General features: G+C 65.9%; 62 protein-coding genes and 1 tRNA gene (2 of these 63 only partly in view). 22 read left to right on the top strand and 41 right to left on the bottom strand.

Going from position 1 to position 54,128, the window contains the following annotated elements; genetic code table 11:
- Both GGQ89_RS01875 and GGQ89_RS01870 read left to right on the top strand, forming a co-directional pair.
- A protein-coding gene (locus GGQ89_RS01875; RefSeq protein ID WP_184103628.1) for a M1 family metallopeptidase crosses the window boundary here: on the top strand, window positions 1-1,146 show its 3' portion. Its footprint begins 711 nt before the window's first position; 1,146 of the gene's 1,857 nt are visible here — the last part of the coding sequence; its start codon lies off the left edge, out of view; it ends in the stop codon at window positions 1,144-1,146.
- Window positions 1,147-1,370: 224 nt separating this feature from the next.
- Window positions 1,371-1,865, top strand: a complete 495-nt coding sequence (locus GGQ89_RS01870) for a CHAP domain-containing protein (RefSeq protein WP_240456566.1) — start codon at window positions 1,371-1,373, stop codon at window positions 1,863-1,865.
- 132 nt (window positions 1,866-1,997) lie between these two features.
- On the opposite strand, the gene msrB is transcribed toward GGQ89_RS01870, so the two are convergent.
- The 3 genes from msrB to GGQ89_RS01855 form a co-directional block, all read right to left on the bottom strand.
- Window positions 1,998-2,492 carry a peptide-methionine (R)-S-oxide reductase MsrB gene (gene msrB, locus GGQ89_RS01865; protein WP_056430710.1) on the bottom strand — a complete coding sequence of 165 codons (495 nt, stop codon included), beginning with the start codon at window positions 2,490-2,492 and terminating at the stop codon, window positions 1,998-2,000.
- 165 nt (window positions 2,493-2,657) lie between these two features.
- Entirely contained in the window at window positions 2,658-3,884 is a 1,227-nt protein-coding gene (locus tag GGQ89_RS01860) for an ABC transporter permease (protein WP_184103625.1), read from the bottom strand.
- Window positions 3,881-4,792 carry an ABC transporter ATP-binding protein gene (locus GGQ89_RS01855; protein WP_380772605.1) on the bottom strand — a complete coding sequence of 304 codons (912 nt, stop codon included), beginning with the start codon at window positions 4,790-4,792 and terminating at the stop codon, window positions 3,881-3,883. The genes GGQ89_RS01860 and GGQ89_RS01855 overlap by 4 nt, the downstream gene beginning before the upstream one ends.
- A gap of 41 nt (window positions 4,793-4,833) precedes the next feature.
- On the opposite strand from GGQ89_RS01855, the gene queG reads away from it, so the two are divergent.
- Window positions 4,834-5,883, top strand: coding sequence for a tRNA epoxyqueuosine(34) reductase QueG (queG, locus tag GGQ89_RS01850; RefSeq protein WP_184103622.1), 1,050 nt, complete (start codon window positions 4,834-4,836; stop codon window positions 5,881-5,883).
- A gap of 242 nt (window positions 5,884-6,125) precedes the next feature.
- Here queG and era read toward each other — a convergent pair whose 3' ends face one another.
- Window positions 6,126-7,022 carry a GTPase Era gene (gene era / locus GGQ89_RS01845; protein ID WP_056430718.1) on the bottom strand — a complete coding sequence of 299 codons (897 nt, stop codon included), beginning with the start codon at window positions 7,020-7,022 and terminating at the stop codon, window positions 6,126-6,128.
- 138 nt (window positions 7,023-7,160) lie between these two features.
- Here era and GGQ89_RS01840 point away from each other — a divergent pair, with 138 nt between their 5' ends.
- Window positions 7,161-7,382: a hypothetical protein gene (locus GGQ89_RS01840; RefSeq protein WP_056430721.1), complete on the top strand. Its 222-nt coding sequence runs from the start codon at window positions 7,161-7,163 to the stop codon at window positions 7,380-7,382.
- 118 nt (window positions 7,383-7,500) lie between these two features.
- Here the strand turns inward: GGQ89_RS01840 and rnc are convergent, their stop codons facing one another.
- Window positions 7,501-8,166 carry a ribonuclease III gene (gene rnc / locus GGQ89_RS01835; RefSeq protein ID WP_056430724.1) on the bottom strand — a complete coding sequence of 222 codons (666 nt, stop codon included), beginning with the start codon at window positions 8,164-8,166 and terminating at the stop codon, window positions 7,501-7,503.
- Window positions 8,163-8,981, bottom strand: a complete 819-nt coding sequence (lepB, locus tag GGQ89_RS01830) for a signal peptidase I (RefSeq protein WP_076717900.1) — start codon at window positions 8,979-8,981, stop codon at window positions 8,163-8,165. The genes rnc and lepB overlap by 4 nt, the downstream gene beginning before the upstream one ends.
- A 127-nt stretch (window positions 8,982-9,108) precedes the next feature.
- Here lepB and GGQ89_RS01825 point away from each other — a divergent pair, with 127 nt between their 5' ends.
- Window positions 9,109-9,714 carry a DedA family protein gene (locus tag GGQ89_RS01825; protein ID WP_184103619.1) on the top strand — a complete coding sequence of 202 codons (606 nt, stop codon included), beginning with the start codon at window positions 9,109-9,111 and terminating at the stop codon, window positions 9,712-9,714.
- Here GGQ89_RS01825 and GGQ89_RS01820 read toward each other — a convergent pair.
- The 28 genes from GGQ89_RS01820 to rpsL all read right to left on the bottom strand — a co-directional run bounded on the left by GGQ89_RS01820 (window position 9,711) and on the right by rpsL (window position 28,335).
- Window positions 9,711-10,589, bottom strand: coding sequence for a tyrosine recombinase XerC (locus GGQ89_RS01820; RefSeq protein ID WP_184103616.1), 879 nt, complete (start codon window positions 10,587-10,589; stop codon window positions 9,711-9,713). The two genes, GGQ89_RS01825 and GGQ89_RS01820, sit on opposite strands and share 4 nt — an antisense overlap.
- A gap of 319 nt (window positions 10,590-10,908) precedes the next feature.
- Window positions 10,909-11,556: an adenylate kinase gene (locus GGQ89_RS01815; RefSeq protein WP_058746484.1), complete on the bottom strand. Its 648-nt coding sequence runs from the start codon at window positions 11,554-11,556 to the stop codon at window positions 10,909-10,911.
- Between the two features lie 44 nt (window positions 11,557-11,600).
- Window positions 11,601-12,965 (bottom strand): preprotein translocase subunit SecY, encoded by a 1,365-nt coding sequence (secY, locus tag GGQ89_RS01810; protein ID WP_056430733.1) that lies wholly within the window; start codon window positions 12,963-12,965, stop codon window positions 11,601-11,603.
- A gap of 158 nt (window positions 12,966-13,123) precedes the next feature.
- Window positions 13,124-13,654 (bottom strand): 50S ribosomal protein L15, encoded by a 531-nt coding sequence (gene rplO, locus GGQ89_RS01805; RefSeq protein ID WP_058746469.1) that lies wholly within the window; start codon window positions 13,652-13,654, stop codon window positions 13,124-13,126.
- A 148-nt stretch (window positions 13,655-13,802) separates the two neighbouring features.
- Window positions 13,803-13,979 carry a 50S ribosomal protein L30 gene (rpmD, locus tag GGQ89_RS01800; RefSeq protein ID WP_042491154.1) on the bottom strand — a complete coding sequence of 59 codons (177 nt, stop codon included), beginning with the start codon at window positions 13,977-13,979 and terminating at the stop codon, window positions 13,803-13,805.
- 6 nt (window positions 13,980-13,985) lie between these two features.
- A complete protein-coding gene (gene rpsE, locus GGQ89_RS01795; RefSeq protein ID WP_076714917.1) occupies window positions 13,986-14,705 on the bottom strand; it encodes a 30S ribosomal protein S5 in 720 nt (239 codons plus the stop codon).
- Window position 14,706: 1 nt separating this feature from the next.
- A complete protein-coding gene (rplR, locus tag GGQ89_RS01790) occupies window positions 14,707-15,063 on the bottom strand; it encodes a 50S ribosomal protein L18 (RefSeq protein WP_007406066.1) in 357 nt (118 codons plus the stop codon).
- Window positions 15,063-15,596, bottom strand: coding sequence for a 50S ribosomal protein L6 (gene rplF, locus GGQ89_RS01785; RefSeq protein WP_042491159.1), 534 nt, complete (start codon window positions 15,594-15,596; stop codon window positions 15,063-15,065). The genes rplR and rplF overlap by 1 nt, the downstream gene beginning before the upstream one ends.
- A complete protein-coding gene (rpsH, locus tag GGQ89_RS01780; RefSeq protein WP_042491163.1) occupies window positions 15,596-15,991 on the bottom strand; it encodes a 30S ribosomal protein S8 in 396 nt (131 codons plus the stop codon). Before rpsH ends, rplF begins: the two co-directional genes overlap by 1 nt.
- Before the next feature lie 12 nt (window positions 15,992-16,003).
- The gene (gene rpsN / locus GGQ89_RS01775; protein WP_042491166.1) at window positions 16,004-16,309 is read right to left on the bottom strand and encodes a 30S ribosomal protein S14; all 306 of its coding nucleotides are present in this window, start codon (window positions 16,307-16,309) and stop codon (window positions 16,004-16,006) included.
- 57 nt (window positions 16,310-16,366) lie between these two features.
- On the bottom strand, window positions 16,367-16,948 hold the full coding sequence (gene rplE, locus GGQ89_RS01770; protein ID WP_042491169.1) for a 50S ribosomal protein L5: 582 nt from the start codon (window positions 16,946-16,948) through the stop codon (window positions 16,367-16,369).
- The gene (rplX, locus tag GGQ89_RS01765; protein WP_007406132.1) at window positions 16,941-17,258 is read right to left on the bottom strand and encodes a 50S ribosomal protein L24; all 318 of its coding nucleotides are present in this window, start codon (window positions 17,256-17,258) and stop codon (window positions 16,941-16,943) included. The genes rplE and rplX overlap by 8 nt, the downstream gene beginning before the upstream one ends.
- On the bottom strand, window positions 17,258-17,626 hold the full coding sequence (gene rplN, locus GGQ89_RS01760) for a 50S ribosomal protein L14 (RefSeq protein WP_007406105.1): 369 nt from the start codon (window positions 17,624-17,626) through the stop codon (window positions 17,258-17,260). Before rplN ends, rplX begins: the two co-directional genes overlap by 1 nt.
- A gap of 234 nt (window positions 17,627-17,860) precedes the next feature.
- Window positions 17,861-18,133, bottom strand: a complete 273-nt coding sequence (gene rpsQ / locus GGQ89_RS01755) for a 30S ribosomal protein S17 (protein ID WP_056430742.1) — start codon at window positions 18,131-18,133, stop codon at window positions 17,861-17,863.
- 12 nt (window positions 18,134-18,145) lie between these two features.
- A complete protein-coding gene (gene rpmC, locus GGQ89_RS01750) occupies window positions 18,146-18,346 on the bottom strand; it encodes a 50S ribosomal protein L29 (RefSeq protein WP_007406063.1) in 201 nt (66 codons plus the stop codon).
- Window positions 18,346-18,780, bottom strand: coding sequence for a 50S ribosomal protein L16 (gene rplP / locus GGQ89_RS01745; protein WP_007406071.1), 435 nt, complete (start codon window positions 18,778-18,780; stop codon window positions 18,346-18,348). The genes rpmC and rplP overlap by 1 nt, the downstream gene beginning before the upstream one ends.
- A 12-nt stretch (window positions 18,781-18,792) precedes the next feature.
- Window positions 18,793-19,503 carry a 30S ribosomal protein S3 gene (rpsC, locus tag GGQ89_RS01740; protein ID WP_056430744.1) on the bottom strand — a complete coding sequence of 237 codons (711 nt, stop codon included), beginning with the start codon at window positions 19,501-19,503 and terminating at the stop codon, window positions 18,793-18,795.
- The gene (gene rplV / locus GGQ89_RS01735) at window positions 19,503-19,880 is read right to left on the bottom strand and encodes a 50S ribosomal protein L22 (RefSeq protein WP_042491177.1); all 378 of its coding nucleotides are present in this window, start codon (window positions 19,878-19,880) and stop codon (window positions 19,503-19,505) included. The genes rpsC and rplV overlap by 1 nt, the downstream gene beginning before the upstream one ends.
- On the bottom strand, window positions 19,880-20,158 hold the full coding sequence (rpsS, locus tag GGQ89_RS01730) for a 30S ribosomal protein S19 (protein ID WP_037569384.1): 279 nt from the start codon (window positions 20,156-20,158) through the stop codon (window positions 19,880-19,882). The genes rplV and rpsS overlap by 1 nt, the downstream gene beginning before the upstream one ends.
- Window positions 20,159-20,164: 6 nt before the next feature.
- A complete protein-coding gene (gene rplB / locus GGQ89_RS01725; RefSeq protein ID WP_042491179.1) occupies window positions 20,165-21,016 on the bottom strand; it encodes a 50S ribosomal protein L2 in 852 nt (283 codons plus the stop codon).
- A gap of 4 nt (window positions 21,017-21,020) precedes the next feature.
- On the bottom strand, window positions 21,021-21,332 hold the full coding sequence (locus GGQ89_RS01720) for a 50S ribosomal protein L23 (RefSeq protein WP_042491181.1): 312 nt from the start codon (window positions 21,330-21,332) through the stop codon (window positions 21,021-21,023).
- Window positions 21,325-21,951 carry a 50S ribosomal protein L4 gene (gene rplD, locus GGQ89_RS01715; RefSeq protein ID WP_056430747.1) on the bottom strand — a complete coding sequence of 209 codons (627 nt, stop codon included), beginning with the start codon at window positions 21,949-21,951 and terminating at the stop codon, window positions 21,325-21,327. The genes GGQ89_RS01720 and rplD overlap by 8 nt, the downstream gene beginning before the upstream one ends.
- A 3-nt stretch (window positions 21,952-21,954) precedes the next feature.
- Window positions 21,955-22,689, bottom strand: coding sequence for a 50S ribosomal protein L3 (gene rplC / locus GGQ89_RS01710; protein WP_056430750.1), 735 nt, complete (start codon window positions 22,687-22,689; stop codon window positions 21,955-21,957).
- Between the two features lie 284 nt (window positions 22,690-22,973).
- Window positions 22,974-23,282, bottom strand: coding sequence for a 30S ribosomal protein S10 (rpsJ, locus tag GGQ89_RS01705; protein WP_007406109.1), 309 nt, complete (start codon window positions 23,280-23,282; stop codon window positions 22,974-22,976).
- A 595-nt stretch (window positions 23,283-23,877) separates the two neighbouring features.
- Window positions 23,878-25,071, bottom strand: a complete 1,194-nt coding sequence (tuf, locus tag GGQ89_RS01700; RefSeq protein ID WP_056430753.1) for an elongation factor Tu — start codon at window positions 25,069-25,071, stop codon at window positions 23,878-23,880.
- Between the two features lie 132 nt (window positions 25,072-25,203).
- The gene (gene fusA / locus GGQ89_RS01695) at window positions 25,204-27,279 is read right to left on the bottom strand and encodes an elongation factor G (RefSeq protein ID WP_056430756.1); all 2,076 of its coding nucleotides are present in this window, start codon (window positions 27,277-27,279) and stop codon (window positions 25,204-25,206) included.
- 147 nt (window positions 27,280-27,426) lie between these two features.
- Window positions 27,427-27,897: a 30S ribosomal protein S7 gene (gene rpsG / locus GGQ89_RS01690; RefSeq protein WP_042491196.1), complete on the bottom strand. Its 471-nt coding sequence runs from the start codon at window positions 27,895-27,897 to the stop codon at window positions 27,427-27,429.
- A gap of 66 nt (window positions 27,898-27,963) precedes the next feature.
- Window positions 27,964-28,335: a 30S ribosomal protein S12 gene (gene rpsL, locus GGQ89_RS01685; RefSeq protein WP_007406072.1), complete on the bottom strand. Its 372-nt coding sequence runs from the start codon at window positions 28,333-28,335 to the stop codon at window positions 27,964-27,966.
- A 305-nt stretch (window positions 28,336-28,640) separates the two neighbouring features.
- On the opposite strand from rpsL, the gene GGQ89_RS01680 reads away from it, so the two are divergent.
- A tRNA-Trp gene (locus GGQ89_RS01680) sits at window positions 28,641-28,716 on the top strand.
- 190 nt (window positions 28,717-28,906) lie between these two features.
- Here GGQ89_RS01680 and GGQ89_RS01675 read toward each other — a convergent pair.
- The 4 genes from GGQ89_RS01675 to GGQ89_RS01660 all read right to left on the bottom strand — a co-directional run bounded on the left by GGQ89_RS01675 (window position 28,907) and on the right by GGQ89_RS01660 (window position 31,971).
- Window positions 28,907-29,215, bottom strand: a complete 309-nt coding sequence (locus GGQ89_RS01675; protein WP_184103613.1) for a hypothetical protein — start codon at window positions 29,213-29,215, stop codon at window positions 28,907-28,909.
- A 115-nt stretch (window positions 29,216-29,330) separates the two neighbouring features.
- Window positions 29,331-30,008, bottom strand: a complete 678-nt coding sequence (locus GGQ89_RS01670) for a DUF1013 domain-containing protein (protein WP_056431378.1) — start codon at window positions 30,006-30,008, stop codon at window positions 29,331-29,333.
- A gap of 157 nt (window positions 30,009-30,165) precedes the next feature.
- Window positions 30,166-30,870: a hypothetical protein gene (locus tag GGQ89_RS01665; RefSeq protein ID WP_240456565.1), complete on the bottom strand. Its 705-nt coding sequence runs from the start codon at window positions 30,868-30,870 to the stop codon at window positions 30,166-30,168.
- A 93-nt stretch (window positions 30,871-30,963) separates the two neighbouring features.
- Window positions 30,964-31,971 carry an NAD(P)H-quinone oxidoreductase gene (locus tag GGQ89_RS01660; protein WP_184103610.1) on the bottom strand — a complete coding sequence of 336 codons (1,008 nt, stop codon included), beginning with the start codon at window positions 31,969-31,971 and terminating at the stop codon, window positions 30,964-30,966.
- Window positions 31,972-32,098: 127 nt separating this feature from the next.
- Here GGQ89_RS01660 and GGQ89_RS01655 point away from each other — a divergent pair, with 127 nt between their 5' ends.
- From GGQ89_RS01655 to GGQ89_RS01590, 14 genes are all read left to right on the top strand, one after another.
- A complete protein-coding gene (locus GGQ89_RS01655) occupies window positions 32,099-32,293 on the top strand; it encodes a DUF1192 domain-containing protein (protein ID WP_056430762.1) in 195 nt (64 codons plus the stop codon).
- 188 nt (window positions 32,294-32,481) lie between these two features.
- Window positions 32,482-34,800, top strand: a complete 2,319-nt coding sequence (gene clpA, locus GGQ89_RS01650; RefSeq protein ID WP_056430765.1) for an ATP-dependent Clp protease ATP-binding subunit ClpA — start codon at window positions 32,482-32,484, stop codon at window positions 34,798-34,800.
- Between the two features lie 156 nt (window positions 34,801-34,956).
- On the top strand, window positions 34,957-36,738 hold the full coding sequence (locus tag GGQ89_RS01645) for a sensor domain-containing diguanylate cyclase (RefSeq protein ID WP_240456564.1): 1,782 nt from the start codon (window positions 34,957-34,959) through the stop codon (window positions 36,736-36,738).
- Window positions 36,735-36,914 carry a hypothetical protein gene (locus GGQ89_RS01640; protein WP_082442044.1) on the top strand — a complete coding sequence of 60 codons (180 nt, stop codon included), beginning with the start codon at window positions 36,735-36,737 and terminating at the stop codon, window positions 36,912-36,914. The genes GGQ89_RS01645 and GGQ89_RS01640 overlap by 4 nt, the downstream gene beginning before the upstream one ends.
- A 47-nt stretch (window positions 36,915-36,961) precedes the next feature.
- Window positions 36,962-37,201: an exodeoxyribonuclease VII small subunit gene (locus GGQ89_RS01635; RefSeq protein WP_007406073.1), complete on the top strand. Its 240-nt coding sequence runs from the start codon at window positions 36,962-36,964 to the stop codon at window positions 37,199-37,201.
- A gap of 2 nt (window positions 37,202-37,203) precedes the next feature.
- A complete protein-coding gene (locus GGQ89_RS01630) occupies window positions 37,204-38,103 on the top strand; it encodes a farnesyl diphosphate synthase (RefSeq protein ID WP_184103607.1) in 900 nt (299 codons plus the stop codon).
- Complete coding sequence (gene coaD / locus GGQ89_RS01625; protein WP_056430774.1) at window positions 38,100-38,603, top strand: pantetheine-phosphate adenylyltransferase; 504 nt, start codon at window positions 38,100-38,102, stop codon at window positions 38,601-38,603. The genes GGQ89_RS01630 and coaD overlap by 4 nt, the downstream gene beginning before the upstream one ends.
- A 273-nt stretch (window positions 38,604-38,876) precedes the next feature.
- Window positions 38,877-39,659: a peptidylprolyl isomerase gene (locus tag GGQ89_RS01620; RefSeq protein ID WP_056431388.1), complete on the top strand. Its 783-nt coding sequence runs from the start codon at window positions 38,877-38,879 to the stop codon at window positions 39,657-39,659.
- Complete coding sequence (gene queA / locus GGQ89_RS01615) at window positions 39,656-40,693, top strand: tRNA preQ1(34) S-adenosylmethionine ribosyltransferase-isomerase QueA (protein WP_184103603.1); 1,038 nt, start codon at window positions 39,656-39,658, stop codon at window positions 40,691-40,693. Before GGQ89_RS01620 ends, queA begins: the two co-directional genes overlap by 4 nt.
- A complete protein-coding gene (locus tag GGQ89_RS01610; RefSeq protein ID WP_184103600.1) occupies window positions 40,690-41,196 on the top strand; it encodes an EF-hand domain-containing protein in 507 nt (168 codons plus the stop codon). Before queA ends, GGQ89_RS01610 begins: the two co-directional genes overlap by 4 nt.
- Window positions 41,193-42,323 carry a tRNA guanosine(34) transglycosylase Tgt gene (gene tgt, locus GGQ89_RS01605; protein ID WP_184103597.1) on the top strand — a complete coding sequence of 377 codons (1,131 nt, stop codon included), beginning with the start codon at window positions 41,193-41,195 and terminating at the stop codon, window positions 42,321-42,323. Before GGQ89_RS01610 ends, tgt begins: the two co-directional genes overlap by 4 nt.
- Window positions 42,324-42,346: 23 nt before the next feature.
- A complete protein-coding gene (locus tag GGQ89_RS01600) occupies window positions 42,347-42,559 on the top strand; it encodes a hypothetical protein (RefSeq protein ID WP_184103594.1) in 213 nt (70 codons plus the stop codon).
- A 27-nt stretch (window positions 42,560-42,586) separates the two neighbouring features.
- Window positions 42,587-45,430, top strand: coding sequence for a M16 family metallopeptidase (locus GGQ89_RS01595; RefSeq protein ID WP_184103591.1), 2,844 nt, complete (start codon window positions 42,587-42,589; stop codon window positions 45,428-45,430).
- A 173-nt stretch (window positions 45,431-45,603) separates the two neighbouring features.
- A complete protein-coding gene (locus GGQ89_RS01590; protein ID WP_184103588.1) occupies window positions 45,604-46,638 on the top strand; it encodes a cell wall hydrolase in 1,035 nt (344 codons plus the stop codon).
- On the opposite strand, the gene GGQ89_RS01585 is transcribed toward GGQ89_RS01590, so the two are convergent.
- The 3 genes from GGQ89_RS01585 to uvrA all read right to left on the bottom strand — a co-directional run bounded on the left by GGQ89_RS01585 (window position 46,626) and on the right by uvrA (window position 51,004).
- On the bottom strand, window positions 46,626-46,949 hold the full coding sequence (locus tag GGQ89_RS01585; RefSeq protein WP_056430793.1) for a hypothetical protein: 324 nt from the start codon (window positions 46,947-46,949) through the stop codon (window positions 46,626-46,628). The genes GGQ89_RS01590 and GGQ89_RS01585 overlap by 13 nt on opposite strands.
- A gap of 226 nt (window positions 46,950-47,175) precedes the next feature.
- Entirely contained in the window at window positions 47,176-47,586 is a 411-nt protein-coding gene (locus GGQ89_RS01580) for a glycine zipper 2TM domain-containing protein (protein ID WP_153008083.1), read from the bottom strand.
- Window positions 47,587-48,103: 517 nt separating this feature from the next.
- The gene (gene uvrA, locus GGQ89_RS01575) at window positions 48,104-51,004 is read right to left on the bottom strand and encodes an excinuclease ABC subunit UvrA (RefSeq protein ID WP_184103587.1); all 2,901 of its coding nucleotides are present in this window, start codon (window positions 51,002-51,004) and stop codon (window positions 48,104-48,106) included.
- A gap of 165 nt (window positions 51,005-51,169) precedes the next feature.
- Here uvrA and GGQ89_RS01570 point away from each other — a divergent pair, with 165 nt between their 5' ends.
- Together GGQ89_RS01570 and GGQ89_RS01565 are read left to right on the top strand one after the other, a co-directional pair.
- The gene (locus tag GGQ89_RS01570) at window positions 51,170-52,678 is read left to right on the top strand and encodes a S10 family serine carboxypeptidase-like protein (RefSeq protein WP_184103582.1); all 1,509 of its coding nucleotides are present in this window, start codon (window positions 51,170-51,172) and stop codon (window positions 52,676-52,678) included.
- A gap of 268 nt (window positions 52,679-52,946) precedes the next feature.
- Window positions 52,947-54,128 carry the 5' portion of a M24 family metallopeptidase gene (locus GGQ89_RS01565; protein ID WP_184103579.1) on the top strand. The gene runs 21 nt beyond the window's last position, so 1,182 of the gene's 1,203 nt are visible here — the first part of the coding sequence; the start codon lies at window positions 52,947-52,949; the stop codon falls past the right edge of the window.

Below are 54,128 nucleotides of genomic sequence, written 5' to 3'. Positions count from 1 at the left end.
ACCGAACCCGCGATGCTCGACAAATCGGCCTGGGAGTTTGCCGGGCTCGACAAGTTCGTCACCGCCGCCGAGGGGCTGTACGGTCCCTATCGCTGGGGCCGGTACGACGTGCTGGTCCTGCCGCCCAGCTTCCCGTTCGGCGGCATGGAGAACCCCATGCTGACCTTCGCGACGCCGACCGTGCTGGCGGGGGACCGCAGCCTCGTCAGCCTGATCGCGCATGAACTGGCGCATAGCTGGTCGGGCAATCTCGTCACCAACGCGACCTGGGACGATTTCTGGCTGAACGAAGGTTTCACCAGCTATTTCGAGAACCGGATCATGGAGTCGATGTACGGCAAGCGCCGCGCCGCGATGGAGGCCGACCTGGCCTGGACCGACATGATGAATGCGGTGAAGGAGGCTGGCGGCCCGCAGTCGCCCGACACCAAGCTGCACCTCGATCTGGATGCCAAGCGCGATCCCGATGACGGCATGACCCAGATCGCCTATGACAAGGGCGCGACCTTCCTGCGCACGATCGAGTCGGTGGTCGGCCGCGCCCGCTGGGATGCCTATCTGCGTGGCTATTTCGATCGCCATGCCTTCCAGCCGCAGACCAGTGCGGGCTTCCTGGCCGATCTGCGCAAGAATTTGCTCAAGCCCGGCGAGGACGCAAAGATCGGCGTCGACCAGTGGGTCTATCAGCCGGGTATCCCGGCCAACGCCGTCCATGTCCGCTCCGACGCCTTCCCCGCGATCGATGCGGCGGCCAAGGCGTTCGCGGCTGGCGGCCCCATCTCGGCGGTGCCCGACAAGGTCACGACACAAGAATATGTCCGCTTCCTCGACCAGTTGCCCCGCCAGCTATCCGCCGAACGCCTCGCCGCGCTCGACGAGCGGTTCCACTGGAACGAGACGGGCAATAGCGAGATCCGCTTTGCCTGGCTCCGCCTCGCGCTCGCCAATCGCTATCCGCCTGCCGAGGCTTCGGCCGAGCAGTTCCTGACCTCGCAGGGCCGCCGCAAGTTCGTCGCGCCGCTGTTCCAGCAGCTTCAGGGACAGGGCGAATGGGGCCAGACGCTGGCCAAGCGAATCTATGACAAGGCGCGTCCCGGCTATCATTCGGTGACGCAGGTCACAGTGGATCGCCTGCTCGGACGATAAACCGAGCCATCGGAGCGGCGAAACGAGGAACGAAAAACTCGTTTCGCCGCCGATTTTTCAGGTCATCGCCACCGGAACACCGTTCACCGGATATGGTTCCGGCGGCGCTTTCCAATATGTTTAGCCCCGGTTAATCGACGCTCACACCGACATTCCGACCGGGGGGTCCAGTGAAGTTCAAGGCATTCGCAGTGCGATTCGCGCTGATGGCAACGTGCGGCCTGATGATGGCCACCCCCGCTGCCGCGCAGTTCTGGCAGTGCGCCCCCTATGCCCGCGAGATTTCGGGCATCGATCTTCACGGCAATGCCAACACCTGGTGGGGCCAGGCCGAGGGCCGCTATCAGCGCGGCCACACCCCGGAACAGGGCTCGGTCCTCGCCTTCGAATCCACCAGCCGGATGCGCGTCGGCCATGTCGCCATGGTCAGCAAGGTCGTCAGCGACCGCGAAGTCCTCCTGACCCATGCCAACTGGTCGCGTCGCGGCGGCATCGAGCGCAACGTCCGCGCCGTCGACGTCTCGCCGAACAACGACTGGTCGATGGTCAAGGTCTGGTACGGCCCCAATGGCGGCCTGGGTACGTCGGCCTATCCGACCAAGGGTTTCATCTATTCGGGCCACAAGAGCGGCGTCGCCGACCTGCCCGCCACCCAGATCGCTTCGCGCGATACCGGCCGCGTCAACGGCATCCTGACCTTCGCGGCGCCGATCCAGTAATTTCCTGCCGGGCGGCGCGAAGGCCCGGCCCATAGCGCGGAACGTGCGCTTCGACTTGGTTCAGCGTGAACGGCTGTGGTGGAGCGCAGTCGAAGGCCACGGGAAACCGTCACCGGAGCGACGGACCAGCCGTCACCCCGCCCGGAACGTCATCGCCACGCCGTTCATGCAGTAACGCTTGCCCGTCGGCTTGGGCCCGTCGTCGAAGACATGGCCCAGATGCCCGCCACAACGGCTGCAATGCACCTCGACCCGCTCCATCATCAGCGACCGATCCGATTCCGTCGCCACCGCCCGCGGCAAGGGTGCCCAGAAGCTCGGCCAGCCGGTGCCGCTCTCGAACTTGGTCTTTGACGAAAACAGCGGCTGCGCGCACCCCTTGCAGGAAAAGACGCCGCTGCGATGCTCGTTGTTGAGCGGGCTGCTATAGGGCCGTTCGGTCCCCTCACGCCGCAGGACGTCATAGGCCGCCGGGCCGAGCTTCTGCTTCCACGCGGCATCGCTCATCGCAACCGGAAAGCGTTCCGCCGCCTCGGCCTGACGGCCGCAGGCGGACAGCCCGACACCTAAGGTGCCAAGCCCCATCAGCGAGAGAAAATGGCGGCGATCGGAAGGGGATGCGGTCATCGAACCAAGATAGGGAGATGGCCCGCACCGGCAAGCCTTCAACATTCCTCCCCTGTAAGGGGAGGGGGACCATCCGAAGGATGGTGGAGGGGTGTCACCGCTGGTGTGGACACCCCTCCGTCAGAGCTTCGCTCTGCCACCTCCCCTTACAGGGGAGGAAAAATCTTACGCCCCCTTGCGCCGCCAGAAGGGCCGTGTGCTGCCCGATTGCAGGACGCCGCGCCGGAACAGCCGCGCGCCCAGCGTCACGAACAGCGCGACCCACAAGGCCTGCCACGCCAGTGCCACCGCATGCGGCCACAGCGCATCGCTCGCCGCCGCCACGCCCGCCATCGCAAAGGGCGAGGAGAGCGGAAACACCTCGGCCACCAGCGCCAGCCAGCTGCCCGGTTGCGACAGCCCGCTCAAGGTCAGGGTGAACATGCCGACCTGGATGATGGTGATCGGCAGCGAGAGCATCTGGATCTCGCGCATGGTCGAGGCCTGCGCTCCGATCGTGAGGAATACCGAGCCGAGCAGCAGATAGGCCATGGTGAAATAGGCGACGAACAGCATGACGAACATCGGCAGGCCCACGGCAGGCGACAATTCGCCGACCATCCCGGCAAAGGCGGGTGGCAACAGGCTCGCCACTTGGCCCAGCACCGTGCCCCAGAAGCCGATGAACAGCACCGCCACCCCGAACATGCCCAGCAGCTTGCCCAGGAACACCGCCTCCAGCGGCACGGCGGCAGCCAGCACCTCGATGACCTTGTTCGACCGCTCCTCGGCCATGGTGCCGACAACCTGTCCCGCCAGGAACAGGGTCAGGAAGAACACGCCGAAGACCGCCAGCGACGCCGTCTGATTCTGTCCGCCCAGCGTCGCGCGCTGGCGCGAGAAGGCCAGCTTGCGCGGGGTGACCTTGGGCAGTTCGCCGCCCAGCCGCTCGGCCGAGAGCGCGCCGGTCGCCAGCACCGTCAGGTAATCCGCCGCCCGCTGCCCGCGTGCACCGTACAGGATGGTGGGCCGATCGAGCGGGCCATAGAGCACGGCGGTCGCATCATAGTCGGGCGACTCGAACGCGGCGCGCGCCTGCGCGGCCGGATCGCGTGCGGGGGGCAGCGTCACCAGCTCGGGCGGCTCCTCGTCCCGGCGGAAGATCGTGCGCGACTGGCGGTCGGCGGCGGCAAAGGCGGTGGCCGTCGCATCGGACACGATCGCGACGATCCGCACCCGGTCGGAGCCATGGTCCGCCGCCTGCGCCGCGCCCAGGGCACCGATGGTGCTGAACGCCACCATGATCAGCGGCGCGAACAGGAACAGCAGGAAGATGGGGGTGAAGACGGTGGCGATGAAATCGCGGCGTGCGATCGTCATCGTCTGGCGGATCAACCGGCGGGTCTGGCTCATGCCGCCATCTCCTGTTCGCCGACGATGCGGACAAAGGCTTCGTGAAGGCTGGGCCGCTCGATCGACAGGTTCAATATGCCCGCCCCCGCCGTCAGCAGGCGGCCCAATATCGGCTCGATTCCCTGTTCGGGCATCGGGAAACGCCAGTCCGCGCCTTCGCGCACCGCATCGGCGGGCAACAGCTCGGGCAGCACCCGCTCCGGGTCGCGCGGCCGATAGCGCACTTGGGCGGTCAGCGTGCCCCGCGCATCGTGCACCGTCCCCTCGAACCGACGACGTCCCCCGGCGATGATCGCCAGCCGGTCGCACAGCCGCTCGGCATGGGCCATGACATGGGTGGAGAACAGGATGGTCGCCCCCCGGTCGCGCTCGCCGAGGATCAGCGCCTCCAGCCGCTCCTGGTTGACCGGATCCAGCCCCGAAAAGGGTTCGTCCAGCACCAGCAGCTTCGGACGGTGGACAACCGAACCGAGCAGTTGGACGAGCTGCGCCATGCCCTTGGACAATTTGCGGATCTTGCTGTCGGCGGCATGGCCGAGCCCGGCCTGTTCGAGCAGTTCGTCCGCCCGCACCCGCCCGGTCGCGCGGTCCAGCCCGCGCAAAGCGCCCATGAAGACGATCGCATCGCGCGCCTTCATCGCAGGATAGAGCCCACGCTCCTCGGGCAGATAGCCGACCAGATCGCTGGCATCGCGCGGATGGGCATGGCCGAGCAGGCTGCGCTGTCCCTCATCGGGTTCGATAATGCCCAGCAGCATGCGCAGCGTCGTCGTCTTGCCCGCGCCATTGGGGCCCAGCACACCGTACACCGCCCCCGTCGGTACGGCGATGTCGACGCCATCGACGACCCGCCGGTCGCCGAACCGTTTGGCAAGGCCCGAGGCGGTGACCGCCCACTGATTATCCACGCTGATTGTCCCTCCCTGATCGCCTGTGGTAGCGGGCGTTCGTGGCGCAAGACAAGCTGGAAACCCGGATCAAGGCAAAGGCGGCCGAACTGGGCTTTGCCGCGATCGGCATCACCCATGCCGATGCCGCACCCAAGACGGTCGAGCGGCTGCACCAATGGCTCGCCAAGGGACGCCACGGATCGATGATCTGGATGGCCGACCGCGCGCATCAGCGGCAGAGCCCCACCAGCCTGTGGCCCGAGGTGAGGAGCATCATCTCCCTCGGCGTCAGCTATGCCCCGGCCGAAGACCCGATGCGGCTGGCGGATCATGGGCGGATCGGGCGCATTTCGATCTATGCGCAGGGGGCGGACTATCATGATGTCGTGAAGCGCCAGTTGAAGGCGCTGGGCCGCTGGCTGGCGCAGGAGGCGGCGTGCGACCTGAAGGTCTTCGTCGACACCGCCCCGGTGATGGAAAAGCCGCTGGCCGAGGCGGCCGGGCTGGGCTGGCAAGGCAAGCACACCAATCTGGTCAGCCGCGATCATGGCAGCTGGCTGTTCCTGGGGGCAATTTACACCACGCTGGCACTGGAGCCCGATGCGGTGGCGCGCGACACGTGCGGGCGCTGCGACGCATGCCAGCGGGCTTGCCCTACCGACGCGTTTCCGGCGCCGTATCAGCTCGATGCGCGGCGGTGCATTTCCTATCTGACGATCGAACATGCCGGGCCGATCCCGGAGGAATTCCGGGTGGCGATGGGCAACCGCATCTATGGCTGCGACGACTGTCTGGCGGTGTGTCCGTGGAACAAGTTCGCGGCGGCGGCGCAGGCGAACATGGCGTTCCATCCCCGCGCGGAGCTGACCGCGCCGGAGCTGGGAGATTTGCTGTCGCTGGACGATGCCGGGTTCCGGCAGGTGTTTTCAGGCTCACCGATCAAGCGGATCGGGCGCAACCGGATGGTGCGCAATGCGGCCATTGCGGCGGGGAATAGCGGGGCGGCGGAGCTGGTGCCGGTGTTACGGGGGTTGCTGGGGGACGGCGATCCGGTGGTCGTCGAGGCGGCGGAGTGGGCTTTGGGGCGGCTTGGCGGGTCTATCGCCTAGCCCGTGCCCTCCCCCATCCCAGTTTCAGGTAAACGATGCCCCGCATCGTTTAGGTCATGCCGGGGGCATGACCGACCTGAAACTCGCCTGCGGGAGGGGTACGTTGCTTGGCGAACGTTAAGCGTAAGCCACGAACTTAGGATTTGTTGAAGCCCATGTAGGTGACGCTTGGCACGCCCCTCCCGCAGGCGGGAGGGGATGGGGGAGGGCACCGATGTCTCACCGAGCCCCCACCCGAAAAATCAATCCACCCAATCCAACCCGATATCCTTGTAGACCGAACGATCCTCGTCCCAGCCCGGCTTGACCTTCACATGCAGGTACAGGTGCACCTTCTGCCCCAGCAGCTCGGACAACTGCGCGCGCGACCGTGCGCCGATCTCCTTGATCCGCACGCCGTTCTTGCCCAGCACGATGGCACGCTGGGTCGGGCGTTCGACCAGGATCTGCTGGTGAATCTCGACCGATCCGTCCTCGCGCTCCTTATACGCCTCGGTCTCGACGGCGCTGGCATAGGGCAATTCGGCGTGAAGCTGGAGATAGAGTTGCTCGCGCGTCACCTCGGCCGCCAAGGCCCGCTCGGTGGCGTCGGACACCTGGTCTTCGGGGTAATGCCATGGCCCCTCGGGCATCAGCGAGGCCAGTCGGGTCTTGAGCTGGGGCAAGCCATCCCCCGTCTGCGCCGAGATGAACCAGGTCTCGTCGAACTTCACGACCTCGTTCAGCTTTTCCGCATGGGTCAGCAGGCGCGCCTTGTCGGCGATGTCGACCTTGTTGAGGATCAGATGCTTCGGCTCGGGCCGGTGGGCGATCGACTCGGCAATGGCGTGGATCTTGGGGCCGATGCCGCCCTTGCCGTCGACGACCAGCGCCAGGATGTCGGCGCCCTCCGCGCCTTCCCAGGCGGCGGCGACCATCGCGCGGTCCAGGCGGCGCTTGGGCTCGAAGATGCCGGGGGTGTCGACCAGCAGGATCTGCGCCTCCCCCTCGATCGCGACGCCGAGCAGCTTGGCCCGAGTCGTCTGCGCCTTGGGGCTGACGATCGCGACCTTCTGGCCGACCAGGGCATTGACGAGGGTGGATTTGCCGGCATTGGGCGCGCCGACGACGGCCACGAGGCCGCAACGTTGTTCAGTCATGACCGCCAGCGGTACAGGTCCCGCCCCCTTCCCGCAACGTCCAGCCCACATGGACGGAATGTAATGGTCGGATCACGGAACGGCCACGGCTTCGCGCGCATTTTTCCGGCCACGATTTCGCGTGCAAGGAGAGACGTAATGAAGACCCTTCTCACCGCCCTGTCGGCCGCTGCGCTGTTGACCGTCGCGGGCCCCGCCTCGGCCAAGGGTTGCCTGAAGGGCGCGGCCGTGGGCGGCGTCGGCGGGCATTTCGTCGGCAAGGGCCATGCGGTGCTGGGTGCCGCCGCGGGCTGCGCGATCGGCCATCACCGCGCCAAGGTACAGGCCAAGAAGGAAGCGGCGGCCGCCAAGGGGCGTTGAGTCCGATGACTGGGCGAGGTCGGGGCGTGGCCTTCGACTTCGCTCAGGCTGAACGGGGTTTGGGGATTATGGACAACAGCCGTTCAGGCTGAGCGAAGTCGAAGCCCAAGGGAATCCCTCAAGCCTTCAACTTCGCCAGCATTGCCTTCGCGGCCGCCGTCTCGGCTTCCTGCTTGTTGGCCCCGGTCGCCGTCACTTCCGCCGTGCGGCCGATCCGCACCGCCACCGTGAAGCGCGGTGCATGATGCGGGCCCGAACGGTCCACCACCACATATTCCGGTGCCTTGCGATTATGCGCGGCCGCCCATTCCTGAAGCGCCGACTTCGGATGCTGCGGGGCTTTGCCCTGCGAATGAACCCGGTCGCCCCACGCCTTGCGGATGAAGGCGCGCGCCGCTTCCAGCCCTGCCTCGCGATACCAGGCGCCGATCAGTGCCTCCATCACGTCGCCCAGCACATTGTCGCTATCAGAGGCGCCGTCGTCGCGCGCCTGCTTGCCCAGCCGCAGATGCTCGCGCACGCCCAGGTCACGCGCGACATCGGCGCAAACCGCGCCCGTCACCAGAGAATTGAGGCGGCGAGACAACTGACCCTCGGGCTCGGCAGGGAACTGCTCCCAAAGCCATTCGGCCATGATCAGGCCCAGCACCCGGTCGCCGAGAAACTCCAGCCGCTCGTAATTTTCGGCGGCCTGGCTGCCATGGGTCAGCGCACGGTGGAAGGGTGTCGCATCGCTCGGCGCGCGCCCCAGGATTCCGGCGAGCCAGTCATCGACGGCGCTCAAAACCCTTCTCCGATCCGGTTCCAGCGCGCGGCCGACACCCAGGTCCAGGGCTTGATCCACTCGGCCGAGCCGTCGGTCGAGAAGAAGGTGACGGCGGCGCGGCCCTCCAGCCGGTTCATCGGGATCATGCCCATGCCGCGCGGCGGCGCGAAGCGGCTGTCCGCCGAGTCGTCGCGATTGTCGCCCATCAGGAAGACGTGATCGGCGGGCACGGTATAGACGCCGGTATCATCGGCCTCGGGGAAATTGCCCTGGTCGAGCACGTCATAGCTCTTGCCGTTCGGCAGCGTCTCACGGAACCGGGGATAGCGGCACACCGGCTGGCCGGAGACGGTGTCGAGGAACGGCCCGCACTTGTTCGCATCGAAATTGGGGGTCAGCGGCAGGATGAAGTCGGCGATCCGCTGCTTCGGGATGGCACGGCCGTTCAGGAACACCTGCCCCTCACGTACCTGGATCGTATCGCCGGGCAGGCCGATCACCCGCTTGATGACGTCATGGTCGTCCGGCTCGGGCGAGCGGAACACCACCACATCGCCGCGTGCCGGGTCGCGCCCCAGGATACGGCCGGGCAGCAGCGGCAGGCCGAAGGGGAAGGACCAGCGCGAATAGCCGTAATTCCACTTGGTCACGAACAGATAGTCGCCGATCAGCAGACGCGGCAGCATCGATTCCGACGGGATCACGAAGGACGTGACGATCAGGCTGCGCAGGATGAAGACGAACAGCGCCAGCTTCAGGAAGAAGCGCAACGTGTCCTTCGTCTCCGACTTCTCCGGCGACGTTTCAGGTGATTTTTGCGGGGTGTCGGCCATCGCGTCGGGTTCGCGCAAGCCGCCCCCGTCGTCAAGTGTCGCCAGCGGGCGGCCCGGCCTCTTTCCCTCCCCTCCGGGCAGCTTTAGGGGGAACCGCCCTCCCCTTCATCGGTACATCCCTTCACCCATGACCGATTTCATCCTCAACCTCATCGCCTGGGGCGGCTATTTCGGTATTTTCCTGCTGATGGCGCTGGAAAATATCGTGCCGCCCATCCCGTCCGAGGTCATTATGGGCCTGGGTGGCATGGCGGTCGCGCGCGGCGACATGGCGATGATCCCGCTGATCCTGTGGGGTACGGCCGGGACCACGATCGGCAATTACGCCTGGTACGCGGTCGGCCGCTATATCGGCTATGAGCGGTTCCGCCCCTTTGTCGACAAATATGGCCGCTGGCTGACGATGGAGTGGCGCGACGTCGAGCGGTTGCACCTGTTCTTCGTGCGGCATGGCGGATGGGTGGTGTTCGTGTTCCGCTTCATGCCCGCCTTCCGCACGATGATTTCGCTGCCCGCCGGGATCACGCGGATGCCGCTGGCCAAGTTCCTGATCTGGACCTTTGCGGGCAGCACGATCTGGAACGCGATCCTCGCCTATGCGGGCCTGTGGCTGGGTGCCAATTTCGAGGCGATCAACCGCTATGTCGGCCCCGCGGCCATTGCAATGACCGTGCTGATGGTCGGCGGTTATCTCTGGCGCGTCTTCACCTGGAAGCCACCCGTGGAACGCTAGGCTCGCGGATGGGCGGTGCGGTAGATGTCGAGCAGGTGCGCGGCGTCGACCGCGGTATAGATTTGCGTCGAGCTGAGACTGGCATGGCCGAGCAATTCCTGAAGCTGCCGCAAATCCGCACCGCGCCCCAAAAGATGCGTGGCAAAGCTGTGGCGCAGCGCATGGGGCGTCGTCCGCCCGCCCAGGCCCAATCGCTCACGCGCACCCTGCACCGATCGGCGGATGATCGAGGGCGATAGCGGCCCGCCCTTGGCCCCCCGGAACAGCGGCTCACCCGGAATCAACGGGTAGGGCGACTGGCGGGCATAGTCCTCGATCGCGCTGCGCAATTCGGGGAGCAGCGGCACGATCCGGGTCTTGCCGCGCTTGCCCAGCACGCGGATCGTCTCGCCCAGGGGGAGGATATCGGCGGTCAGCGCCATCGCCTCGCTGATGCGCAGCCCTGCGCCGTACAGCAGCAGCAGGACCGCCCAGTCGCGTGCCGCGATCCATGGCTCTGCTGCATTCTCCGCCATGTCCTCGCCCAGGGCCATGATGTCGGCGGGGGACTGGGGGCGCGGCAGGCTTCGCTTGCGGCGGGGGCCTTTCAGCGGGGGCGGCTCGACGCCGGTCCAGTGGAGGAAGGTTCGCACCGCCGACAATTCGCGCGCGGTGGAGGCGGCGGTCAGCCCCTCACCCCGGCGCGCGGCCAGAAAGGCGCGCAGGTCGGCGGCGGTCACCCGAGACAGCGCAGGCCCATCGACGGCCTCGCCCCAATGGGCCGACAGGAAACCGCAGAGCCGTTCCGCCGTGGCGACATAGGCCCGCACCGTATGCTCGGAACGGCGCAGGTCGACCGTGAGGTGGCGGTAATAGTCGGCGATCAGCGCGGTCATGGGCCGGGTCTAGGGCATTATCACGGCCGATTGAACCACTTCCCCCATCCGTTCAGCCTGAGCGAAGTCGAAGGCCACGCTGCGACATTCGTCAAAAGCCTGGGGCCCACGCTGTCCTTGGAACGCTCCCCTCCCGCAGGCGGGAGGGGATGGGGGAGGGCATCGGGGTCTCACCGAGCACTCCGCGTGGGGCCCTCGCCCCTCCCCAACCCCTCCCCCTGCCGGGAGAGGGGCTTTGCGTACGGCTCCACGTCCACACGAAACGAAAAAGAGGCGCTCCCTTTCGGAAACGCCCCCCCTTCAAACACTTTGGTTCGGATCAGCGATCGAGGATCGCGTCGATCTCCGCCCCGACCGCATCCATCGCCGCCATGCCGTCGACCCGCGTCACGATGCCGCGCGCCTCATAGAGCGGCAGGATCGGCGCGGTCTTGGCGCGATATTCCGCCATGCGCGTGCGCACCGTCTCGGCATTGTCGTCGGGGCGGCGCTTGAACTCGGTCGAACCGCAGACGTCGCAGACGCCCTCAACCTGAGTCGGCTTGAAGCTGTCGTGATAGCCCGCCCCGCACGAGGCGCAGGTGAAACGGCCGGTAATACGCTCGACCAGCGCATCCTCGTCGACCGCCAGTTCGATGACATGATCCAGCGACTTGCCGCGCTCGGCCAGCAGCACGTCCAATGCCTCGGCCTGCGCCTCGGTCCGGGGATAGCCGTCGAAGATCGCGCCGCCTTCCGCCTCGGCCGCGTCGAGCCGCTCGCCGATCAGCGCCGAGACGATCGCGTCCGACACCAGCTCGCCCGCGTCCATCACCGCCTTGGCCTGGAGGCCGACGGGGGTGCCCGCCTTGACCGCCGCGCGCAGCATGTCGCCGGTCGACAGCTGCACCATGCCGCGATTGGCCACCAGCCGCTGCGCCTGGGTTCCCTTGCCCGCGCCCGGCGGTCCCAGCAGGATGATGTTCACGCCCACGTCTCTCTCCCCTCTTTACCCTGAAATCCGCCCGCGCCTCAGCGCAGGCGACCGCCCTTCAGCTTCGCCTTCTTGATCAGATCGCCATATTGATGCGCCAGCAAGTGGCTCTGGATCTGGGTCACCGTGTCCATCGTCACGTTGACGACGATCAGCAGGCTGGTGCCTCCCAGATAGAAGGGAATCTGGAGCGCGGAGACCAGATATTCCGGCAGCAGACAGATGATCGTCAGATAGGCCGCGCCCAGCACCGTGATGCGGGTCAGCACATAGTCGAGATAGGTCTCGGTGTTCTTGCCCGGACGGATGCCGGGGATGAACCCGCCATAGCGCTTCAGATTGTCCGCCGTCTCCTCCGGGTTGAAGACAACCGCGGTGTAGAAGAACGAGAAGAAGATGATGCCCGCGCCGTAGAGCAGCATGTACACGGGGCTGCCGTGCTGCAGATACTGGTTCAGGCTGATGATGAAGTCGCCCCAGCGGCTCTCGCCCGCGACGCGCTGGCCCGCAAACTGCGAGATGGTCAGCGGCATCAGCAGCAGCGACGAGGCGAAGATCGGAGGGATCACCCCCGCCGTGTTGATCTTCAGCGGCAGGTGGCTGCGATCGGCCTGCATGCCCCGCTGCGTCGCGCGCTTCGGATACTGGATCAGGATGCGGCGCTGCGCACGCTCCATGAAGCAGATGAACAGGATCAGGACGACGACCGCGACGATGATGCCGATCAGGCGGACCGGATCGATGCTGCCGGTACGGCCGCCTTCGAGCAGGTTGACCAGCGTGGTCGGCAGATGCGCGACGATACCCGCCATGATGATCAGCGACACGCCGTTGCCGATGCCGCGGCTGGTGATCTGCTCACCCAGCCACATCAGGAACATCGTACCGCCGATCAGCGAGATGACCGCCGCGATGCGGAAGGTCATGCCCGGCTCGATCACCGCCTGGATGCCCTGGCTGGCGCCCAGCGTCTCGAGACCTACGGCGATGAAATAGCCCTGGATCGCGGTCAGCAGCACGGTGCCGTAGCGGGTATATTGGTTCAGCTTCTTACGGCCGCTCTCGCCTTCCTTCTTGATGGCGGCGAGCTGCGGGCTCAGCGAGGTCGCGAGCTGCACGACGATCGACGCCGTGATGTACGGCATCACGCCGAGCGCGATCAGCGACATGCGGCTGAGCGAACCGCCCGAGAAGGTGTTGAAGAAGTCGAGCACGCCGCCCGTGGTCTTCTGGCTCAGCAGGCCCAGCGCGGTCGGGTCGACGCCCGGCAGCGGAACATAGCTGAGCAGGCGGAAGACGATCAGCGCGCCGATGGTGAACCACAGCCGCTTCTTGAGGTCGGTGGCCTTGGCGAATTTCGCCAGGCTGATGCTTTGCGCCATCTGGTCGGCTGCGGATGCCATAGCTGTTGCGTTATCCTGGAAACGAAAAACGGCGGGATGCGTTTTGAACCGCCCCGCCGCTCATATAGGCGCGAAGACGCGCTTGTCTAACCCGGATGCAAAATCCGCCGCTGTCACCCCGGCGCAAAGCCGTTCGACAGCGGCGGATCCTATCCGGTTCAGGCCTTGGCGGCGAGCTTCGCGGCGCGGGCCTGGCCCTTCTTCGCGGCGGCCTTCTCGGCGGCGGGCACGACGTGCGGCACGTCGACCGAACCACCGGCCTTCTCGACCGCTTCACGCGCCGAAGCCGACACGCCCTGCACGACGAACGACAGCTTGGTCGTCAGCTCGCCCTTGCCGAGCAGACGCACGCCGTCCTTGCCGCCACGCGCCAGGCCGGCGGCCTTCAGCGCGGCATGGTCGATCGTGCCGTCGGTCTTCAGCTTGCCCGAGTCGATCGCCTTCTGGATCGCGCCCAGGTTCACCTCGGCATAGTCCTTGGCGAAGATGTTGTTGAAGCCACGCTTCGGCAGACGCATGTGGAGCGGCATCTGACCGCCCTCGAAGCCCGCGATGGACACGCCCTCACGGCTCTTCTGACCCTTGACGCCGCGACCACCGGTCTTGCCCTTGCCCGAACCGATACCGCGACCGACGCGGATCTTGGACTTGCGGGCACCCTGGTTGTCGAAAAGTTCGTTCAGCTTCATGATTTGCACTCGCTTTCGCTTGTTTCGCGCATGGCCGTGATGGTTGAGAATCGCGGCCGCTAGATAAAAGGAAGGGGGCCGCATAGCCCCCTTCCCCGTGTTTGTCACTGTTCAATGTGACGGATGTGAGTCTGTCTTACGACAAGCCTCAGTCCACCACCTGAACCATGTGCTGCACCTTGCGGATCATGCCGCGGACTTCAGGGCTGTCCTGAAGCTCGGAGACCTTGTGCATCTTGTTCAGGCCCAGGCCGACGAGAGTCGCGCGCTGGTCCTTGGTGCGGCGGATCGGCGAACCGGTCTGCTTGATCTTGATGGTAGCCATGGTCGCTTACTCCACGACGGCCGCGGCTTCCGCCTCGGCAGTCTGCTGGGTGGCACCGTGACCGCGACCCAGCAGGTCGGCGATCTTCTTGCCACGACGCTGCGCCACCGCCTTCGGCGAAGTCTGGTCGCCCAGCGCTTCGAAGGTGGCACGGATCATGTTGTACGGGTTCGACGTACCGACCGACTTCGTCACCACGTCGGCAACGCCGAGCGATTCGAAGATGGCGCGCATCGGACCACCGGCGATGATGCCGGTACCCTGCGGGGCCGAACGCACCGTCACGCGGCCCGCACCGAAATGGCCGTTGCCATCATGATGCAGCGTGCGACCGTCCTTCAGCGGAACGCGGACCATCGCCTTCTTGGCGGCAGCCGTCGCCTTCGAGATGGCTTCCGGCACTTCGCGCGCCTTGCCATGACCGAAGCCCGCACGTCCCTTGCCGTCGCCGACCACGACGAGCGCGGCGAAGCCGAAACGCTTACCGCCCTTCACGGTCTTCGAGACGCGGTTGATGTGGACGAGCTTTTCGATCAGCTCTTCGCCCTGCTCCTCGGTGCCACCGCGACGGTCGTCGCGACGACCACGGTTGCCGTCACGGCCGCCGCGGCCGCGATCACCACCGCCCGGACCACGGCCACGGCCGCCCCGGGGACCACGACCCTGGGTCGCGTCCTGCGCGGCACCTTCGGCACCGGCAACGGCCACGTTGTTCTCGTCAGCCATATTAGAACTCCAATCCCGCTTCGCGTGCCGCCTCGGCCAGCGCCTTGACGCGACCGTGGAACAGGAAGCCGCCACGGTCGAAAACGACCTGGGTGACGCCGGCGGCCTTGGCCTTCTCGGCCACGCGCTTGCCGACTTCGCTCGCCGCTGCGACGTTCGCGCCCGACTGGCCGCGTGCGTCCTTCTCCAGCGTCGAGGCCGAAGCCACGGTACGACCTGCCTCGTCGTCGATCACCTGGGCATAGATGTGCTTGCCCGAGCGATGCACCGACAGGCGCGGACGGGTGCCCGCACGCGCACGCAGCGCGGTACGGTTGCGCCGACGGCGCTTCTCGAAAAGAGAGAGACCCTTGGTCATTACTTCTTCTTCCCTTCCTTGCGGAAGATGAACTCGCCGTCGTACTTGATGCCCTTGCCCTTATACGGCTCGGGCTTGCGCCAGCGGCGGATCTCGGCGGCCAGCTGGCCGACCTTCTGCTTGTCCGCACCGCTGATTTCGACGGTGGTGGCATCCGGCGTCTTCACCTCGAGGCCTTCCGGCACGTCGATGTTGACGTCGTGGCTGTAGCCGAGCTGCAGCTTCAGGGTCTTGCCCTGCGCGGCGGCGCGGTAGCCGACGCCGGTGATGACCAGCTTCTTCGAGAAGCCTGCGGTCACGCCGGTGACGAGGTTCTGCACCATGGTGCGCTGCATGCCCCAGAACGCGCGGGCGCGCTTCGTGGCGTTGGCAGGCTGCACCGCGATGGCGTCCGCCTGGACGTCATAGGTGATCTCGTCGGCGAGCGGCATGGAGAGGGTGCCCTTGGGACCCTTCACGCTCAGCACCTTGTCGGCGATGGTCGCGGTGACGCCGGCCGGAACCGGGACCGCCTTCTTACCGATGCGGCTCATCAGAACACCTCCGCCAGGACTTCACCACCGACGTTCTGCTCACGCGCTTCGGCGTCCGACAGAACGCCACGCGGCGTCGACACGATGGTGATGCCCAGGCCGTTGCGAACGCGGGGAAGGTCCTGCGCGCCCGAATAGATACGGCGGCCGGGCTTCGACACGCGCGCGACATGCTTGATCGCGGGCTGGCCTTCGAAATACTTCAGCTCGATGCGGATGCCGGCCGCGGGGCCCATCTGCTCTTCGCTGTAGCCACGGATATAGCCCTCGCGCTGAAGCACGTCGAGCACGCGGACGCGCAGCTTCGACGCAGGCGTCAGGACGGAGTCCTTGCGCGCGCGCTGGCCGTTGCGGATGCGGGTGAGCAAGTCACCCAGGGGATCGGTCACTGCCATCTCAAATGGTCCTTACCAGCTCGACTTGGTGACGCCGGGGATCTGGCCCTTGTTGGCCAGTTCACGCAGCATGACGCGAGCGAGACGGAACTTGCGGTAATACGCACGCGGACGACCGGTGATCTCGCAACGGTTGCGGATACGGGTCGGATTGCCGTTGCGGGGGATCTCGGCCATCTTGAGGCGCGCGATCAGACGCTCGGTCTCATCGAGGCTCTGGTCGTTCGCGATCGCCTTCAGCTTCGCGTACTTGCCCGCATACTTCTTGACGAGAGCGCGACGCTTCTCGTTCTTATTGATTGAACTCAGTTTCGCCATGGACTTAAGCTCTTTCTGTAAGGACCCCCTCCCCGGCGTGGAGAGGGGGCAGTCCGGTTACGCCGCCTTCTTCTCGTCGGCAGCGTCTTCCTTGGGGAACGGGAAGCCGAACAGACGGAGCAGCTCGCGCGCTTCGTCGTCGGTCTTCGCCGAGGTGGTCACGATCACATCCATGCCGCGCACCTTGTCGATGCGGTCATAGTTGATTTCGGGGAAGATGATCTGTTCCTTGATGCCGCAGGCATAGTTGCCGCGACCGTCGAAGGACTTCGGGTTCAGGCCGCGGAAGTCGCGAACGCGCGGCAGCGCGATCGTGATGAAGCGGTCCAGGAACTCGTACATGCGCTCGCGACGCAGCGTGACCTTCACACCGATCGGCATGCCTTCACGCAGCTTGAACTGCGCGATCGACTTCTTCGCCTTGGTGATGACGGGCTTCTGACCCGCGATCAGCTCCATCTCGGAGGCGGCCTGGTCGACGCGCTTCTTGTCCTGCGTCGCTTCGCCCACGCCCATGTTGAGCACGATCTTTTCGATCCGGGGGATCTCGTTGACGTTCTTGTAACCGAACTTGTCGGTCATCGCCTTGACGATGCTATCATCATAGATAGCCTTCATGCGGGGCTTGTAATCAGCCATCGATCTTCTCCCCGGTCTTGACGGCCACGCGGACCTTCTTGCCATCCTGCGTCTCGAAACGGACGCGGGTCGGCTTGCCATCGGCGGTCACGTGCGCAACCTTCGAGATGTGCAGCGGAGCAGCGGTGCGCTCCAGGCCACCCTGCGGGTTCGCCTGGGTCGGCTTGCGGTGACGGGTGGCGATGTTGACGCCGTCCACGACGACCTTGCCGTCCTTCGGCATCGCCAGCGACACGGTGCCGGTCTTGCCCTTGTCCTTGCCGGACAGGACGATGACCTTGTCACCCTTCTTGATGCGTGCAGCGGCCATTACAAAACCTCCGGCGCCAGCGAGATGATCTTCATGTGCTTCTTACCGCGAAGCTCACGCACGACCGGGCCAAAGATACGGGTGCCGATCGGCTCCTCGTTCTTGTTGACCAGCACGGCGGCGTTACCGTCGAAACGGATCACCGAACCGTCGGCGCGACGGATATCCTTGGCGGTACGCACGATCACCGCGCGGTGAACGTCGCCCTTCTTCACGCGGCCACGCGGCTGCGCTTCCTTGACGCTGACGACGATGATGTCGCCGACCGATGCCGTACGGCGCTTCGAGCCGCCCAGCACCTTGATGCACTGCACCCGCTTCGCGCCGCTGTTGTCAGCGACGTCGAGATTGGACTGCATCTGGATCATGGATCCGCTTCCTTCTCTCTTCTGGGGGAGGATACCGACCCAACCCCGCCTTAAAAAACGACCCCCGGCGCGGGTGTCCGCGCCAGGGGGAGAGGCCCCATAGCCACTCCTGGCTCGAAAGGCAAGCGAGTCGCCCCGCCGCTTTCGACCAATCCGCTCTTTGCCCCGAAGGGCGCCCTCAAATCCGAACCCCGCCCCTCCGATCCGGAGAGACGGGGTCCGAAGTCAAAGGGTTCAGCCCTCGGCCGAGGCCCGTTCCGGCGTCATATGGGTATCGACCCGCTCGACGACCTTCCAGGTCTTCAGCTTCGAGATCGGGGCGGTCTCTTCGATCCGCACCGTCTCACCGGCCTTGTACTCGTTCGCCTCGTCATGGGCGTGGTACTTCTTCGACCGACGGATGATCTTGCCGTAGAGGGGGTGCTTAACCTTCCGCTCCACATTGACGACGACCGTCTTGTCGGTCTTGTCCGAGACAATCACCCCGGTCAGCACGCGCTTCGGCATGTGTCTCGGTCCTTACTTGGCAGCCGCAGCGGTGCGCTGCGCCTGGATGGTCTTGATCCGCGCGATGTCGCGACGGACTTCCTTGACCCGGCTGGGCTTTTCGAGCTGGCTCGTGGCCGCCTGGAAGCGCAGGTTGAACTGCTCACGCTTCAGGTTGCCCAGCGCCTCGACGAGCTGGTCGTCGCTCTGGCCGGTATATTCAGTCTTGGCCATTACTCGCCTCCGAGGTGCGAGGTGTCGCCCAGACGGGCAACGACCTTGGTCTTGATGGGCAGCTTCATCGCCGCGCGCTCGAATGCCTCGGCGGCCAGCGGGCCGTCGACACCGTCGAGTTCGAACAGGATGCGACCCGGCTTCACGCGGGCGGCCCAGAATTCCGGCGAACCCTTACCCGAGCCCATGCGGACTTCGGCAGGCTTCGACGAGACGGGGACGTCCGGGAAGATGCGGATCCAGAGACGACCCTGGCGCTTGATGTGACGGGTGATCGCGCGGCGAGCCGCCTCGATCTGGCGAGCCGTGATACGCTCCGGCTCCATGGCCTTCAGGCCATAGGAACCGAAGTTCAGGCTGGTGCCGCCCTTGGCATCGCCGTGGATGCGGCCCTTGAAGGCCTTGCGGAACTTGGTGCGCTTTGGTTGCAGCATGTTCTTTGATCCTTAGCGGCGATGATCGTCGCGCGCCGGGCGCACGCCGGAGGTCTGAGCCTCCATCATCAGCCGGTCCTGCGCCATGGGGTCATGGCCCAGGATCTCGCCCTTGAAGATCCACACCTTCACGCCGCACACGCCATAAGCGGTGTGCGCCTGCGCTTCGGCATAGTCGACGTTCGCACGCAGCGTGTGCAGCGGAACGCGGCCTTCACGATACCATTCGGTACGCGCGATTTCCGCGCCGCCCAGACGGCCGCCGCAGGTGATACGGATGCCTTCGGCGCCCAGACGGAGCGCGGACTGCACCGCACGCTTCATGGCGCGGCGGAACGCGATACGGCGCTCCAGCTGGTCGGCCACGCCCTGGGCGACGAGCTTGGCGTCGATCTCGGGCTTGCGGATCTCGACGATGTTCAGCGACACGTCGGACGAGGTCATCGAACCCAGCTTCTTGCGAAGCTTTTCGATGTCGGCGCCCTTCTTGCCGATGATCACGCCCGGACGCGCCGCGAAGATCGAGATGCGGCACAGCTTGGCCGGACGCTCGATGACGACCTTCGAGATCGCGGCCTGGGGCAGCGTCTTCATGATGAACTGGCGGATCTTCAGATCCTCCAGCAGCAGGCGGCCATAGTCATGGCCTTCGGCGAACCAGCGGCTGTCCCAGGTACGGTTGATCTGGAGACGCAGGCCGATCGGATTGCTCTTCTGACCCATTATGCTTCTTCCTGCTCGCGGACGACGATGCGGAGCCGCGAAAACGGCTTCAGGATGCGGGTGGACTTGCCACGGCCGCGCGTCGCGAAACGCTTCATGGTGATCGACTTGCCGACCGACGCCTCGGCGACGACGAGCGAGTCGACGTCGAGGTTGTGGTTGTTCTCGGCATTGGCGATCGCGGAGGCCAGGATCTTGCGCGCGTCGACGGCCATCGCCTTCGTCGAGAAGGCGAGGATGTTCATCGCGTCGCCGACCTTCTTGCCGCGGATCAGCGCCGCAACCAGGTTCAGCTTCTGCGCCGAACCACGGATCTGCGTGCCGACCGACAGCGCTTCCTTGTCACCGACCTTGCGGGGGGATGCGGGCTTCGACATCAGCGCTTACCCTTCTTGTCGGCAGCGTGGCCGGGGAAGTAGCGCGTGGGCGCGAATTCACCGAGCTTCATGCCGACCATGTCCTCGTTCACCGAGACGGGAACGAACTTGCGACCGTTGTAGACGTTGAAGGTCAGACCGACGAACGACGGCAGGATGGTCGAGCGACGCGACCAGGTCTTGATCGGACCTGCGCGGTTGCCAGCATCCTGAGCCACTTCGGCCTTCTTCAGGAGATGGAGGTCCACGAAAGGACCCTTCCAAACGGAACGAGCCATTACGTGTTAGCCCTTCTTCTTGGCGTGACGGCTACGGATGATCATCTTGTCCGTCGCCTTGTTGTGACGAGTGCGCGCACCCTTCGTCGGCTTGCCCCACGGGGTGACCGGATGACGGCCGCCCGAGGTCCGGCCTTCACCACCGCCGTGCGGGTGGTCGACCGGGTTCTTCGCAACACCGCGGGTCAGCGGGCGATGGCCCTTCCAACGGTTGCGACCAGCCTTCGCCAGGTTGGTGTTGCCGTTGTCGGGGTTCGACACCGCGCCGACGGTCGCCATGCAGTTCGCATGGATGTAGCGCTGCTCGCCCGAGTTCAGACGGACGATGACCATGCCCTTGTCGCGGCCCACGACCTGCACATAGGTGCCGGCCGAACGTGCGATCTGACCGCCCTTGCCGGGCTTCATCTCGACGTTGTGGACGATCGTGCCGACCGGCATCTGGCCCAGTTCCATGGCGTTGCCAGGCTTCACGTCGGTCTTCTTGCCCGCGATCACCTTGTCGCCGACAGCGAGACGCTGGGGCGCGATGATGTAGGACTGGTCGACCTTGCCGGCTTCGTCGGTGCCATAGTTGATGAGCGCGATGAAGGCGGTGCGGTTGGGATCATATTCGATCCGCTCCACGGTGCCCTCGACGTCCCACTGGCGACGCTTGAAGTCGATGAAGCGATAGCGCTGCTTGTGGCCGCCCGCGATGCCGCGGCTGGTCACATGGCCCTTGTTGTTGCGGCCGCCGGTCTTGCGCTTGCCTTCGGTGAGCGCCTTGACGGGCGCGCCCTTCCAGAGCGCCGAGCGGTCGACGAGGATCAGGCCGCGGCGGGCCGGGCTCGTCGGGTTATAATGCTTGAGTGCCATCGGCTCAGATCCCCGTCGTCACGTCAATGGACTGACCGTCCTTGAGGGTGACGATCGCCTTCTTCATGTCCGAGCGCTGGTACGGAGCGCCCTTCCACTTCTTGGTCTTGCCCTTCTGGACGATGGTGTTCACGCCGGTGACGTTGACGTCGAACAGCGCTTCCACCGCCGCCTTGATCTCGGGCTTGGTAGCACCGGGGGCGACCTTGAACACCACGGCGTTGTGCTCGCTCAGGAGCGTCGCCTTCTCGGTGATGTGCGGCGCAACGATCACGTCGTAATGACGCGGATCGACCGCCTTCTGCTGCTTAGCCATGGAAACGGGCCTCCAGCTTTTCGACAGCCGAGCGCGTCAGCACCAGGGTGTCATGCTTCAGAATGTCGTAGACATTGGCGCCAGCGGCCGGAAGGACGTTGATTTCCTTCAGGTTGCCTGCGGCCAGTGCGAACGACGTCTCGACGGCGTCGCCATCGATGACCAGCGCGGTCTTGCCGAAGCCGAGCTTCGCCAGATCGCCCTGCAGCGTCTTCGTCTTGTTACCAGCGACCGCCAGATCGTTCATCACGATCAGCGAACCCGCCTTGGCATGGCTCGACAGCGCCATCTTCAGACCCAGAGCGCGAACCTTCTTGTTCAGACCCGGGTTGAAGTCGCGGACGCGGGCGCCGTGCGCCTTACCACCGCCGATGAAGACGGGGGCCCGACGATCGCCGTGACGAGCGACACCGCCGCCCTTCTGGCGACCGAGCTTCTTGCCCGAACGCGCGACATCGGCGCGCTCACGGGTGCCGCGCGCGGTGGCGCGACGCTTTTCCAGCTGCCAGGTCACAACGCGGTGCAGGATGTCGGCGCGCGGATCGAGGCCGAAGACCTCGTCGTTGAGCTCGATGTCCGCGGCGTCGGTGCCGGCGAAGGATTGAACCTTGACCTTCACGACTTAGCCCTCCTGGCTCTCGGTGGCTTCCGGAGCAGGCTCGGCAGAAGCATTGTTGTTGGCGGCCGCCTTGATGCTGGCGGGGAACGGGGCGTCCGCGTGGCGCGAAACCTTGACCGCGTCCTTGACGATCAGCCAGCCACCCTTCGAGCCGGGCACCGAGCCCTTGACGAAGATCAGGCCGCGCTCGACGTCGGTCGACACGATTTCCAGGTTCTGCTGCGTGCGATTCTTGTCGCCCATGTGGCCGGCCATCTTCTTGTTCTTGAAGACGCGGCCCGGATCCTGACGGTTACCGGTCGAACCATGCGAACGGTGCGAGACCGAGACGCCGTGGGTCGCACGCAGACCACCGAAGTTCCAGCGCTTCATCGCACCGGCAAAGCCCTTACCCTGGGTACGACCCTGGATATCGACATACTGGCCGGGGACGAAATGGTCGGCGGAGATTTCCGCGCCGACGTCCAGCAGGCCGTCTTCGTTCACGCGGAACTCGACCAGCACCTGCTTGGGCTCGACTTCGGCCTTGCCGAAGTGGCCACGCTGCGGCTTGGCAACATTCTTGGTCTTGGCGACACCTGCACCAAGCTGGACGGCGGTGTAGCCGTCACGATCCATCTCGCGGCGAGCGACGACCTGTACGCCTTCAAGCGCCAGGACGGTGACCGGCACGTGCCGACCATCGTCCTGGAACAGGCGGGTCATCCCCAGCTTCTTCGCGATCACGCCGGTACGCATGATCCTGCTCCTTCCTCGACAGAGGCCCCCAAGAACCATTCAAGGGGGGCATATCCAGCCCGATTAAAGCGAAACGAGCCCCCGTCCCGGGCTGGCGACCGGCAAGCCGGTCAGACGGGGGACGCTGCCCCGGCACCATCTCGCTTGCGCGAAACCACCGGGCGGTATCCCTAAAGAGTGCCGGATCGCGGGAGCGACCTCGGCGCGTTTCCTAGTAGCTTCAGAACCGGGAAACGCCAAAATCCCGTGGGACGGAATCGTCGACCACGGGAACGCTGGCCCTCTTACGCCAGCTTGATCTCGACATCAACACCTGCGGCGAGGTCGAGCTTCATCAGCGCATCAACGGTCTGCGGGGTCGGCTGCACGATGTCCAGCATCCGCTTGTAGGTGCGGACCTCGAACTGCTCGCGCGACTTCTTGTCGATGTGCGGACCACGGTTGACCGTGAACTTCTCGATGCGCGTCGGAAGCGGGATCGGACCGCGGATGAGGGCGCCGGTGCGGCGCGCGGTGTCGGCGATGTCGCCAGTGGCCTGATCGAGCACGCGATGGTCGAACGCCTTCAGACGAATGCGGATATTGCTGTCCATGATCCCTACCGATGCGAAAGAGCGGGCTTTCGGCTCGCGGTCACGATGAACGACAAGTGCGATCGGCTATCCGACCAAGCACTCGACCGTCCGCCGTGAAGGCGACCCTGGGCCGAAACAAACTCTGGGTTACGACAGGAGCGGCGAACCACCCTGCCCTTACTAAAAGCAAAAGGCCGACTCCGGTGTTTCCGGTGCCAGCCGATTCCCTCAAGGCGTGTGCCTATACGCATATGGGCCGGGGGCCGCAAGGGGCGGATGCGGGTTTTTGTTGGAGAGGATGGAACCGGGCGGCGATTGCCGCAAACCCCACCCTCCGTTCAGCCTGAGCGAAGTCGAAGGCCACGTTCTGACCGGCCCGCCTGGCGTGCACTTCGACTTCGCCCAGTGCGAACGGAAGGGGCAATCGGAACACCCTCACCCTTCCCACCCGCTCACGCGGGCAGGCCCCTTCCCTCTCCCAGCGGGAGAGGGAGGGAGGCGCGTCAGCGTCGGGAGGGTGAGGGCCGTCAAGCCCAGCCCCACAAACGAAAAAGGCCGACCCCGTCGCCGGGGCCGGCCCTTTCCTAAGAAGTTTCAGGCTTTCGCCCGAGACTTACTTGTCGATCGAGCTGACGACGCCCGCGCCGACGGTACGGCCGCCTTCACGGATCGTGAAGCGCTGACCGATGTCCATGGCGATCGGAGCGATCAGCTTCACGCCCAGAGCGACGTTGTCGCCCGGCATGACCATCTCGGTGCCCTCAGGCAGCTCGACGGTGCCGGTGACGTCGGTCGTGCGGAAGTAGAACTGCGGACGATAGTTCGCGAAGAACGGGGTGTGACGGCCGCCTTCTTCCTTCGACAGGACGTACACTTCCGACTGGAAGTCGGTGTGCGGGGTGATCGAACCCGGCTTGGCCAGAACCTGACCACGCTCGACTTCGTCACGCGCCACGCCACGGATCAGCGCGCCGATGTTGTCGCCGGCCTGGCCCGAGTCGAGCAGCTTGCGGAACATTTCAACGCCGGTGACGGTCGTCTTGCGGGTGTTGTTGATGCCGACGATCTCGACTTCTTCACCAACCTTGACGATGCCGGTCTCAACGCGGCCGGTGACGACGGTGCCGCGACCCGAGATCGAGAACACGTCTTCGATCGGCATCATGAACGGCTTGTCGAGCGGACGCTCCGGCTGCGGGATGTATTCGTCGACCTGCTTCATCAGCTCGAGAACGGCATCCTTGCCGAACTTGTCGTTCGAACCCGACAGCGCGCAGGTCGCCGAACCCTTGACGACGGGGATGTCGTCGCCCGGGAATTCGTACGAGCTGAGCAGCTCGCGGATTTCCAGCTCGACCAGCTCGAGGATTTCCTCGTCGTCGACCAGGTCGACCTTGTTCATGAACACGACCATCGCGGGCACGCCGACCTGGCGGGCGAGCAGGATGTGCTCGCGGGTCTGCGGCATCGGGCCGTCGGTCGACGAAACGACGAGGATCGCGCCGTCCATCTGCGCCGCGCCGGTGATCATGTTCTTCACATAGTCGGCGTGGCCCGGGCAGTCGACGTGCGCATAGTGGCGCGCTTCGGTCTCATACTCGACGTGCGCGGTCGAGATGGTGATGCCGCGCTCACGCTCTTCCGGCGCCTTGTCGATGTTCGCGAAGTCCACCGCCGCGTTGCCGGCGACGTTGTCAGCCAGAACCTTGGTGATCGCTGCGGTCAGCGAGGTCTTGCCATGGTCGACGTGGCCGATGGTGCCGATGTTGAGGTGCGGCTTGTTCCGCTCGAATTTTGCCTTTGCCATTTTCCTACCTTCTGAATCGAATTCGGTGCCGCATCCGAGGCCACGCGAACGCGGCCCCATAGCGGGTGTTTGAAGCGATTGCCAGCCCCTAGCGTGTCCGCACCCCCGGTTGCCCGGGGGCGCGGGAGACGCTTAGGCCATCTTCGCCTTGACCTCGTCCGCAACGTTCTGCGGCACTTCGTCATAGTGCGAGAACTGCATCGAGTACTGCGCACGGCCCTGGGTGAACGAGCGGAGCGCGTTCACATAGCCGAACATGTTCGCCAGCGGGACCATCGCCTCGACCGTCTGCGCGTTGCCGCGCGTGTCGGTGCCCTGGATCTGGCCACGACGGCTGTTCATGTCGCCGATGACGTCGCCCAGATAGTCTTCCGGGGTCACGACTTCGACCTTCATGACCGGCTCGAGCAGCGTGATGCCCGATTTCTGGGCCGCTTCGCGCATCGCGCCACGGGCACAGATTTCGAACGCCAGCGCCGACGAGTCGACGTCGTGGTACGCGCCGTCATACAGCAGGACTTCGAAGTCGATGATCGGGAAGCCGACCAGCGAACCGGTTTCCGCGGTTTCACGGAAGCCCTTCTCGATCGCGGGGATATATTCCTTCGGAATGTTACCGCCCTTGATCTCGTCCTTGAAGACGAAGCCCGAACCACGCTCGCCCGGGGTCAGCTTGACCTTGACGCGGCCGAACTGGCCGGTGCCGCCCGACTGCTTCTTGTGCGTGTAGTCGATGTCGACCGGCTTCTTGAGGTATTCGCGATACGCCACCTGCGGCGCACCGACGTTCGCCTCGACCTTGAACTCGCGCTTCATGCGGTCGACCAGGATTTCGAGATGGAGCTCGCCCATGCCCTTGATGATGGTCTGGCCCGACTCGGCGTCCGAGGTCACGCGGAACGAGGGGTCCTCGCGAGCGAGACGATTGAGCGCGACGCCCATCTTCTCCTGGTCGGCCTTGGTCTTCGGCTCCACCGACAGCTCGATCACGGGCTCGGGGAATTCCATACGCTCCAGGATGATCGGGGCGTTCTGCGCGCAGAGCGTGTCACCGGTCGTGGTATCCTTGAGGCCCGCCAGCGCGACGATGTCGCCGGCATAGGCTTCCTGGATGTCTTCACGGCTGTTCGCATGCATCAGCAGCATGCGGCCGATCTTTTCCTTCTTGTCCTTGACCGAGTTCAGGACCTGCGACGAGGTCTCGAGCTTGCCCGAATAGATACGGGCGAAGGTCAGCGAACCGACGAACGGGTCGTTCATGATCTTGAACGCCAGCGCCGAGAAGGGCTCGGTGTCCGACGAAGGACGCTCGTCCGGCGTCTCGCCGTCGAGCTTCACGCCCTTGATGGCCGGAACGTCGAGCGGCGACGGCAGATAGTCGATGACCGCGTCGAGCAGGGGCTGCACGCCCTTGTTCTTGAACGCCGAGCCGCAGACCACGGGGACGAACGCCATTTCCAGCGTGCCCTTGCGGATCAGCGCCTTGAGTTCGGCGACCGAAGGCTCGTTGCCTTCCAGATACGCTTCCATCGCGGCATCGTCCTGCTCGACGGCCATTTCGATCAGGTCGCTGCGATACTTCGCGGCCTTCTCGGCCAGCTCCTCAGGAATGTCCTGATATTCGAACTTCGCGCCCAGCGACTCTTCGAGCCAGATGATCGCGCGGTTCTCGACCAGGTCGACGAGACCCTTGAAGCCGCCCTCGATGCCGATCGGCAGATACAGGACCGCCGGACGCGCGCCCAGGCGCTCGATGATCGAGTTCACGCAGAAATAGAAGTCGGCGCCGGTGCGGTCGAGCTTGTTGACGAAGCACATGCGCGGCACGCCGTACTTGTCGGCCTGACGCCACACGGTTTCCGACTGCGGCTCAACACCCGCCACGCCGTCGAAGCAGGCGACCGCGCCGTCGAGCACGCGGAGCGAACGCTCCACTTCGATGGTGAAGTCGACGTGCCCGGGGGTGTCGATGATGTTGATGCGGTTGTCGTTCCAGAAACAGGTCGTCGCGGCCGACGTGATCGTGATGCCGCGCTCCTGCTCCTGCTCCATCCAGTCCATGGTGGCGGTGCCTTCGTGCACTTCGCCGATCTTGTAGGACTTGCCGGTGTAATAAAGAATGCGCTCGGTCGTGGTCGTCTTGCCGGCATCGATGTGCGCCATGATGCCGATGTTGCGATACTTCTCGAGCGGATGGCTGCGGGCCATGATCGATCTTCCTCAAGCGTAGGGGGGAGCCGGTTGGCCCGGCTCCCCCTTATATAGGCTGTTTGCGTGACCAGCGGAAGACCGCCGGCACCGCACCCTGAAAAGGTTGCGGCAGACCGGAAAATATTCCGGTCCGCCGCAAGACCCTTACCAGCGGTAGTGCGAGAAGGCGCGATTCGCTTCCGCCATGCGGTGCGTATCTTCGCGCTTCTTGACCGCGTTGCCGCGGTTGTTCGCAGCGTCCATCAGCTCACCCGACAGACGGGCGGCCATCGTGTTTTCCGAACGGGCGCGCGACGCGCCGATCAGCCAACGGATGGCCAGAGCCTGGGCACGCTCCGGACGGACTTCGACCGGAACCTGGTAGGTCGCACCGCCGACGCGGCGCGAACGGACTTCGATGCCCGGCTTGATGTTGTTCAGCGCATCGTGGAACACGCCGATCGGATCGCGCTTGGCGCGCGTCTCGACGGTTTCCAGAGCACCGTAAACAATGGCTTCGGCCACGGACTTCTTACCGTCCAGCATGACCGAATTCATGAACTTCGACAGGACCTCATCTCCGAACTTGGGGTCCGGCAGAATTTCCCGCTTTTCGGGACGACGACGACGAGCCATTCTCGTATTTCCTTACAAAACTTCAGCCTTTGATGGTCGAGGAGCCTCGGAAGAGGCCCGACCGGCTTACTTCGGACGCTTCGCGCCGTACTTCGAGCGGGACTGCTTGCGATCCTTCACGCCCTGCGTGTCGAGAACGCCGCGCAGCACGTGGTAACGCACGCCGGGAAGGTCGCGCACACGGCCGCCGCGGATGAGCACCACCGAGTGCTCCTGCAGGTTGTGGCCTTCGCCCGGGATGTACGAAATGACTTCGCGGCTGTTGGTCAGACGGACCTTGGCCACCTTGCGAAGTGCCGAGTTCGGCTTCTTCGGGGTCGTCGTGTAGACACGGGTGCAAACGCCGCGCTTCTGCGGGTTCTGCTCCATTGCAGGGACCTTGGACTTGGCCTTCTGCAGTTCGCGGCCCTTGCGGACCAGCTGGTTGATCGTCGGCATTGAAGCCTTCACCTTTCCATGAGGTTACTTTGCTGGAGCCATCACAGCACTTCGGAATACAAAAAGGGGCCTTCGCGGCTTTCGCCCGGCCCTCATTCGCATCCAGCAATGTTCAAGCTTGCCCGACGGATAAGTCCCGAATCCCGAGAAATTCCCTTCGTGCAGCGGCGGGCTATACGCGGGAGTCGGCCGATGGTCAATGTCGGCGCGGGAGGAGCCTGCAGGCGTCGGCGATGCCAATCGCGAAAATAGTGAAACAGGCTATTGCCCCGACGGCGCAGCCGGGCTAATGGCGGCCGCCTCGCAGGAGTGTAGCTCAGTTGGTAGAGCATCGGTCTCCAAAACCGAGGGCCCACGGTTCGAGTCCGTGCACTCCTGCCACTTTTCATGACATCGTTGGATTCGCCCACACCGCTTAGGCGGTTAATGCACCTGCGCATTTATCCTCCCCGGTACGGGGAGGTGGCAGACCGAGGTCTGACGGAGGGGGGCTTCCACAAGCGACACCCCTTGCGGCACGCCCCCTCCACCATGCTTCGCATGCCCCCTCCCCGCGAGCGGGGAGGATTGATCAGTTCACCGGTCGCGATCCCACGCCCGGCGGAGTTGCGGGGTCCGCTTCGTCGATCTCGTCGCCCCGGTTGCCGCCACCGGCCCCTGCCCCGCTGCCATGCACCTCGCCCGTCTTTGGATCGACGGAGGCCCGCTTGCCATTGTCGTCCGGCAGCGACGTATCCGCATTACCGTCCCCCGGCGCGGGCGGGGTGGTCGTCACGCTGCCCGAGGGTTCGGCACGCCCCATCGCCTGCTCGTCGTCGCGGTGATAGGCTTGGCCGCTATGGCCGCGATCATGGTCGAAGGGCTTTTCCTGCTCGGACATGCATGGTCTCCTTTGGCCTCGTTCAACGGGGCTGGGGAGACGCCGTTCCCCCAAATGCAAAAGGGGCGCCCACCGCCAAGGTGGACGCCCCTTTTCGTCAGACTGTCGCCTGCGCTCAGCTGCGGAACAGCGAGTGCGGGTCGATCACGTCGTCATGATGGCCGACCGAGTCGACGTCGCGGCTCTGCTGCTCGCGCTCGGCGCGCAGCGAGGCGAGCAGGGCTTCGCGGTCGCCTTCCAGACGGGTGTCGGTCGGCTGCGCATCGGCATTGCCGCCGGTCGCCTTGGCCGCCTTCGCCACCGCCGAGTCCAGCTCGCGCTGGGTGGTCAGGCCCAGGGTCACCGGGTCCTTCGGCGTGATGTTGGCGATGTTCCAGTGGCTGCGGTCGCGGATCGCGGCGATCGTCGTGCGGGTCGTGCCGATCAGGTTCGAGATCGCGCCGTCCGAGATTTCGGGATGGTTGCGGATGATCCAGGCGATGCCGTCCGGCTTGTCCTGCCGCTTGCTGACCGGCGTGTAGCGCGGGCCCTTGGTGCGGCGGACCTGCTCGGGGCCCTTGGTCATCTTCATGCGGTAATCGGGATTGGCCTGCGCCTTCTCGATCTCGCTCTGGGTCAGCTCGTGCGCACGCACGGGGTCACGGCCGGTCAGCTTGGTCGCCGCCGTGTCGTCGGCGATCGCCTGGACTTCCAGGATGTGGAGGCCGCAGAAATCCGCGATCTGCTCGAACGAGAGCGACGTGTTGTCGACCAGCCAGGAAGCGGTCGCATGGGGCATGAGCGGCTGGGCCACGGGGATCACTCCAGTCGGAAAATAAAAGGGCCGCCCCTCACCGGAGCGGCCGTAGCTGCGACAAATCTAATGAAAGCCGTCCCCGAGAGCAAGGTGCGCTGCCACAAACTGCCGGGACATGGCGCGATAGACGTTGGCGACGCCCGCGTCCAGCCGGTCAATTGTCGTCGTCGAATCGCCCGAAAGGCAGCGATTGCGAGGCGAGCGCGCGCGTCTTCTGCCCGTCCCCGGCGCGCAGCGAGGCCAGGACCGCGACACAGGCGCGTTGCAGGATGCGGTCGATCGGCGTCACCGTCCCGGCGCGCACCGCCGCCTCCGCCAGGGCCCGGCCGCGCGGATCTCGGGGGTCCAGCTCCAGCCGCAGCAGCGCCGACAGCCCCGGAAACAACGCCCGGTCGCCGCCCAAGGCGATCGCCCGGTCGAGCGAGGCGAACCCGACGCTCCGCTGCGCGCCCAGCGCCGCGCGGCCGACGATCGCCCCCAGTTTCTTGACTGCGCCGATATGCCAGGCACCCAGCGCCAGTTGCGCCTCGGCATCGCGCGGATTCTGCGCCACCAGCGCCTCGAACTGGCGGCGGGCGGCGATCGCGTCGCTGCGATTGCCGGTCAGCTTGGCGCGGTAGCCGAGCGCGGTGGCCCGCATCAGCAGGGACTCGTGATCGTCGGGCGTCCGCTTCAGGGCGTTGGCCGCCACCGTATAGGCACTCGAAACGCGGCGCAGCGCGCTCGCCTCGTCGGAATCGCCGAAGGACGCCTGGGTCAGCAACTCGCGAGCCGATTGCGCCCGGGCCGGAGCCGCCATCGCCAATCCGGCCGCCAGACCCATGCAAACCAGCCCGATCCGGCCACCACTCTGCACCATCGCCATCCCCCATGGACTCGGCGCGGGGAGACGGCCGATCCGGTCGTTCGATCCGTTGCAATCTTTTGCAGCGGGATCAAGACCGGCGTCTGGTTAGTCGGCTGCGGCTCCTTCCGCCGCCCCGTCTATCGTCAGGACGATCTTGCCCAGATGGTCGCCCGCCTCCATCCGGCGATGCGCCTCGGCAGCTTCGGCCAGCGGGAAGCTGCGATCGATGACCGGGCGCAACCGCCCCTCCTCGACATGCGGCCAGACCAGCCGCGACAATTCGTCGGCGACCATCGCCTTGAAATCCCGGTCGCGCCCGCGCAGCGTCGAGCCGGTCAGGATCAGGCGGCGGCGCATGATCTCCCAGATCGGGATTTCCGCCTTGGCGCCGCGCTGCACCGCGATCGAGACGTGGCGGCCATCCTCGGCCAGGCATTTCAGGTTGCGTGGCACATAATCGCCGCCGACCATGTCGAGCACGATGTCGACGCCGCGCCCCTCGGTGAAGTCCTTCACCGCCTCGACGAAATCGACCGCCTTGTAGTTGATCGCCTTGGCTGCGCCGAGCTTCTCGGCCGCCGCGCATTTCTCGTCCGAGCCCGCCGTGACGATCACGGTCAGCCCGAAGAGGCGACCCAGCAGGATCGCCATGGTGCCGATGCCGCTGGTCCCGCCATGCACCAGCAGCGTGTCGCCCTGGTCGGCATAGGCGCGCTCGAAGACATTGGTCCACACGGTGAACAGCGTCTCGGGCAGCGCGGCGGCCTGCACCATCGACAGGCCGTGCGGCACGGTCAGGCAATGGTCGGCGACCGCCACCGCATATTCGGCATAGCCGCCGCCGCCGATCAGCGCGCAGACCGGCTGGCCGAGCATCTCGGGCCCAACGCCCTCACCGACCGCGACGATCTGGCCCGCAATCTCCAGCCCGGGGATCGAGGGCGCGCCCGGCGGCGGCGGGTAGAGACCCTGGCGCTGCATGACGTCGGGCCGGTTCACCCCGGCGGCGGCGACGCGGATCAGCACCTCGCCCTCGCCCGGATGGGGCGTCGGGCGCCGGACAGGCACCAGCACCTCGGGACCGCCCGCCTCCGCGGGGTCGATGGCGGTCATCTCCTTCGGGATATCGCCGATCCCCATTCCCTCGCCAAATGCGTGCACCGGCTGCCATCCCCCATCATCGGCTCTCGTCCCACCGTTATTGACATCGGCGGCGACCGGGTCAACGCTGCATCCCATTATGGAACAGGACGATTCTCCGATCCGCCTTCCCGACGCCCTGGCCGCGTTGGTCCAGACCGATCTCGATCCGCTGTCGCTCGCCGAGCTGGAGACGCGGATTGCGGTGCTGGAGCAGGAGATCGCGCGGACCCGCCGCCACATGGAGCGCGCCACGCTCCACCGCGCCAGCGCCGACGCGCTCTTCAAGCGGTGACGCGCATGGGCCTCACCCGGCGCGTACGCACCGAGGCGGTCCCCTCTTCTTCGCACAATGTTTTTTGCTTCGCGCGATACGCTTTGTTCAGCGGCCGCGCGTTACACCCGCTTGATGCCGGGCCTCCCCGTCCCGACATTGGTCGAAACGAGGCGTCAGTCCATGACGCTTCGGAAGGAGTATCGTAGATGCCATCTTTCGCCCCCGCGCTCGAGACCACGCTTCACAAGGCGCTGGAAGCCGCGACCGTGCGGCGCCACGAATATGCCACGCTGGAGCACCTCCTCCTCGCGCTGATCGACGACGACCATGCTTCCAAGGTGATGGAAGCGTGCCATGTCGACACGGGCGAGCTGAAGGCGACGGTCGCCCAGTATCTCGACACCGAACTCGACGCGCTGAAGGTCGAGGCGGCGACCGACCCCTCCCCCACCAGCGGGTTCCAGCGCGTGGTCCAGCGCGCGATCCTGCACGTCCAGTCCTCGGGCCGCGACGAAGTGACCGGCGCGAACGTGCTGGTCGCGCTGTTCTCCGAGCGTGAATCCTATGCCGTCTATTTCCTGCAGCAGCAGGACATGAGCCGCCTGGATGCCGTCAGCTTCATCAGCCACGGCGTCGGCAAGGGGGGCGCGACGAGCGAATCCACCCCGCCCAAGGGCGTCGAGGAGGAAAAGCCCGCCAAAGCGCCTGAGAAGGGCAAGGCGGAGAGCGCGCTTAAGCAGTTCACCGTCGACCTCAATGAAAAGGCCAAGATCGGCAAGGTCGATCCGCTGATCGGGCGCGGCCCCGAAGTGGACCGCACCGTTCAGATCCTGTGCCGCCGGTCGAAGAACAACCCGCTCTATGTCGGCGATCCCGGCGTCGGCAAGACCGCCATCGCCGAGGGCCTGGCGCGCAAGATCGTCGAGGGCGACGTGCCCGAAGTGCTGCTCAACGCGGTCATCTATTCGCTCGACATGGGCGCGCTGCTGGCGGGCACGCGGTATCGCGGCGATTTCGAGGAGCGGCTGAAGGCGGTCGTCAACGAACTGGAGAAGCTGCCCCACGCGGTGCTCTTCATCGACGAGATCCATACCGTCATCGGCGCGGGCGCGACCAGCGGCGGGGCGATGGATGCGTCGAACCTGCTCAAGCCTGCTTTGTCGGGCGGCACGATCCGCTGCATCGGCTCGACCACCTATAAGGAGTTCCGCAATCACTTCGAAAAGGACCGCGCCCTGCTGCGCCGGTTCCAGAAGATCGACGTGAACGAGCCGACGATCGAGGATACGATCAAGATTCTGGCGGGCCTGCGCTCGGCGTTCGAGGATCATCATCAGGTCAAATATACCCCCGATGCGATCAAGTCGGCGGTCGAGCTGTCGGCGCGCTACATCAACGACCGCAAGCTGCCCGACAAGGCGATCGACGTGATCGACGAGGTCGGCGCGATGCAGATGCTGGTGCCGGTCAGCAAGCGCAAGAAGACGATCACGCCCAAGGAAATCGAGGCCGTAATCGCCACCATGGCGCGCATCCCGCCCAAGAGCGTGTCGACCGACGACCGCCAGCAGCTGGAGACGCTGGAGACCGACCTCAAGCGCGTGGTGTTCGGCCAGAATGCCGCGATCGAGAACCTGTCCTCGGCGATCAAGCTGAGCCGGGCGGGCCTTCGCGATCCGGACAAGCCGATCGGCAACTATCTGTTCACCGGCCCCACCGGCGTCGGCAAGACCGAGGTCGCGCGCCAGCTGGCGACGATCCTGGGCATTCCGCTCCAGCGGTTCGACATGTCCGAATATATGGAGCGTCACTCGGTCAGCCGGTTAATCGGTGCCCCTCCGGGCTATGTCGGTTATGACCAGGGCGGTCTGCTGACCGATGCGGTCGACCAGAATCCGCATTCGGTGCTGCTGCTCGACGAGATCGAGAAGGCGCATCCCGATTTGTTCAACATCCTGTTGCAGGTGATGGACAATGGGAAGCTGACCGATCACCACGGCAAGACGGTTGATTTCCGCAACACGATCCTGATCATGACGACCAATGCGGGCGCCGCCGACATGGCGCGCGAGACGGTCGGCTTCGGCACCCTCACCCGCGAGGGCGAGGATGAGCAGGCGGTGCAGAAAATGTTCACGCCGGAATTCCGCAACCGCCTGGATGCGATCGTGCCCTTCGGGTACCTGCCGCCCGAAGTTGTGGCGCGGGTGGTGGACAAGTTCATCCTCCAGCTCGAACTCCAGCTGGCCGACCGTCACGTCCATATCAGCCTGGACGAGGCGGCGAAGAGCTGGCTCACCGAAAAGGGCTATGACCGGTTGTATGGCGCGCGTCCGATGGGCCGCCTGATCCAAGAGAAGATCAAGCAGCCGCTGGCCGAGGAACTGTTGTTCGGCAAGCTGGTCCATGGCGGCGAAGTGACGGTGAAGATGAAGGACGGCGCGCTGTCCTTCGCGATCGAACCGGCGGCGCCCAAGAAGCCGCGCAAGAAGGGCGGCAAGCCCGCCGCGATCGACGCAAGCTGATCGACTGCACCGAAATGGTGACGATTGAAGAAGGGCCGGGTGGCGACACCCGGCCCTTTTCATGTGCATTTTGGATTGTCTCATCCATGAGGCGCGGTGATACATGTAAACTGTGTTACGCGGCTGTTAACTCTATTTTCGGCCTTTCGCAGACAGATGGACCACATGAAGGGCGCTTGGCCGATCACGATAGGCGCGTTGCTGCTGGCGGTGCTGGCAGTCCTGTGGCCGTTGGCGGACGCCCAGGCTCAGGTCGGCCAGAGCCTGACCACCTGTATTCGCCCGATCCGGGCAGGCGACGATGCCCGCACGCAACTGACCCGGCCGCGCGGTTTCGACTGCACCGGCGACCAGTCCGCCTATGGCGTCGGCGATTTCTGGGTCCTGTCGCAACCGCTGCCGCCGGTGGCGGGCGACCTTCGCGACCGGCTGGCCGTCAGCTTCGCCAGCACCTGGCAGGACGCGACGGCGCTGCACATCCTGTATGCCGACGGGAAAATCCGTACCGTCGCCTTCACCAGCGCGACGACCGCCCCCTATCTGCTGCTCGGCCCGATGATCGCGGTGCCCCTGCCCCATGAGGGGACCCGCCCCGTGCGGATCCTGTGGGAGGCGCATGGGGCGGCCAATATGCGCGGCGTCGTGCGCGGCGCCCGGATCGGCATCCATGCCGACATGCTGGCCGTCGAGTCCTCGCTCGGGCTGATCTATGGCGTCATCATCGGCGTCGTGGTCGGCCTGGCGGTGTACAACATGGCCCTCTGGCCAGCACTCCGCCAGCCGCTCCAGCCGGTCTATTGCCTGCTGCTGTTCTTCATCACCGGCTATACCCTGTCCTCCTCGGGGCTGATCGGCCAGTGGCTGCCCTGGCTCGACAATAACGAGCGGCATCGATGGAACGCGATCATGCTGGGCGGGGTCGCCATGACCCTTGTCATCTTCTCGCGCCATTTCTTCGAACGAAAGGTGTTCGCAGGCTGGCTCGACCGCATGGCGGTCATCTGTTTCATCCTGATCGCCATTCCCAACATCGCCTTCGCCCTGCTCGCCCCGCGCTGGATCATCGCGCTGGATCAGGCGGTGCTGATGGGCTTCATGGTGCTGCTGGTCTTCCTGATCGCGGTGCTGGCGCGGGCCTGGCGGCGGCGGAGCAATTTCCTTTGGGCCTTCGCCATCGCCTGGGGCACGCCGATCGGGCTGGCGATGTTCCGGGTGCTCAATGCGCTGCACCTGATCGAGTGGCGGCCCTGGATCGACCAGTCGACCGTGTTGTCGATGGGCGTCGAGGCGCTGATCGCCAGCCTGGGCGTCGCCTATCGCATCTATCTGCTCAGCCGCGAGCGCGATCTGGCGCGCGCCGACGAGCGGGTGGCGCGGCGTCTGGCCGATACCGATCCGCTGACCGGGCTGTTCAATCGCCGCGCCTTCCTGGAGCAGGCGATCGGACGCAGCGGGCCGCAGACGCTGATCCTGGCGGATATCGATCATTTCAAGCGGATCAACGACACGCTGGGCCATGACGGCGGCGACGAGGTGCTGCGCATCTTTGCCCGGACGCTGGGCGAGGCGGTGGGCCTCGACATGCTGGTCGCCCGGATCGGCGGCGAGGAGTTCGCGCTGCTGGCCGATGCCGAACGCGCGCCCGACCCCGAGACGCTGCTCGCCCGGCTGCGCGGCACCAGCTATCCCTCGGGGCTGACCGTCACCGCCAGTTTCGGCCTATGCACCGGCCCGATTGCCGACGAATCGGACTGGCGCCTGTTGTACCGCGAGGCGGATCAGGCCCTGTTCGCCGCCAAGGACGGCGGGCGCGACCGCGCCTGCTGGGGTGTCCCGATCCCCCTTGCGCCGCCGCCAAGCGGCCTATTGCCCGCCATCCGCCCGCATCGTAAGACGGTGCGCAAGGGGAGGGGACTGTGCGCGAACGGCGGATCATGATGGCTGGACTGGTGCTGGCGCTGATCGCGCTGGCCTATCGCCATCCCACGGCCGATGTCCGCCTCATCACCCACGACCTCACCGACCGCTCGCCCCGCCGGGTACAGGCCGCGCTCGACCTGGGCCTGTTCGGTGTATCGTTTCTCTACACCTGGACCGTCAACCGCCTGCGCTAAGCGCGACGCTGCTTGCGAACCCGCCGGGCGTGACGCATAGCGGCGTCATGGATACGCCCATCGAAGAACTGACGTTCGAGGACGCCCTCAAGGAATTGGAGAGGATCGTCGGCCGACTGGAAAGCGGCGAAGCGACGCTCGACGAATCGATCCGCCTCTATGAGCGCGGCGATCGTCTGCGTCAGCGCTGCGCCGAACGGCTCGACGCCGCCCAGGCCCGGATCGAGGCGATCCGCCTCGACGCCGAGGGCAAGGCCGCGGGCACCCGCCCGTTTCAGGCGGGTTGAGGGTGACGCTCGCCGCCACCACCCTGCCCGAGGCCTTGGCCGAAGTCGCAGAGGATATCGACCGCCGCTTTGCCGAGCTGCTCGCCGATCCGGGCGATCCGCGTGCCTCGCTCTATGCCGCGATGCGCCATGCCGCGATCGGCGGCGGCAAGCGGCTGCGCCCGCTGCTGGTCTTCGCCACCGCGCATCTGTTCGCGGTCGACCGCGATTGCGCGGGCTGGGTCGCGACCGCGCTGGAGGCGATCCACGTCTATTCGCTGATCCATGACGATCTGCCCGCGATGGACGACGACGATATGCGGCGCGGCAAGCCGACCGTGCACAAGGCGTTCGACGAGGCGACGGCGATCCTGGCGGGCGACTGCCTCCATGCGCTGGCCTTCGAGATTCTGGCCGATCCGTCGACCCATGCCGACCCCTTTGTCCGTTCCGAGCTGATCCTCGACCTCGCCCGAGCCTCCGGCCCCAGCGGCATGGCGGGCGGGCAGCAGATGGACCTGGAGGCCGAGCGGCAGGTCTTCGACCTCGCCACCGTCACCCGGCTTCAACAGATGAAGACCGGCGCGCTGATCTGTGCGGCGGTCGAGGCGGGCGCGATCCTGGGTCGCGTGCCGCCCGAGGGTCGCACCCATTTGCGCGGCTATGCCCATGACCTGGGGCTGGCCTTCCAGATCGCCGACGACCTGCTCGACGCCGAGGGCGACGAGGCGGCGGCGGGCAAGAAGCTGCGCAAGGACCAGGATGCGGGCAAGGCGACCTTCCTCAGCCTGCTCGGCGTCGAGCGCGCCCGCGAACAATGCCGGATGCTGGTCGATCAGGCGATCGCGCACCTACGCGACTATGGCCCCGAGGCCGATCTGCTTCGCGCCATCGCCGCCTATGTGGTGGAGCGCGACCGATGACCCGGATCGGCGTCTATCCCGGCACCTTCGATCCCGTCACGCTGGGCCATATGGATATCATCCGGCGCGGCGCGAAGCTGGTCGACCGGCTGGTGATCGGCGTCACCACCAACCCGTCCAAATCGCCCATGTTCACGCTGGACGAGCGGATGGAGATGGTCCGGCGCGAGGTCGCCGATGTCGCGGGCGAGATCCATGTCGTCGCCTTCGATTCGCTGCTGATGGATTTCGCCGAGCGCGAGGGCGCAAAGGTCATCGTACGTGGCCTGCGCGCCGTCGCCGACTTCGAATATGAGTATCAGATGGCGGGCATGAACCAGCAGATCAATCCGCGGGTCGAGACCGTCTTCCTGATGGCCGATGTCGCGCTGCAACCCATCGCCAGCCGGTTGGTCAAGGAAATCGCCATGTACGGCGGCAACATCGCCAAGTTCGTGACGCCCGCCGTGTGCGAGGACGTGGTCGCGCGCGTCGAGAAGATCGGCCGCAAGGGCTCCTGATATCCTCCCCGCTCGCGGGGAAGTGGCAGGGCGAAGCCCTGACGGAGGGGGGCTTCCTCATAGGACATCCCCAGCCGACGGCTCCCTCCACCATGCTGCGCATGTGTGCGAGCGAGATGGTGCCCCCGGCACCATCTTGACGTGCCGGGGGCACGTCAAAGCCCGCACACCCTCCCCGTTCCGGGGAGGATGACGACATCCAAAGGTTCAGATTGGCGCAAGGGGCGATTTGCTCTACAGCCTCCCCATTCCTTCCCTTGTCGTAGAGATATGATGCGCGTTCTCGCCGCTCTTGCCATGTTGATGGCCAGCCCGATCGCCGTTCCGGCGCAGGCGCAAGCTCAGACCCAGGCCCAACCGAAATTCACCTCCCCCGCCAAGGCCGCGCAGGTTCTGGAGGACAATGTCACCGGCCGCGCCACCCCGCCGCCCGTCACCGACAAGGAGAATCTCTGGCTGCTCGACCTGTCGACCGGCGGCCGCGTGACGATCTGGCTGCGCCCCGATGTCGCGCCCAAGATGGTCGAGCGGATCAAGACGCTGACCCGCCGTCACTTCTATGACGGCCTGGTCTTCCACCGCGTGATCGACGGCTTCATGGCGCAGGGCGGCGATCCCAAGGGCGACGGCACCGGCGGCTCGGACCTGCCCAACGTGCCCTCCGAGTTCAACTATCTGCCGCACGTCCGTGGATCGGTGGCCGCCGCGCGCGCCGACGATCCCAACAGCGCCAACAGCCAGTTCTACATCGTCTTCCAGCCGCGCTTCGCGCTCGACAAGAAGTACACGGTGTTCGGCCGGGTGATCGACGGCATGCAATATGTCGACCGGATCGAGCGGGGCGAGCCGCCTGCGAATCCGAGCCGGATCGTCCACGCCTATGTCGCGGCGGACAATCCCCCGGCCTATGTGCCGATGCCCCAGGCCCCCGCGCCCAATCTGGGTGCGCCCGTGACCCTGCCGGGCGCGGCGCCCAAGCCCGTCACCATCACCCCGGCACGCCGCCCCGCCCCCAAGGCGGCTCCGGCCAAGAAGGCGGCAACGGCCACCAAGTGAACGTAGACCTGTTCGACTTCGCGCTGCCGCCCGAGCGGATCGCGCTATACCCCGCATCCCCACGCGACTCGGCGCGGATGCTGGTCCTCGACGGTGACGCCACCCGTGACCAGCGGGTGAGCGACCTGCCCGCTGCCCTGCGCGCGGGCGACCTGCTGGTGTTCAACGACACCCGCGTCATTCCCGCCCAGTTGGAAGGCGTGCGGGGAGAGGCGCGGATCGGCGCGACCCTGCACAAGCGCGAAGGCACGCGACGCTGGCGCGCCTTCATCCGCAACGCCAAGCGGTTGCGTGACGGCGACGCGATCGACTTCGGCGCGGGCGTCTCCGCAACCGCGCGCGACCGGGCCGAGGATGGCAGCTTCGCGCTCGACTTTGCGGGCGAGGAACCCGTCGAGCTGCTGCTGGAGCGGGCGGGCACCATGCCCCTGCCCCCCTATATCGCGCAGAAGCGGGGCGTCACCGAGAAGGACGCCGACGACTATCAGACCATGTTCGCCAACGAGCCGGGCGCGGTCGCCGCACCCACGGCGGCGCTGCACTTCACGCCCGAACTGCTGGAGTCACTGGCAGCGGCGGGTATCGAGCATGCCACGCTGACCCTGCATGTCGGTGCGGGCACCTTCCTGCCGGTGAAGGCCGAGGACACGGTCGACCACAAGATGCACGCCGAGTGGGGGCGCATCGACGCCGCCACCGCCGACCGGCTGAACGCGGTCAAGGCACGCGGCGGCCGGGTGATCGCGGTCGGCACCACCTCGCTGCGCCTGATCGAGAGCGCGGCGGGCGAAGACGGCGTGATCCGTCCGTTCGAGGGCGATACCGCGATCTTCATCACGCCGGGCTATCGCTTTCGCGGCATCGACGGACTGATGACCAATTTCCATCTGCCGCGCTCGACCCTGTTCATGCTGGTCTCGGCGCTGATGGGGCTGGACCGGATGCAGGCGGCTTATGCCCATGCGATCGAGAACGCGTATCGCTTCTATTCCTATGGCGACGCGTCGCTGTTGCTGCCGGAACGCTCTGCATGATCCTGTTCGCGCTGCTTCTGATGCAGGCGACACAGTCCCCCGCACAGGAGGCGGACAATACGGTCGTCGTCACCGCACGCCCCAAACCCTTCGCGCAGACGCCCGCGACCATGGTGGTCGAGCCGGTGGCGATGATGATCGCGACGCTCGACAGCGACGGCGACGGCAAGACCAGCCGCGCCGAGATGGAGGCGGGCGTCAAGCGCAGCTATGATGCGATCGACACCGCGCGTCAGGGATCGATCGGCTATCTCCAGTTCGCCGACTGGGCCGAGCGCTGGCTGGGGGATCGCAACGCGCTGCCCAGTCCGTTCGACGTCGACAAGAACAGCGACAACCGCATCACCCTGGCCGAACTCCAGGCCCATTTCTCGCGCCTGTTCTCGCGCTTCGACCGCGACCAGGACGGCGCGATCAGCCGCGCCGAGGCGCTGACCATCCGTACCACCCCCGTTGACGCCAACGGCCCGACCGGCCCGCTTCGGCCCCGAGACAGAAAATGACCGCCCGCTTCTCTTTTGCCATCCACGCTACCGATGGCCGCGCCCGTACCGGCACCATCGCCATGAAGCGGGGTGAGATCCGTACCCCCGCCTTCATGCCCGTCGGCACCGCCGCCACCGTCAAGGCGATGAAGCCGGGCGACGTGCGCGCGAGCGGCGCGGACATCATCCTGGGCAACACCTATCACCTCATGCTGCGCCCAGGGGCCGAGCGGGTGAACCGGTTGGGGGGCCTGCACGGCTTCATGGGCTGGGACCGGCCGATCCTGACCGATTCGGGCGGCTATCAGGTGATGAGCCTGGCCGAGCTGACCAAGCGGTCCGAGGACGGCGTGGCGTTCAAGAGTCATCTCGACGGCACTCGCCATCTGCTCAGCCCCGAACGCTCGATCGAAATCCAGCGACTGCTCGGCTCCAACATCGTCATGGCGTTCGACGAACTGGTCCCGACGACGTCGACGCGCGAGGTGCAGGCGAGCGCGATGGAACGCTCGATGCGCTGGGCGAAGCGCAGCCGCGACGCCTTCGACGCGGGCGGACAACATGCCGAGGACAATGCGATCTTCGGCATCCAGCAGGGTGCGCTGGACGAGGGGCTCCGCAAGTCCTCCGCCGATGCGCTGATCGACATCGGATTCGACGGCTATGCTATCGGTGGCCTCGCGGTCGGTGAGGGGCAGGAGGCGATGTTCGGCTGCCTCGATTTCGCACCGGGCCAGTTGCCGTTGGAAAAGCCGCGTTACCTGATGGGCGTTGGCAAGCCGACCGATATCGTCGGCGCGGTCGAGCGCGGCGTGGACATGTTCGACTGCGTGCTGCCGACCCGCTCGGGCCGCACGGGGCAGGCCTTTACCCGGAATGGCCCGATCAACATCCGCAATGCGCGCTTCGCCGAGGATCAGGGCCCGCTAGACCCCGCCTGTGGCTGCCCGGTCTGTGCGACCTGGAGCCGTGCCTATCTCCACCATCTGGTGCGCGCGGGCGAGATCCTGGGCGCGATGCTGATGACCGAGCATAATATCTGGTTCTATCAGCAGATGATGGCCGATCTGCGCGCCGCCATCGCCGAAGGTCGCCTCACGGCCTTTGCGGACGACTTCCGGGCGCGCTACGCTGCCGGTCAATAATTCGGGTCGAGTAGGAGAGTAACATGACCGATCATAGCGAAGACGCCCCCAACGAAATCCTCGCCGCCGCCAAGGAGGCCAAGGATCACGCCGTCGCCGCCGCCGAGGCGACCGCCACGTCGATCAAGGAAAAGACACGCAACTGGCCGATGGGCAAGATCGGCCTGGGCGTCGGCATCGGTTCGGCCGCGATCGCGGCGGCGGTGCTGTACGGCACGCGCAACAAGTCCAAATAATCCGCTTCCACTGAAACGAGGGTTTTCATGCGCCTTTTCCGTGCCGCGCTTCTGCTCGGCGTCGCCGCCCTTCCCTCGCTGGCAGGAGCGCAAACCGCGCCGAGCCCGGCGCGCACGGAAAGCGTGAAGCCCATCGACTTCGCCACGCGCACCCTGCCCAACGGCCTGCGCGTCTATGCCATTCGCGACACGACGACGCCCAACGTCTCGGTCCAGGTCTGGTACGATGTCGGGTCGAAGGACGATCCCAAGGGCCGCTCGGGCTTTGCCCACATGTTCGAGCATCTGATGTTCAAGGCGACGCGCAACCTCGTCCCCGAACAGATGGATCGCCTGACCGAGGATGTCGGCGGCTATAACAACGCCTCGACCGCCGACGACTACACCAATTATTTCGAGGTGGTGCCCGCCAACCATCTGCAGCGCCTGCTGTTCGCGGAAGCCGACCGCATGGCCGCGCTGGTCGTCGAGCCCAAGAGCTTCGCCAGCGAACGCGACGTGGTGAAGGAGGAACTGCGCCAGCGCACCCTCGCCCAGCCATACGGCAAGCTGTTCTCCATCTATTACCCCAAGCTCGCCTACACGACGCACCCCTATGCGCGGCCGGGCATCGGCAGCCTGGAGGAACTGGAGTCGGCGGGCATCGACGATGTGCGCGCCTTCCACGCCACCTATTACCGGCCCGACAATGCGGTGCTGGTCGTGTCGGGCAATTTCGACCCTGCTCAGCTGAACCGCTGGGTCGACCAGTATTTCGCGAACATCAAGCGGCCCGCGACCGCGATCCCGCGCGTCACCGTGCAGGAACCGGCACGGACGCAAGCCGTATCGCGCACCGTCTATGAGCCCAACACGCCGCTGCCCGCCGTCCTGATCAGCTATCACATTCCGCCCGAGCGGAGCGCCGATACCCCTGCGCTGATGGTGTTGAACGCCATCCTGTCGGCGGGCGAAAGCTCGCGGCTGTATGAGGATCTGGTGTACCGCGACCAGCTGGCCCAGTCGGCCGCGACCTTCCTCGACACCAAGCAGTCGACCGGCAACATCGTCCTCTATGCGATGATGGCGAGCGGCAAGCCGGTGGCCGAGGGCGAGGCGGCGCTCAAGAAGGAGGTCGCCCGGCTGCGTGACACCCCCGTCTCCGCCACCGAACTGGCCGAGGCGAAGAACGAGTTGCTGACTGCCGCGCTCAAGCAGCGGGAGACCGCCGAGGGCAAGGCCAGTCTGATCGCCAACAGCGTCATCGTCGACGGCGACCCCAGCGCCGCCGACCGCCAGATCGCCGCCGTGCAGAAGGTGACGGCCGCCGATATCCAGCGCGTCGCCCGTACCTATCTGAAGGACAGCCAGAGCGCGACCATCCGCTACCTGCCCGACAGCGAACGCCCGGCGAATGTCCGCCTGATGCCGATCGAGATCGCGCCGACGGTCCAGACCGCGGCGCTGACCCCGCCCGCCAATATCGAGGTGGTGACGCCCGCCCCTGAGGGGCAGCGCATCCTGCCCCCCGCGCCCGGCGCGGCCATCGCCCCCACCCTGCCGCAACCGGTCGCGACCACGCTGCCCAACGGCCTGCGCGTCGTGACGGTCGAGCGGCACGATTTGCCGCTCGTCACCGCCTCGCTGGTGGCGCTGGGCGGCGCGGCGACCGATCCGGTGGGCAAGGCGGGCGCAAGCAGCCTGTCGTCCGAGCTGATGACCAAGGGTACCACGACCCGCTCGGCGACGGAGATCGCGCGCGCGGTCGAAAGCCTGGGCGGATCGATTGCGGCCGGAGCCTCGGATGACGGCGCGACCATCGACCTGACCGTCCCCTCGGCGCAGCTCGGCACGGCGATGACCATATTGGCCGATGTCGCGACCAACCCGGCGTTCAAGCCGGAGGAGATCGACCGCGCCCGTACCCAGTCGATCGACAGCCTGAACGTCGCCATGCAGAACCCGGCGCAGCTGTCGGCGATGGTCGCCGACCGCGTCGTCTATGGCGCGCGTCCCTATGGCCAGCCGCTGTCGGGCACGCCCGCATCGCTGAAGGGGCTGACCCGTGCCGACCTGACCGCCGCCTATGCACGAAGCTGGAAACCGGGTCAGGCGACGCTGCTGCTGGTCGGCGACGTGACCCCCGCCCAGGCCCAACAGGTCGCCGAGCGTTATCTGGGCAATTGGCAGGTGGCCGGAGCCGCCGCGACGACGACGGCCAAGCCCCCCGAACCCGCCTTCCCCGCGCCGCGCGTCATCGTTGTCGACATGCCCGATGCCGGACAGGCCGGCGTGGTCGTCGCACGTTCGGGCATTCGCCGCGCCGATGACCGCTATTACCCGCTAGCGGTAGCGAACACCGTGCTGGGCGGCGGCTTCTCCTCACGACTCAACCAAGAAATCCGCATCAAGCGCGGGCTGGCTTACGGCGCGGGCAGCTCGCTGGCGACGGGGCGTGACATCGGCCTGATCTCCGCGCGGACCCAGACCAAGAACCCCTCGGCCGCCGAAGTTGTCGGGCTGATCGATGCCGAGATGCGCAAGCTGGGCACCGCGCCCGTGCCGCAGGACGAACTGGCGACGCGGCAGGCGGTGCTGGTCGGCAACTTCGGCCGGACGATCGAGACGACCGACGGCATCGCCGACATATTGGCCAACTACACGCTGCAAGGCGTGCCGCTGGAGGAACTGAGCCGCTATATCCCGCGTGTCCAGGCGGTGGACCCGGCAGCGGTCGAGTCGGTTTCGGCCACGCTCCTCGATCCCAAGGCGGCCAGCATCATCGTGGTCGGCGACGCCAAGCAGTTCCTGCCCGCGCTGCGTCAGGCCCATCCGGAGGTCGAGGTCATCCCGGCCGCCTCGGTCAATCTCGACTCGCCGAAACTACGCTGACCCCCCATTCCTCCCCAAGCTCTGCTTGGGGAGGGGGACCATCCGAAGGATGGTGGAGGGGCAGATCCGCCGCTACGCAAAATCCTTAACCCTCGCGGGTATAACCATAATCTGAGAGCGGCAGGGCTGGAGGACTCCCCACATTGCGGGTGGCGAAGCGGACAGTAAGGCGGATGATACAGGTCTGGCTGGCGCTGCTCGGCCTGATGCTGGCGTTCGGCATGATACTGGCCGCGCAAGGTGCCAAGCGGGCGGAGCCTGTGGTCGTCGCCACGCCGCAACTTCGGCCCACACCCGCCACCGCTCCCGTCGGCGACGCCCTGCCCGCCATCGACGGCAGCACGGGCACCGTCGCCCTGCCCGCCTTGCCGATCCCGCCGGGGGCCAGCATCGCCGATAGCGGCGTGGTGGCCGCCCGGCCCTTTGCCTGGGGCCGCGCGAGCGCGATCGACCGCGCGCGCGCGATGCAGTGCCTGACCGCCGCCATCTATTACGAAGCGGGCGGCGAAAGCATCGACGGGCAGCGCGCCGTGGCGCAGGTCGTACTCAATCGCGCGCGGCATCCCGCCTTCCCCGCCACGGTATGCGGCGTCGTCTATCAGGGGATCGAGCGCGCGCATTGCCAGTTTAGCTTCGCCTGCGATGGCGCCCTGTCGCGCACTCCCGCCATTGCGGGCTGGTCCCGTGCGGCGCAGGTCGCGGCGGCGGCGCTGTCGGGCGGAGTCTATGCGCCGGTCGGGCTGGCGACGCATTACCATACCTTTGCCGTCGCGCCCGCCTGGAACCGCGCCATGGTGATGACCGACATGGTCGGCGCGCATCTGTTCCATCGCTGGAAGGGCTATTGGGGCACCGCCGCTGCGATGAGCCGCGCCTATGCGGGGGGAGAGGTGCTTCCCGTGCTCCCGTCTACTCCGGCACCCGAAACGGCGAGCAGCGACGTGCTGCCGCCCGCCCCGGCGACCCTGCCCGCGCCGCCTCTGCCCGGCGCGACGCCGGCTCCCGCACGCCCTGCCATAACGCGTGAAACGCCGACCCCCGCTCCGCCACGCGAAACGGGGATCAGCGACCGGCTGGCCACATCGGGCCAGATACTGGATAAATGGAAGGATAGCGGCCGCCCGATCGAGCGGCCCGACACACCGCGCTCGAACGTTCCGAGCTCCGATTTGCCAAGCCGGGCGACCGGCACCCATCAGCGGCGATAATTGCGGTCGTTCTTCTCAAAGCGGACCTGACGGCTCAGCATCGCATAGCGACGGTCCAGATCATTGCGCTCCGAGACGCTCAGGCCACCGCCCGACCGGCGATAGCGATATTCGAGCTGGCTCAGGCCGCGCAGTTCGGACTGGAGCCGCCCAGCCTCGCGCCGATTGAGCGCGCCCGAGCGGATGCCCTGGTCGATCCGCTGCTGCAACTGGCCCTGGCGCTGCGCGATCGGGGTCCAGCGCTGCGCCTCGGCGACCGTGGGGACGGCGATGGTGGCGAAACCCAGGCTTGCAAGGATCATGGCCTTCATGATGACACTCCCATAATAAAGCGGGCGATTACTGGCCCGATCCGCAATATGGGTCGCGACAATCACAAAGCTATACCAATGACTTAGCCATATTGTCGCCAATTGTCGCAGAAAGTGACATGCCGTTCATCTGGCGTTTATTGTCGCCGGACACGACAAGGCCGGACCTCTCCTTGCCACAGGGAGAGGTCCGGCCCAATCCTTTGTCGAACGTCAACAGCCGGGTTTAGCGGCAGCGGACATTGTTTCGCTCGATGGCGCGTCCGGCCAGCGCACCACCGGCGGCGCCCAGCAGCGTGCCGAGCGTCTGCGACCCGCCCGAGGTGATCGCCGCGCCCAGCGCACCGCCCGCGATACCGCCAACGATCAGGCCGGTGGTGCCGTCGTTGCGACGACAATAATAGCGGCCGTCCTGCCCGACATAGACACGGTCGTTCCGGCTCAGCCGCCGCTCGCGATACCGCGCATTGTCGACATAATAACGGTCGGCATAATAGCCGCCATAAGCGGGATCGGGTCGGTTATAGTCATAGGCATAACGTGGGCCGCCGCCCAAGCCGCCAAAACCATTGTCATAGGTGGAGCAACCGGAAACCAGCGTCGCGGCCCCGATCAGGCCGAGTGTCCATGCACGCATTACATCCTCCCTCATGGGTGATGCGGGGGAATCGCTTTGCGGGGCCAAAGGTTGCGATATGTTAAGGGGTTTTGCCGGGATTTGGTGCGGGCGTTTGCGGGTGGGGCGTACAGTTAGACTGCGCTCGGTGCGAACGGGAGAAGTGTCCCACCTTCGTTCGGCCTGAGCGAAGTCGAAGGCCAAGGGACAACCTATCGGCGCAGGGAGGTGGCCGGCCCACTCCCCCAGCCAAGCGACGTCTCGACCGAAGCTCGCCAACGCCCCATCATACCATCCCGACGAAAGCCGGAATCCAGTTGGGTGGCTGCCGCAGGTGCCTCCGACCGTTCCGCAACTGGTCCCCGGCCTTTGCCGGGGTGGCAGGAAGAAGAGAAGGCCCCCTTCCGTGGCGGATACGGTCGGCACAGTCGGCCAACCGCCTGCACTAGGACGCGGCCTGTGCGAGTCGGATGGCAAACCGACACCATCGTCAAATGCCGGGGCCTATCAAAACCCGTCCCCCCGTCCCGAAGAAGACTTACTCCGCCGCCTGCGCCTGCCCCTTGTCGAGCAACGGCTTCAGATACTTGCCCGTAAAGCTGCGCGGTTCGGCGGCGACCACTTCCGGCGTTCCGACCGCGACGATCTCGCCGCCCTTCACACCGCCCTCGGGGCCGAGGTCGACGATCCAGTCGGCGGTCTTGATGACATCGAGATTATGCTCGATCACCACCACCGTATTGCCCTGTTCGACCAGCGCGTGGAGCACTTCGAGCAATTTGCGAACGTCTTCGAAATGCAAGCCGGTCGTGGGCTCGTCGAGGATGTAGAGCGTGTTGCCCGTCGCGCGGCGCGACAATTCCTTGGCCAGCTTCACCCGCTGCGCCTCGCCGCCCGACAGGGTCGTCGCCTGCTGGCCGACCTTGACGTAACCCAGGCCCACCTCGACCAGCATCGCCATCTTGTCGCGGATCGGCGGCACCGCCTGGAAGAACTCGGCGGCGTCCTCGACGGTCATGTCGAGTACATCGGCGATCGAGTGGCCCTTGAACTTCACCTCCAGCGTCTCGCGATTGTAGCGCGCACCGTGGCACACGTCGCACGTGACATAGACGTCGGGCAGGAAGTGCATCTCGATCTTGAGCACGCCGTCGCCCTGGCACGCCTCGCATCGGCCGCCCTTGACGTTGAACGAAAAGCGGCCCGGCTTGTAGCCGCGCGCCTGCGCCTCGGGCAGCCCCGCGAACCAGTCGCGAATCTGGGTGAAGGCACCGGTATAGGTCGCCGGGTTCGAGCGCGGGGTGCGGCCGATCGGCGACTGGTCGATATCGATCACCTTGTCGAGATGGTCGAGCCCGGTAATCTTCTCATGCTTGCCCGCCAGGATACGCGCGCCGTTCAGCGACCGCGCGGCGGCGGCATAGAGCGTGTCGATGGTAAAGCTCGACTTGCCCGACCCCGACACGCCGGTGATGCAGGTGAAGGTGCCCAGCGGGATGCTCGCGGTCACGCCTTGCAGATTGTTGGCGGTCGCCTTGTGCACGGTCAGCTTTTTGCCCGAGCCCTTGCGGCGCTTGGCCGGGACCGCGACCTCGCGCGTGCCGTTCAGGTAATCGGCGGTGACGCTGGTCTTGGACTTGAGCAGTTGCTTGAGCGTGCCATGCGCGACGATCTGGCCGCCATGCACGCCCGCGCCCGGCCCCATGTCGATGACATAATCGGCGGTGCGGATCGCATCCTCGTCATGTTCGACGACCAGCACCGTGTTGCCCAGGTCGCGCAACCGGCGCAGCGTCGCGAGCAGCATGTCGTTGTCGCGCTGGTGAAGCCCGATCGACGGCTCGTCGAGCACATAGAGCACGCCCGACAGCCCCGAGCCGATCTGCGATGCCAAGCGAATGCGCTGGCTCTCGCCACCGGACAGCGTGCCGCTGGTCCGATCAAGATTCAGATAGTCGAGGCCGACATTGTTGAGGAAGCCTAGCCGCTCGACGAGCTCCTTGAGGATCGGCTGCGCGATGGCGCGCTGCTGGTCGGTCAGATGTTCAGGCAGGCCGGTGAAGAAGGTCAGCGCATCGACCACCGACAGATGCGTGGCGTAGCTGATGTCCTGCATGGCGATCTTGACCGCCAGCGCCTCGGGCTTCAACCGCGCGCCGTGGCAGACTTCGCAGGGCTGCGACGACTGGTAGTTGGCCAGTTCCTCGCGCATCCAGGCGCTCTCGGTCTGGAGCATCCGGCGGTTGAGATTGCCGATCACACCCTCGAACGGCTTCTTCACGTCGTACGACTTCTTGCCGTCGACAAAGGTCAGCGTGACCGCCTTGCCCTTGGTGCCATGCAGGATCGCCTCGCGGACCTTGTCCTCCAGATCCTTCCACGGCGTTTCCAGCGAGAAGCCGAACTCCCGCGCCAGGCTGCCCAGCACCTGCATATAATAGGGGCTGGGCGGGTTGGATTTGGCCCAGGGCACGACCGCGCCCTTCTTGATCGACAGCTCGTGATTGGGGACGACCAGATCCTCGTCGAAGATCAGCTTCTCGCCCAGACCGTCACAGGCCGGGCAGGCCCCCTGCGGCGCGTTGAACGAGAACAGGCGCGGCTCGATCTCGGAAATGGTGAAGCCGCTGATCGGGCAGGCGAACTTCTCCGAAAACACGATCCGGCCATCGGGCGCGTTGTTGCCCAGCACGGCGGATTTGGGCGTTGCGGGCTCGACCGGATCGGCGGGGTCAACATAGGCCAGCCCGTCCGCCAGCTTCAGCGCGGTCTCGAAGCTGTCGGCCAGGCGCGTGGCGATGTCCTCGCGCACGACCAGACGGTCGACGACCACCTCGATGTCATGCTTGAACTTCTTGTCGAGCGCGGGCGCCTCATCGATTTCGTAGAGCTGGCCGTCGATGCGGACACGGGTGAAGCCCGCCTTCTGCCACTCGGCCATTTCCTTGCGATACTCGCCCTTGCGGCCGCGCACGACGGGGGCGAGCAGATAGAGGCGCGTCCCCTCGGGCAGGGTCATCACCCGGTCGACCATCTGGCTGACCGTCTGCGCCGCGATCGGCTCGCCGGTCGCGGGGCTATAGGGGATGCCGACCCGCGCCCAGAGCAGGCGCATATAGTCGTAGATTTCGGTGACCGTCGCCACGGTCGAGCGCGGATTGCGGCTGGTCGTCTTCTGCTCGATCGAGATGGCGGGCGACAGCCCCTCGATATGGTCGACGTCCGGCTTCTGCATCATCTCCAGGAACTGGCGCGCATAGGCCGACAGCGACTCGACATAGCGCCGCTGCCCCTCGGCATAGATGGTGTCGAACGCGAGGCTGGACTTGCCCGACCCCGACAGGCCGGTGATGACCGTCAGCGTGTCACGGGGAATGTCGATATCGACATCCTTGAGATTATGCTCGCGCGCGCCGCGGACGGAAATCTTGGTCAGCATGAGGCAGGTTCTACTTCTGTTCCGGGAGGAATGCCAGAGGCGAGATAGGGAGCGGGAACGGCCGTTTCGAGAGGGGCGGGCTTGCGGGAACGCGGAAGTCCGGCGCATGATCCCGCTTGATCCTAATAGCTGCCGATCGCCGTTCGAGGGGGAGTAGTTTCCAACGTGTCCAAAACCTTGCACCTGACCGCCCTGTTGCTGCTGGCCGCCAGCGCCGCCACGCCTGCCTTCGCGCAAAAGGCCGAGAAGACCGAGACCAAGACGACCACCGAAACGAAGGACGATGACAGCAAGCGTCCGCCCCTGCCCGCCGACAAGACGATCAGCCAATCGGCACGGATCGGCGGCCGGGTCGTCAACTACAAGGCGACCATCGGCAAGATCGCGGTGCGCGACGACAAGGGCAAGGAGATCGGGCAGGTCGTCTATACCGCCTATACCGTGCCCGGTGGCGATGTGCGGCGCCCCGTCACCTTCGCGTTCAACGGCGGGCCGGGCGCGGCCTCGGTCTATCTGAACCTGGGCGCGGTCGGCCCCAAGCGCGTTCCGTTCGGCGCGCAGGGCGATGCCCCTTCCGACGCGCCGGTGACGACCGACAATCCCAATAGCTGGCTGGACTTCACCGACCTGGTCTTCATCGATCCCATCGGCACCGGCTTCAGTCGCAGCCTGGTGGATGAGGCGGAGACCAAAAAGGCCTTTTTCGCCAACGACCCGGACATCAAATATCTGTCCAAGGTTGTCTATGACTGGCTGGTCAAGGAAGGCCGGTTGCGTTCGCCGAAGTACGTCATGGGCGAAAGCTATGGCGGCTATCGCGCGCCGCGCATCGCCTATGAGCTCCAGTCGCAGATCGGCGTCGGGGTGAACGGCCTGATCATGGTGTCGCCCTATCTCGACCCCGCCTCGGGCGACGATGCCACCGCGCTGTCGCCCTTGCCGTGGATGATCGACCTGCCCTCGATGGCCGCCGCCCAGTTGGAGCGGCAGGGCAAGCTGACGCCCGAAGCGATGGCCGGGGTCGAGGCCTATGCGCGCGGCGACTACCTGCGCGACCTGATGCGCGGGCGGTCGGATACGCAAGCCGTCGACCGGATGGTGACCCGCGTCACCGAACTGACCGGACTGGACCCTGCCCTGGTCCGCAAGCTGGGCGGGCGGATCGACACGCGGACGTACCTGCGCGAGATTCACCGCAACGATTCGACGATCGGCAGTATCTACGATTCGAACGTCACTGCCTTCGATCCCTTCCCCTGGTCGTCGCAGCAACGGTCCAACGACCCGCTGCTCGACTCGCTGATCGCGCCGACGACCAGCGCGATGGTCGACTTCGTGACGCGCGAAGTGGGCTGGAAGACCGACGCGCGCTATCATGCGCTGTCCTATGAGGTGAACAGCGCCTGGGATCGCGGCAAGCCCGACGACACCCCCGTCACCGACCTGCGCAAGGCGATCGCCAACGATCCCAAGATGAAGGTGATGATCGTGCATGGCTGGGACGACCTGTCCTGCCCGTACTTTGCCTCGCGGCTGATCGTCGACCAGATGCCGAGCTATGGCGTGGCGCAGCGGGTGAAGCTGAACGTCTATCCGGGCGGACACATGTTCTACAGCCGCACTGACAGCGGCGCGGCGTTCCGGCGGGATGCGATGGCGATGTACGGGGGGTGAGCCTCGCACTTCCGCAGCGCCATATCCCACAGCCGTTCATGCTGAGCGAAGTCGAAGCGTACGTCCCATGATATGTGCTGGGCGAAGTTCATCCCTTGGCCTTCGACTGCGCTCAGGCTGAACGGGGGTTGGGCTGCGGATTTCCCCCGCCCCGCCCCCGCCACCCCCGCTCCGTTCGGGCTGAGCGAAGTCGAAGCCCACGCCCCGTCTGGCGCCTCATGCCAACCCGCGCTAACACGCCAACCGTATACGAAACGGAGCGAGTGACATGGCGGGAATGATCGGCGGATCGACGGCGGAGCGCGAACTGGCGAGCCTGTCGCCCTGGGCGAACCCCGCGCCGGTCATCACGGCACAGGAACGGGCGCAGCGGCTGACCCGTGCCCGCGAATTGATGGGCCAGATGGGTGCCGACGCACTGCTGATCGGTGCAGGCGCCTCCTTGCGCTATTTCACCGGCGTCGCCTGGGGCGCGACCGAGCGGCTGGTGGCGATGCTGCTGCCGATCGCGGGCGAGCCGATCTTCATCTGCCCCGGCTTCGAACTGGGCTCGTTCGAGGCCAGCCTGTCCATCCCCGCCACCGACATCCGCCTGTGGGAAGAGGATGAAAGCCCCTCCGCGCTGGTCGCCGACGCGCTGAAGGCGGCGGGGGCCCAGACCTTGGCGATCGACCCCGCCATGGCCTTCCTGTTCGTCGAGCGTATCCGTGCCGCCGCGCCGGGCGTTGCCTTGGTCGATGCCGGGCCGGTCGTCGATGGCTGCCGTATGATCAAGTCGCCTGCCGAGATCGCGCTGATGCAACAGGCGATGGACATCACGCTGGAGGTGCATCGTCGCGCCGCGCGCATCCTGCACGAAGGCATCCGCGCGTCGGAGGTCATCCGCTTCATTGACCAAGCGCACCGCGCGCTGGGTGCGTCGACCGGCAATTATTTCTGCGCGGTGCAATTCGGGCGCTCGACCGCTTTCCCCCATGGCCTGCCGCAGGACGATGTGCTGCGCGACGGTGACGTGGTGCTGGTCGACACCGGCACGCTGATCGACGGCTATCACAGCGACATCACCCGCACCTATGCGTTCGGCGAGGTCGGTGACGAGGTCCGCCGCATCTGGGACATCGAGAAGGAAGCGCAAGCCGCCGCCTTCGCCGCCGTCCGGCCCGGCGAACCGTGCGAGGCGGTCGACTTTGCCGCGCGCGCCGTGCTGGAGCGGTCGGGCCTCGGCCCCGACTATCGCCTGCCCGGCCTGCCGCATCGCACCGGCCACGGTATCGGCCTGTCTATCCACGAACCCGCCTATCTGGTGCGTGGCGACAAGACCCCGCTGACGCCGGGCATGTGCTTCTCCAACGAGCCGATGATCGTCGTGCCCGACCGCTTCGGCGTGCGGCTGGAGGATCATTTCTATGTCACCGAGACAGGCGCCGCCTGGTTCACCCAGCCCCAGCCC

Source organism: Sphingomonas yabuuchiae, assembly GCF_014199595.1.
Taxonomy (GTDB): Bacteria; Pseudomonadota; Alphaproteobacteria; order Sphingomonadales; family Sphingomonadaceae; genus Sphingomonas; species Sphingomonas yabuuchiae.
This window is presented reverse-complemented; position numbering and strand designations above follow the sequence as displayed.

Excerpts from the sequence above, each read along its gene's own strand:
- GGQ89_RS01870 (WP_240456566.1), top strand. The coding sequence starts at position 1,371 with ATGATGGCCACCCCCGCTGCCGCGCAGTTCTGGCAGTGCGCCCCCTAT.
- msrB (WP_056430710.1), bottom strand. The coding sequence starts at position 2,492 with ATGACCGCATCCCCTTCCGATCGCCGCCATTTTCTCTCGCTGATGGGG.
- GGQ89_RS01860 (WP_184103625.1), bottom strand. The coding sequence starts at position 3,884 with ATGAGCCAGACCCGCCGGTTGATCCGCCAGACGATGACGATCGCACGC.
- era (WP_056430718.1), bottom strand. The coding sequence starts at position 7,022 with ATGACTGAACAACGTTGCGGCCTCGTGGCCGTCGTCGGCGCGCCCAAT.
- GGQ89_RS01840 (WP_056430721.1), top strand. The coding sequence starts at position 7,161 with ATGAAGACCCTTCTCACCGCCCTGTCGGCCGCTGCGCTGTTGACCGTC.
- lepB (WP_076717900.1), bottom strand. The coding sequence starts at position 8,981 with ATGGCCGACACCCCGCAAAAATCACCTGAAACGTCGCCGGAGAAGTCG.
- GGQ89_RS01825 (WP_184103619.1), top strand. The coding sequence starts at position 9,109 with ATGACCGATTTCATCCTCAACCTCATCGCCTGGGGCGGCTATTTCGGT.
- GGQ89_RS01820 (WP_184103616.1), bottom strand. The coding sequence starts at position 10,589 with ATGACCGCGCTGATCGCCGACTATTACCGCCACCTCACGGTCGACCTG.
- secY (WP_056430733.1), bottom strand. The coding sequence starts at position 12,965 with ATGGCATCCGCAGCCGACCAGATGGCGCAAAGCATCAGCCTGGCGAAA.
- rplO (WP_058746469.1), bottom strand. The coding sequence starts at position 13,654 with ATGAAGCTGAACGAACTTTTCGACAACCAGGGTGCCCGCAAGTCCAAG.
- rpmD (WP_042491154.1), bottom strand. The coding sequence starts at position 13,979 with ATGGCTACCATCAAGATCAAGCAGACCGGTTCGCCGATCCGCCGCACC.
- rpsE (WP_076714917.1), bottom strand. The coding sequence starts at position 14,705 with ATGGCTGACGAGAACAACGTGGCCGTTGCCGGTGCCGAAGGTGCCGCG.
- rplR (WP_007406066.1), bottom strand. The coding sequence starts at position 15,063 with ATGACCAAGGGTCTCTCTCTTTTCGAGAAGCGCCGTCGGCGCAACCGT.
- rplF (WP_042491159.1), bottom strand. The coding sequence starts at position 15,596 with ATGAGCCGCATCGGTAAGAAGGCGGTCCCGGTTCCGGCCGGCGTCACC.
- rpsH (WP_042491163.1), bottom strand. The coding sequence starts at position 15,991 with ATGGCAGTGACCGATCCCCTGGGTGACTTGCTCACCCGCATCCGCAAC.
- rpsN (WP_042491166.1), bottom strand. The coding sequence starts at position 16,309 with ATGGCGAAACTGAGTTCAATCAATAAGAACGAGAAGCGTCGCGCTCTC.
- rplE (WP_042491169.1), bottom strand. The coding sequence starts at position 16,948 with ATGGCTGATTACAAGCCCCGCATGAAGGCTATCTATGATGATAGCATC.
- rplX (WP_007406132.1), bottom strand. The coding sequence starts at position 17,258 with ATGGCCGCTGCACGCATCAAGAAGGGTGACAAGGTCATCGTCCTGTCC.
- rplN (WP_007406105.1), bottom strand. The coding sequence starts at position 17,626 with ATGATCCAGATGCAGTCCAATCTCGACGTCGCTGACAACAGCGGCGCG.
- rpsQ (WP_056430742.1), bottom strand. The coding sequence starts at position 18,133 with ATGCCGAAGCGCGTGCTGACCGGGGTGATTGTCTCGGACAAGACCGAC.
- rpmC (WP_007406063.1), bottom strand. The coding sequence starts at position 18,346 with ATGGCCAAGACTGAATATACCGGCCAGAGCGACGACCAGCTCGTCGAG.
- rplP (WP_007406071.1), bottom strand. The coding sequence starts at position 18,780 with ATGCTGCAACCAAAGCGCACCAAGTTCCGCAAGGCCTTCAAGGGCCGC.
- rpsC (WP_056430744.1), bottom strand. The coding sequence starts at position 19,503 with ATGGGTCAGAAGAGCAATCCGATCGGCCTGCGTCTCCAGATCAACCGT.
- rplV (WP_042491177.1), bottom strand. The coding sequence starts at position 19,880 with ATGTCGAAGCCCGCATCCCCCCGCAAGGTCGGTGACAAGGAAGCGCTG.
- rpsS (WP_037569384.1), bottom strand. The coding sequence starts at position 20,158 with ATGGCTCGTTCCGTTTGGAAGGGTCCTTTCGTGGACCTCCATCTCCTG.
- rplB (WP_042491179.1), bottom strand. The coding sequence starts at position 21,016 with ATGGCACTCAAGCATTATAACCCGACGAGCCCGGCCCGCCGCGGCCTG.
- GGQ89_RS01720 (WP_042491181.1), bottom strand. The coding sequence starts at position 21,332 with ATGGCTAAGCAGCAGAAGGCGGTCGATCCGCGTCATTACGACGTGATC.
- rplC (WP_056430750.1), bottom strand. The coding sequence starts at position 22,689 with ATGCGTACCGGCGTGATCGCGAAGAAGCTGGGGATGACCCGCCTGTTC.
- rpsJ (WP_007406109.1), bottom strand. The coding sequence starts at position 23,282 with ATGGACAGCAATATCCGCATTCGTCTGAAGGCGTTCGACCATCGCGTG.
- tuf (WP_056430753.1), bottom strand. The coding sequence starts at position 25,071 with ATGGCAAAGGCAAAATTCGAGCGGAACAAGCCGCACCTCAACATCGGC.
- fusA (WP_056430756.1), bottom strand. The coding sequence starts at position 27,279 with ATGGCCCGCAGCCATCCGCTCGAGAAGTATCGCAACATCGGCATCATG.
- rpsG (WP_042491196.1), bottom strand. The coding sequence starts at position 27,897 with ATGGCTCGTCGTCGTCGTCCCGAAAAGCGGGAAATTCTGCCGGACCCC.
- rpsL (WP_007406072.1), bottom strand. The coding sequence starts at position 28,335 with ATGCCGACGATCAACCAGCTGGTCCGCAAGGGCCGCGAACTGCAGAAG.
- GGQ89_RS01675 (WP_184103613.1), bottom strand. The coding sequence starts at position 29,215 with ATGTCCGAGCAGGAAAAGCCCTTCGACCATGATCGCGGCCATAGCGGC.
- GGQ89_RS01665 (WP_240456565.1), bottom strand. The coding sequence starts at position 30,870 with ATGGTGCAGAGTGGTGGCCGGATCGGGCTGGTTTGCATGGGTCTGGCG.
- GGQ89_RS01660 (WP_184103610.1), bottom strand. The coding sequence starts at position 31,971 with ATGACCGCCATCGACCCCGCGGAGGCGGGCGGTCCCGAGGTGCTGGTG.
- GGQ89_RS01655 (WP_056430762.1), top strand. The coding sequence starts at position 32,099 with ATGGAACAGGACGATTCTCCGATCCGCCTTCCCGACGCCCTGGCCGCG.
- clpA (WP_056430765.1), top strand. The coding sequence starts at position 32,482 with ATGCCATCTTTCGCCCCCGCGCTCGAGACCACGCTTCACAAGGCGCTG.
- GGQ89_RS01645 (WP_240456564.1), top strand. The coding sequence starts at position 34,957 with ATGGACCACATGAAGGGCGCTTGGCCGATCACGATAGGCGCGTTGCTG.
- GGQ89_RS01640 (WP_082442044.1), top strand. The coding sequence starts at position 36,735 with ATGATGGCTGGACTGGTGCTGGCGCTGATCGCGCTGGCCTATCGCCAT.
- GGQ89_RS01635 (WP_007406073.1), top strand. The coding sequence starts at position 36,962 with ATGGATACGCCCATCGAAGAACTGACGTTCGAGGACGCCCTCAAGGAA.
- coaD (WP_056430774.1), top strand. The coding sequence starts at position 38,100 with ATGACCCGGATCGGCGTCTATCCCGGCACCTTCGATCCCGTCACGCTG.
- GGQ89_RS01620 (WP_056431388.1), top strand. The coding sequence starts at position 38,877 with ATGCGCGTTCTCGCCGCTCTTGCCATGTTGATGGCCAGCCCGATCGCC.
- GGQ89_RS01610 (WP_184103600.1), top strand. The coding sequence starts at position 40,690 with ATGATCCTGTTCGCGCTGCTTCTGATGCAGGCGACACAGTCCCCCGCA.
- tgt (WP_184103597.1), top strand. The coding sequence starts at position 41,193 with ATGACCGCCCGCTTCTCTTTTGCCATCCACGCTACCGATGGCCGCGCC.
- GGQ89_RS01600 (WP_184103594.1), top strand. The coding sequence starts at position 42,347 with ATGACCGATCATAGCGAAGACGCCCCCAACGAAATCCTCGCCGCCGCC.
- GGQ89_RS01595 (WP_184103591.1), top strand. The coding sequence starts at position 42,587 with ATGCGCCTTTTCCGTGCCGCGCTTCTGCTCGGCGTCGCCGCCCTTCCC.
- GGQ89_RS01590 (WP_184103588.1), top strand. The coding sequence starts at position 45,604 with ATGATACAGGTCTGGCTGGCGCTGCTCGGCCTGATGCTGGCGTTCGGC.
- GGQ89_RS01585 (WP_056430793.1), bottom strand. The coding sequence starts at position 46,949 with ATGAAGGCCATGATCCTTGCAAGCCTGGGTTTCGCCACCATCGCCGTC.
- GGQ89_RS01580 (WP_153008083.1), bottom strand. The coding sequence starts at position 47,586 with ATGCGTGCATGGACACTCGGCCTGATCGGGGCCGCGACGCTGGTTTCC.
- uvrA (WP_184103587.1), bottom strand. The coding sequence starts at position 51,004 with ATGCTGACCAAGATTTCCGTCCGCGGCGCGCGCGAGCATAATCTCAAG.